This window comes from Kribbella sp. NPDC054772, assembly GCF_053611945.1.
Window position 1 is genome coordinate 1 of the sequence record NZ_JBSHBJ010000008.1, and the last position, 55,122, is coordinate 55,122.

The window sequence follows — 55,122 nt, forward strand, 5'->3', positions numbered from 1 at the left end:
AAAACGCTCGACTGGGACACCCCAGCCGAGCGTTTGCGTGATCTACTCACCACCTAGAACCCAAGGCGGTGTTGCGACGACCCCTTGAAACCGCCGAGGGTGCCGGGTCCGTCTGAGGGGGCGGGGGTGGGGCTGTCAGGCAGGTTCGCGTCGGGTCAGCAGGGCCTGCCTGACAGGTCTTTCAGTGGTCGACCGCCTTCTCGGCGCCGGCGCCGGTGAGCGAGCGGACCTCCATCTCGGCGAAGCGGTCGACGTCGACGGCTTCCTTGCTGGTGATCGTGCCGATCCAGCCGAGCAGGAACGCCAGCGGGATCGTGACGATGCCGGGGTTGTCGAGCGGGAACCAGTGGAAGTCGATGCCGGTGTCGGTGATCATCGACAGGCTCTTGCCGGTCTTGGCGTCGACCTTGCCGGAGACGACCGGGCTGAACGCGATCAGGATGATCGTCGAGGCCAGACCGCCGTAGATGCTCCACAGCGCGCCGCGGGTGTTGAACCGGCGCCAGAACAGCGAGTACAGGATCGTCGGCAGGTTCGCGCTGGCCGCGACCGCGAACGCGAGCGCCACCAGGAAGGCCACGTTCTGGCCGTTCGCGAAGATCCCGCCGAGAATCGCCACGATGCCGATCACGACCGCGGTGTACCGCGCGACCCGTACCTCGCCGACGCCGCTGATCTGGCCCTTCTTGATGATCTGGCCGTAGATGTCGTGCGCGAACGACGTACTCGCGGTGATCGTCAGACCGGCGACCACGGCGAGGATCGTCGCGAACGCGACCGCCGAGATGACACCGAGCAGCACTTCACCACCGAGTTCGAAGGCCAGCAGCGGTGCGGCCGAGTTGGCCTTGCCGGGCGCGGCCTTGATCCGGTCCGGTCCGACGATCGCGGCGGCGCCGTACCCGAGGACCAGGGTGAACAGGTAGAAGATGCCGATGATCCAGATCGCCCAGGTGACGCTGCGCCTGGCCTCCTTGGAGTCCGGCACGGTGTAGAAGCGCATCAGCACGTGCGGCAGGCCCGCCGTACCGAGCACCAGGGCCAGCGCGAGCGAGATGAAGTCCAGCTTCGTCACGCCGGTGACGCCGTATTGCAGGCCGGGGCCGAGCAGTTTCTCGCCGGCGGCCGGGCTCTTGTCGACCGCCGCGCCGAGCAGACCGGACAGGTTGAAGCTGTACTTCGCCAGCACCCACAGCGTCATCAGACCGGCGCCGACCACCAGCAGGGCAGCCTTGACGATCTGGACCCAGGTGGTGCCCTTCATGCCACCGACCAGCACGTACGTGATCATCAGGATGCCGACCACTGCGATGACGATCGCCTGACCGGTGCGCCCGTTGACACCGAGCAGCAGCGCGACGAGACCACCGGCGCCGGCCATCTGCGCCAGCAGGTAGAAGAAGCAGACGATCAGCGTCGAGATCGCGGCGGCCATCCGCACCGGCCGCTGCTTGAGCCGGAACGAGAGTACGTCGGCCATCGTGAACCGGCCGGTGTTCCGGAGCAGTTCGGCGACCAGCAGCAGTGCGACCAGCCAGGCCACCAGGAAGCCGATGGAGTACAGGAAGCCGTCGTACCCGTTCAGCGCGATCGCGCCGGCGATGCCGAGGAACGACGCGGCGGACAGGTAGTCGCCGGAGATCGCGATGCCGTTCTGCGGGCCGGTGAACGAGCGGCCGCCGGCGTAGAAGTCGGCCGCGGTCCGGTTGTTCCGCGACGCCCGGAACACGATCGCCAGGGTGGCGACCACGAACAGCCCGAAGATCACGATGTTGACGGTCGGGTTACCGATGTCGGTTGCCAGCGGCAACATCAGCGGGGCGGTCACTGCGGTGCTCCCTCGATCTGGTGACGCAGCTTCTCGGCGTCCGGGTCGATCCGGCGGTCGGCCCACCGGACGTAGAACATCGTGATGGCGAACGTCGTCACGAACTGGCCGAGGCCGAACAGCAGAGCGACGGTGATGTTGCCGGCGACCTTGTGCGACATGAAGCCGTGCGCGTAGTCGGCGAGCAGGACGTAGACGAAGTACCAGACCAGGAACAGCGCGGTCATCGGGAACACGAAGTTCCGGAACCGGCGGCGCAGCTCGGAGAAGTCCGGTGACAGCTGGACGTCTCGGTACGTCGTCAGTTCCGGTTCGCGTGTCGTATCGCTCATCGCGAGACCTCCAGACGGGGATCAGGCCGGGCGGAATGAGGCCAGGCAGGGGTGCTGCGTCGTACTGTGTCCTGCGTCACGACGGACCGACAGCACCGGCACGCGTCGAGCGCTCAGCGGAGCACACCAGTCGTTCGGTGGATCACTCAGCTGCGACGAGCGGTAGGAACGGAACGACGAGCGGTCGTCATCGGGGCGGTAGGCCGCGGTCGACGTCGACTGCTTCGGGGGTGTGCAGGCGGACCATGCTGCGGGCAGCGCCGGCCGGGATACGGTCGGGGGTGAGTTTCGAGACCACGATGACGGTCAGGAACGCGAGCGGCATCGTCCACGCGGCGGGCTGCCCGACGAGCGCGCGGGTCCAGCCGGCCTGCGGTACGCCGGCGACGTTGACCAGCGCGGCGGTACTGGCCGCGATCCCGCCGACGACCAGCCCGGCCGCGGCGCCGGTGGTCGACATCCGGCGCCACCAGATCCCGAGCACCAGCAACGGGCAGAACGTCGACGAGGCCAGTGCGAACGCGAGCCCAACCGTGTCGGCGAGACTCAACGCGCCGGTCATGCTGAAGGCGAGGTACGGCACGACCATCGCGATCAGCGCCGCGATCCGGAAGCTGCGTACGGCGACGTAGTCCCCGCCGGTCCATCGGTGCAGCCGGCTCCGCAGCAGGTCCTGGTCGATCACGCCGGCGATCGCGACCGTCAGTCCCGAGGACGTCGACAGGAACGCCGCGAACGCTCCCGCGGCGACCAGTGCACCGAGCAGATCCCCAACGGTGCCAGGGAAAACTCGTCCCGGCAGCTCGAGCACGACGGTGTCCCCGCCAGTCCCGACCAGATCCGGTGCGAACGTCCGCCCGAGCACGGCGTACATCGGTGGGAACAAATAGAAGAAGCCGAGCAGTGCCAACACGACGACAGTGGTACGGCGGGCCGCCCGCCCGTCCGGGTTGGTGTAGAACCGGACCAGCACGTGCGGCAGCCCCATCGTCCCGAAACAAAGGGCCAGGAGCAACGAATAGGTCGCGTACAACGGGTGGTCCCGGCCGCCGGCGCGCGACAGCGGCTCGGCCCACTCACCGGCGGCACCGTGCAGTGAGTCGAGGACGCCGACCGGTTGGCGCCACACGAGCAGGATGACGAAGATCGGCGCGGCCAGTGCGGTGAGCTTGAGCCAGTACTGGAAGGCCTGGACGAAGGTGATGGACCGCATGCCACCTGCGGCGACGTTGATCACCACGATCACCGCGACGATCGCCGCTCCGACCTGCGGTGGTGCGCCGGTGACGGTCTGGACGGCCAGACCGGCACCGTGCAACTGCGGGAGGAGGTAGAGCGTTCCGATACCGACGACGAGGCCGGCGCAGATCCGGCGTACCGCTGGGGATTCGAAACGGGTCTCGGCGAAGTCCGGCAGCGTGTACGCACCGGACCGGCGTAGCGGGGCGGCGACCAGGACCAGGAGCATCAGATAGCCGACCGTGTAGCCGACGGAGAACCACAGCATGTCCGCGCCGTTGACCAGCACCAGTCCGGCGACGCCGAGGAACGACGCGGCCGACAGGTACTCTCCGCTGATCGCGGAGGCGTTCCAGCTTGGGGTGATGGCGCGGCTGGCGACGTAGAAGTCGCTGGTGGTCCGGGAGATGCGCAGACCGAACAGTCCGATCCCGATCGTTGCCACGACCACCAATCCGATCGCGGTCAGGCTGATCGCCGGCGACATCGCTACTGCCGCCCTACGAACTCGGTGAACTCGGCCTCGATCCGTTCGGCGTGCCGGACGTAGATGCGCGCGGCGACGTACACCACGGGATACACCAGGATGCCGAGGATCACCCAGGGCAGCGGCAGCCCGAAGACGGACAGTGTGCGCGCCGGCGGGACCAGCCAGAACAGCAGTGGGATGCTCCCGAGCACCAGCAGTACGCCGCCGATGACAGCCAGCGTCAGTCGGAGCTGGGACTGGATCAGCGACTGCATGTAGACCTCACCGAGCCGCGTCTGCTCGTCGATCTCGCGGGTGCCGGTGGGAGTGAGCGGACGCCGGGCCGCGCTGGCTCGGGGACTGGTGACGCGGACCCTGCGCGGTCCGTCCGCCGTACTCATCTGAGGCGCTGTCTCATCTGAGAGACGTCGAACGGACCAGGAGGTCGCGGAGCTCGCGGGTGTGCCGTCGACTCACCGGGAGCCAGTCGTCGCCCACTCGGACGGCGCACCGTCCACCGTCGACCCGCATCTCGTCCACGTGCTGCAATGCGACCAGCGTGCTCCGGTGGATCCGGGTGAACCCCGCGTCCCGCCAGCGGTCCTCGAGCGTGCTGAGTGGGACGCGCACCAGATGTGAGTTCTGGCCGGTGTGTAGTCGTGCGTAGTCACCCTGTGCCTCGACGTACCGGACCGTCGAGCGCTGGACGAACCTGGTGACGCCGGCGAGTTCGACCGGGATGACCTCGTCCTCTGTCTCTTCCGGGGACTGCAGTGCTGTCGGTGCACCCTGCGTCACCACGCGCCGGACCGCTTCGGCCAGTCGTTCCGGCCGGACCGGTTTCATGACGTAGTCGGTCGCTTCCAGGTCGAACGCTGCCACCGCGTGCTCGTCGTACGCCGTCACGAAGACGATCTGCGGGCGGCTGGCGAACTTCGACAGCACCCGGGCCAGGTCGATACCGTCCAGGCCGGGCATCTTGATGTCGCAGAACACCACGTCCAGATCGGTGGCCTGCAGGATCTTCAGCGCGTCCGGACCGTTCGAGGCCGTGCGGATTTCGCCGATCCTGGCGTCCTGGCCGAGCAGGTACACCAGTTCGGCCAGGGCGGGCTCCTCGTCGTCTGCGACCAGGGCACGCAGGGGAGTGTCGGCCATGGTGCGAACAGTAGTCGCCTGACCACGATCTGGCTCTAGCGTCTAGGACGCCAATCGTGGCGGAAGATCCGACTGATGCTCCCAGCGCACCCGGTGCGAGCCGTAACCCGCTGCGTGTACGCCGTCGTGCCCGCGTGGCCGCCGGCAGTAGTAATGCGGAGAGTAGAGATCCTTGCACGAGTCGTCGTGGCTCGTGTAAGCGAACTCGAGGTCCAACCGGGTGTCAATGCTCATGGAAGTCGCCCTTGTCGCGCGCGCGGTCTGCCCCCACCCACACCCAGTATCACCCGATGCGGTGGGAGCGGGGCACCCGCTCCCACCGTGGACACGTTGTTACTTGATCAGCCCGTGCGGATCGAGGATGTACTTCCGCGCGGCGCCGTGGTCGAACTCGGCGTACCCACGGGGTGCGTCGTCCAGCGAGATGACCGTGGCGTTGACGTTCTTCGCGATCTGGGTCCGGTCGGCGAGGATCGCCTTCATCAGCTGCCGGTTGTACCGCATCACCGGGCACTGGCCGGTCGTGAACGACAACGACTTCGCCCAGCCGAGGCCGAGCCGGATCGACAGCGAACCGATCTTCGCCGCCTCGTCGCCGGCCCCGGGGTCACCGGTCACGTACAGCCCTGGGATACCGACCGCGCCACCGGCCTTGGTGACGTCCATGACCGTGTTCAGCACCGTCGCCGGCCGCTCGGCCTGGGCGTCGCTGCCGTGCCCGTGGGCCTCGAACCCGACGGCGTCGATCGCACAGTCGACCTCGGGTTCACCGAGGATCTGCTCGATCTGGTCCTTCGGGTCGCCCTTCGACACGTCGATCGCCTCGCAGCCGAAGCTGCGCGCCTGGTCCAGCCGCTCCTTCTGCAGGTCCGCGACCATCACCACCGACGCCCCGAGCAGCAACGCCGACGTGGCCGCGGCGAGCCCGACCGGGCCCGCGCCCGCGACGTACACCGTCGAACCGGTGCCGACACCGGCGGTGACGGCGCCGTGGTAGCCGGTCGGGAAGATGTCGGCGAGCATCGCCAGGTCGCGGATCTTCTCCAGCGCCTTGTCCTTGTCGGGGAACTTCAGCAGGTTCCAGTCCGCGTACGGAACCAGCGCGTACTCGGCCTGACCGCCGACCCAGCCACCCATGTCGACGTACCCGTACGCCGATCCCGGCCGGTCCGGGTTCACGTTCAGGCAGACGCCGGTCTTGCCCTCCTTGCAGTTCACGCACCGCCCGCAGGCGATGTTGAACGGTACCGAGACCAGGTCGCCGACCTTGATGAACTCGACGTCCCGCCCGGTCTCGACCACCTCACCGGTGATCTCGTGGCCGAGCGCGAGTCCCGGCGGCGCCGTCGTGCGGCCGCGGACCATGTGCTGGTCGCTGCCGCAGATGTTGGTCGCGACCACCTTGAGGATCGCGCCGTGCGGAACCTGCCGGCCGACATTCGCAGGGTTGACCCCCGGTCCGTCCTTGAGTTCCAGGGTCGGATAGTCGATGGTCTCGACTGCCACGGAGCCCGGTCCCTTGTAGATGACTGCCCTGTTTCCCGGCACGAGCACTACTCCCCTCCAGGACGCTCCACCGATGCCGGTGGAGTCGTGCGATACCGCTTGCTGTGGGCCGTGATCGCCACTGGAGAGGCGATCCGGTCGTCGCCTGCCGATGTCCCTGACGCTAGTCCGCCAGACCGGAAGCGTCAATGAAACAAGGGTCTTCTACGCCGATGCGTGCACACCCGAGGAGTACTTCGGGATGCGGAACGTCACCTTCGTCCCGGCGTCAACGGCCGTCTCCACGATCAGTCCGTACGTGTCGCCGTACACCTGCCGCAGGCGCGCGTCGACGTTTCCGAGACCGATCGAGTCGCTGCCGGAGCCACCGGACAACGCGGCCCGGATCACCTCCGGATCGCTGCCGGCGCCGTCGTCCTCGACGCTGATCTCGGCCTCGTTGATCCGGTCCCGCGCGCGGATGGTGATGTTGCCGACTCCCGTCGTACCTTCCAGGCCGTGCCGTACGGCGTTCTCCACCAGGGGCTGGACGACCAGGAACGGGATGACCACCGGCAGTACCTCGGGAGCGATTTGCAGCGACACCTTGAGCCGATCGCCGAAGCGGGCCTGTTCGAGGACCAGATAGCGTTCCACGTTGCGCAGCTCGTCGGCGAGCGTCGTGAACTCGCCGCCGCGGCGGAGTGCGTAGCGGGAGAAGTCCGCGAACTCCAGCAGTAGTTCACGCGCCCGCTCGGGGTCGGTGCGCACGAACGACGCGATAGCGGCCAGAGCGTTGTAGATGAAGTGCGGACTGATCTGTGCGCGGAGTGCGCGCAGCTCGGCTTCCATCGCGCGGGTGCGCTCTTTGTTGAGCTCTGCCAGCTCTACCTGGCCGGAGACCCAGCGAGCGACCTCTTCGGTCGCTCTGACGAGTGCGGCCGAGGTGTTGTTGCTGTACGCGACCAGGACGGCGACCACGCGTTCCTCGGTGACGATCGGTGCCACCACCGCCGTACGGATGGGGCACTGGGGGTCGCCACACGCCACGTCGTGTGCACCGAGAACCGCCGTACGGCCGGAACGCAGTGTCGGGGCGGCGAGGTCCTTGGCGTCGCGGCGGTGGTTGCTCTCGTACGGTCCGCCGACGCCGTCCCAGGCGAGTACGCCGGAGGAGTCGCAGATCGCGATGGCCGCCGTACCGAGGAGGTCCCGGAGGTGCTTGCTGGCCTTGCCGGCCGCGGTGGGGGTCAGACCCTCGCGCAGGTGCGGGCTGGCCAGCGAGGCGGTATGCAGGGTTGCATACGTCGCCTTGTCGGCCGGAGTCCCGAAATGCTTGCGCCGCCGCGTGAACACTCCATGACGGTAGCGGCTCAGCCCTCTGCGCGCGGCCTGAACGCCTCCAGCGCTTCCGTGTCGGAGTAGTTGCTCAGCAGGTACTCAGCGACCCACTCCGCTCGCCCGGGGTACGTGGACTCGCTCACGATCCGCTCCGCCGCCTTGGTCGCGTCCAGAGGTGCACGACGCAGTTGTACGCCGTCTGCGGTGAGGAGCGCCCAGCTCGGACCAGGAGCGCCGTACGGCATGCCGACGCTGCCTGCGTTCACCACCAGCCGCCGGTCGACCTGACGGGCGAACGGCATGTGGGTGTGACCGCAGATCACTGTTCTGACGTCGTCCGGCAGTCCGTCGAACACCTGTGCCCACCGCGAGATCGGACTGTCGACCAGCACCATCTCCTCGTCGTCCCGTGGTGTCGCGTGGCAGAACAGCGTGTCGCCGAGCGTGACCGTCGTCGGCAGTTTGGAGAGCAGTTCGACCTGATCCGGTCGCAACTGCGCCGCGGCCCACGGGCTCACTGCATCCGGTGGCTCAGCGTCGTACGCCCCCCGGGCCATTTCCACGAGCTCACGGTCCGCATTACCGCGTACCCACACTGCTCGCTCGCCCAAACCCACCAGCAGGTCCAACGTCTCCACCGGCTGCGGGCCGCTCGCGATGTCCCCGGCCAGCACGATCACGTCAGCGGTCTGCACGTCTGGCTCCGCCAACACGCTCTCCAGAGCAGGCAGCACCCCATGGACATCAGCCAGCACAGCAACCGTCGTCATGCCCGCAGTCTGCCCGCAAAGCTCAACAAACACGGGGCTATCTGCTCAGGGCAGAGACCAGACGGCCATCTCCCGAGACCGCCATCGGCTCTCCGGGGACGGTGTCGATCAGAACGGCCACTCCGGCACGTCAGGCGCCGATCAGCAGTGCGCCCTTGGCGAGCGGCGTCGCCAGTTCGCAGGCCCCAGTGGAAATGGTGCAGCGGACGATCGAGGCAGGTGTCCCCTCACCGTCATCAGCGAGCAGCAGCAGGTGCTGGTCGTCCTCGGGGACCCACTGCCGGAACACTCCAGTCCACTCGTGCAGCAGACTGCCGGACTTGGCGTCCAGAACTGTGGCAATGCCGTTGCCATAGCCGTCCTCGTACATCGGCCCGGCGATCACCGTCGCGCCGTCTGGCGTGAAGCCGGCGATCTGGTAGTCACAGGTGCGCCAGAGTCGCTTGCCGCTCGGAACGGCCAGGAGGCTGCTGCAGCTGTTCTGATTCGCCAGCGTGGTGAGCGAGCCCGCCGTACCCGCGCTGGACACCGCTGTGGCCTTCGGGACGCCGCTGAGTTCGACGACCTTCGACTCGCCCGGCGTCCACTCGTACAGCGTCGACTTGGTGCCCTCCTGCGTCGTCGAGGCATCGAAGTAGACCTTGCCGTCGGTGTAGCCCAGCAACGTCGTGTTCCACAGGCCCGGCACGGTGACCTTCTTGACGCCGTCGACGCTGTCCTGCTCGGAGTACAGGGTGGCGCCTGCCGTTGCCTCACCGGTGTCCTTGAGCCGCGAGCCGACGTACGACGCGGACAGGTCGTCCTCGGTGGTGACGATCTGGGTGATGTCAGGGGTGCGGCGGGTGATCTTGCCCTCGCTGTCGAGGGTCAGCATCTCCGTGCCGGTGCCCTTCGTGACGATGGCGAGTGCGAACGTGCCGCGCCGGGCGACCTCCTGGATGTCCGCGTTGCCCGGGATGGTGACGTCGTTGCCGGCGCCGCCGCGGATGGTGCGGCCGCTCAGGTAGGTCACCTGGGGCGCGCGGCCGGTGGTGAGTTTCTGGAGGTCGATCTTTGTCTTGGCCGGGCCGCTCGGGGTGGTCTTCGACGGCGTGGTCGGTGTCGGCTTCGGGGCGGACGACGTCGCCGACGGGGTGCTCGCGGCGGGTGACGGGGAGCTGGTGAGTGGCCCGGCGTCGGCGGCCGCAGCGGGTTGGGGGCCCTGGCGGGAGGCGAGGGCGCCGCCGCCCGCGATGGCGGCGACGGCGACGGCAGCGACGACGGCGACCAGACGGCCGTTCTGCGCTCGCATCGGGCGATCTCCTATCGATCGTGGTCAGGGCACGGCGGGTATCGACCGTGCGGCGGACCACGGTCCGGCGGGCTTCCGGCCCTGCCGTCGCAGATGTGACGTCCCGAAACACTGCTTTGTTCACTCCAGCGAACGGGTCGCAGAACGGATCGAGCATAATTACGACATGGACCAGCCACCGCGGATCGGCCGGTACTCCCTGGTCCGCCGGGTGGGTGCCGGGGGCTTCGCGACGGTCTGGCTGGCCAGGGACGAGCAGCTGGACGCCGAGGTCGCGGTCAAGATCCTGTCCGAGAACTGGGTCGAGGACGGGGACGTCCGGCGCCGCTTCCTCGACGAGGGCCGGTTCCTGCGCAAGGTCGACTCGCTGTACGTCGTGGGCGTCCACGACATCGGCGAGGCCGACGACGGCCGCCCGTTCATGGTGCTGACCTACGCCGACGGCGGCACCCTCGCGGACCGGATCAAGGCCGGCCAGCTGGAGTTCGCCGAGGCGGTCCGGATCATCACGCAGGTCGGCCGCGGCCTGAAGCACCTGCACGCCCGCGGCGTCCTGCACCGCGACGTGAAGCCCGCCAACGTCCTGTTCCGCACCGATCCGGCCGGTGACCGCGCCATGCTCTCCGACCTCGGTCTGGGCAAATCACTGGCCGAGGTCTCCCGCATCACGATGCCCGGCGGCACCCCGGCGTACGTCGCTCCGGAACAGGTGATGGGTGAGCGCCTGGACCACCGTGCCGACCTCTACTCCCTGGGAGCGGTCGCGTACGCCGCCTTCACCGGTCAGCCGCCGCACGGTGTGGTCAGCCTCGGTGCGGTGATGCAGATCGACTCACCACCGCCCTCGATGACCACGCTGCGCGAAGACGTGCCGGACGCGATCGACGTCGTCGTACGGCGTGCACTCGAACCGGACCGGGATCAGCGCTGGCCTGACCTGGACAGCTTCCTCAACGCGCTCCGTGAGGCGCACACGACCGGCAAGGTCCCGGCCCAGTTGGTGCCGGCCGCTGTGATGCCCAAACCGACGGCAGCCGCCGCACCGGTCGACCAGGACACCGCACTGGCCAACTCTGGCCAGACAACGGTGGCTACGAAGCCCAAGCGCAGTCGACGTGCCGGTGTGATCACTGCACTCGCCGCAGTGGTCCTGGCAGCCGCCGGTGGGTACGGCGGGTACCGGTACGTGCTCACCCGCCCGGTGGAGGTCGACAACAGCCCGCTGTCGGTCAAGGTTCCCAGGACCTGGCACGAGAAGGCTGTCGACCCTAGTAAGTCGCTGGTCGTCAGCACGAACACGTCTACCTGGCAGACCAACCCGCAGATCGAAGGCGTGTACGTCGGCCTGCTGAACGCCACCAAGCTTCCGGACAGCGTCACCGCCCCGACGGGCTGCACCGCCGGCTCACCCAGCAACGGCGACCAGCGGGTCACCTTCCAGATCACCTGCAGCGGCTCCCCGAGCATCGCCGAGCAGTACCGGCAGCTCAACGACAGCACACTGCTGCGGATCCAGGTCCGGGCCGCCGACGAAGCGACCCGGACCGAAGTGCTCAACTCAGCGCAATACCAGTCCTAGAAGCACCAGCTCCTAAGGCACCAGCGAAGTCAGCGACGTGATGGTTGCCTTGTGCATCCGCGGGATGACGTTGAGGGTGGCGGGGTCCGACGCGTACAGATGCGACCCGGACTCGTAGACCAGGTACGCGGTCCCGTTGTACTCCGTGATGCCCTCGGTCATGCTCGGCGCCCGGAAGCAGCTCAGCGCCGCCGCGTCCAGGTCCTTCTGCCCGCGCTTGACCACATAGATGTTGCTGCGGTTCCCACGCCCGTACGACGTGCTGTAGATGAAGTGGTTCGCAGTGATCGTCAGACCCTGTGTCTTGGTCGGGATCTCCCAGGCGCCGGCCACGGTGGTCAGCGTGCCGTCGTCCGCGATCTTGTACTCGTACATCGTTCCGCGTCCGGTGTCGTTGAACGTCCCGGCGAACAACGAGTCGCCGTAGCTCCCCATGAACGACGAGCCGGCCACGTCCCGCGCAGTGCCGACCTGCGCGAGGTACGGCGTACCGGCGGCCTTCAACGCGTCGCGGAGTTCGGTCAGCCGGTACTTGCGGATGCTACTGCCTTGACCGGACACGAACGCCCAGCCTTTGCTCACGGTGATCCCGCCGACGTGGGACTCCGCGATCGCGACCACGCCGACCGTGGAGCCGGTGGACGGGTCGATGCCGTAGATCTCCGAATCCGCGCCGTCGCGGTAGGCCGCGATCAGGAGCAGGTTCTTGCCGGAGCCGTCCCAGTCGTACCAGGTACCGGCGCCTTGCGGCGTGTAGGTACTGAGGTTCGGGATGCTCGCGCTGTTGCTGAAGCGGGCGTCGTACTTCTTCGACGCCGACGGACCGTCGTAGAACGTGGAGCCGCCGGTGGTGTCGGTGTCGCAGCTGATCGCGGCGTACGCCGGGGCCGCGGACGTGAGGGCCGCGGCGGCTGTGACGACGGTGATGATGAGGGCAAGGGGGCGTCGAGGCCGGGGCGGCGGGTCGGGCGCCAAATTCAACACTGCCATGGTGATCCTCTTCGGTTGTGGGCGAAAACCTTCGAGAATTTCAAAGTAGGGCGGCAATTGTTGACATGACAGGTTTCCCGGGCGTCGAGTTCGCGAACAGACGCCGTACCGTAGGGCCCATGACCGATCTGTCCGCGGCGATCGACCGCGTTCTGCCCAGCGTCCGTGCCGACCTCGAGGACCTCATCCGGATCCCCTCGGTCAGCTACGACCCGGCCCGCGCGGCCGACGTCCAGCGGTCCGCCGAGGCGACCGCGGCGTTGTTCGAGGCCGAGGGCTTCACGGTCAAGATCGTCCGCGCCGGCGACGGGGCGCCGGCCGTGATCGCCAAGAAGGCGGCCCCGGCCGGGAAACCGACGGTGCTGCTGTACGCGCACCACGACGTCCAGCCGACCGGTCCGGTCGAGCAGTGGACCTCCGAGCCGTTCGAGCCGACCGAGCGCGGTGACCGGCTCTACGGGCGCGGCGCCGCCGACGACAAGGCCGGGATCGCCGCACACCTCGCCGCCGTACGGGCCTTCGGCAACGATCTGCCGGTCGGGGTGACGGTGTTCGTCGAGGGTGAGGAGGAGATCGGCTCGCCGACCCTGCTGCAACTGCTCGACGAGTACTCCGAGGAGCTCGCCGCCGACGCCATCGTGATCGCCGACTCCGGCAACTGGGAGGTCGGGCACCCGGCGCTGACTGTGTCGCTGCGCGGCCTGGTCGAGGCGTACGTCGAGGTTCGGACGCTCGACCACGCGGTCCACTCCGGCCTGTTCGGCGGCCCGATCCCGGACGCGCTGTCCGCGCTCTGCCGACTGCTCGCGACCCTGCACGACGACAAGGGCGATGTCGCAGTCGACGGTCTGCACGCCTCGCGCGCCGCGGACGTCGTGTACCCGGAGGACCGGTTGCGGGCCGAGTCGAGCGTCCTGGACTCGGTCCGGCTGACCGGTTCGGGTTCGCTGGTCGACCGGCTCTGGACCCGGCCCGCGGTCGCCGTCGTCGGCATCGACGCGCCGTCGGTGGCCGAGGCCAGCAACACGCTGGTGCCGGTCGCGCGCGCCAAGGTGAGCCTGCGGGTGGCGCCGGGTGACGACGCGGAGAAGGCCAGCGCGGCGCTCAAGGACCACCTCGAGAGCCATGCGCCGTGGGGTGCGCAGGTCACCGTGACCGAGGGACAGAACGGTCAGCCGTGCAGCGTGAACGCGCGCGGCGCGGGGTACGAGGCGGCCCGTTCGGCGTTCCAGGAGGCCTGGGGCGTCGAGCCGATCGATATGGGGATGGGTGGCTCGATCCCGTTCATCGCGGAGTTCCAGCAGACCTTCCCGAAGGCCACCATCCTGGTCACCGGCGTCGAGGACCCGGACACCCGCGCGCACGGGATCGACGAGGGTCTGCACCTCGCCGAGTTCCACAAGGTCTGCCTCGCCGAGGCCCTTTTGTTGCAGAACCTCGCAAACCAGTCCTGACCAGGCTTTCCGGCGACCCAGTGTTTGGCATAGGTTTCGGCGAGTGAAGATCGCAGTCGTACGGGAGACCAGACCGGCGGAGCGCCGGGTCGCGCTGGTGCCGGAGCATGTCGCGAAACTGATCGAGCTCGGGTACGAGGTCGCGGTCGAGCCGGCCGCCGGCGAGCGCGCGCTGTTCTCCGACGACCAGTACCGTGACGCCGGTGCCGAGGTGGCCTGGGGCGCCGACCACGCGGCCACCATCGTGGCGTCGGTGCAGCCGCTGGAACGCGAACGCCTGCAGCGGTTGCACGCCGGTACGGCGCTGATGTCGTTCCTGCCGACCAACCCACCGGACATGGTCCGGACGGCGACCCGGGCCAGGCTGACCGCGTTCGCGATGGAGCTGATCCCGCGGATCTCCCGGGCCCAGTCGATGGACGCGCTGTCCTCCCAGGCGCTGGTCGCCGGGTACCGGGCGGCGATCGTCGCGGCCGAGCGACTGCCCCGGTTCTTCCCGCTGAACATGACGGCGGCCGGCACCGTCCCGCCGGCCCAGGTCGTCGTCCTCGGCGCCGGCGTGGCCGGTCTGCAGGCGATCGCCACCGCGAAACGCCTCGGCGCGGTCGTCAAGGCGTACGACGTCCGGACCGCCGCCGCCGAGGAGATCGCCTCGATGGGCGCCGTCCCGATCGAGCTCGAACTCGGGACGCTGGACGGCCCTGGTGGCTACGCCCGCGAGATGACCCCGGAGCGCGCGCAACTCCAGCGCGAACTGCTGACGCCGTACATCGCCGCGGCGGATGCCCTGATCACGACGGCCGCCGTACCGGGCCGGACCGCGCCGATGCTCGTGTCGCGGTCGATGGTCGAGCAGATGAAGCCCGGGTCCGTGGTCGTCGACCTGGCGTCCGAACAGGGCGGCAACGTCGAGGGCTCCGTGGCCGGGACCGAGCTCACCATCGGTGACGCGCTGGTCTGGGGCGGTGCGAATGTGCCCAGCCAGATGGCGGGACCGGCGTCGCGGCTCTACGGTCAGAACATCGCGAACCTGATCAGGTTGATGACCCGGAACGCCGCTTTCGATCCGGACTTCGACGACGAGATCGTCCGCGGCTGCTGCGTCACCCACGACGGCAGCGTGCTCCACGAGCCGACCCGCGAACTGCTGGGAGGGCAGGCCTGATGAGTGAATCCATCGCGTTGCTGACGATCTTCGTGCTCGCGGCCTTCGTCGGGGTCGAGGTGATCAGCAAGGTCTCCTCGACCCTGCACACCCCGTTGATGTCCGGGGCGAACGCCATCCACGGCGTCATCCTGGTCGGCGCCATCATCGTCACCGGGTCCGCCGACTCGGTGATCGTGGTGATCGTCGGGTTGATCGCCGTCGTCCTCGCGACGGTGAACATGGTCGGCGGGTTCGTCGTCACCGACCGGATGCTGCAGATGTTCAAAGGTCCGGGGGCACGGAAGAAGGAGCTGCAGAAGTGATCCCCACCTGGGCCCAGATCGGCTATCTGGTCTCCGCGGTCTGTTTCATCGTCGCGTTGAAGGCACTCTCGTCGCCGCGTAGCGCCCGGACCGGCAACCTGATCGGTGCCGCCGGCGCGGTCCTCGCGGTGCTCATCACGTTCGCGGCGTACAAGCCGGACCACCTGGCGCCGATCCTGATCGCGCTGGTCGTCGGCACCGTCGGCGGTGTGGTCGGGTCGCGGCGGGTGCAGATGACCCAGATGCCGCAGCTCGTTGCCCTGTTCAACGGTGTCGGCGGTGGCGCGGCCGCGCTGGTCGCGTTGCTCGAGCTCGGTGAGGTCTCGGCCGACGCGACGGTGGCGGCGATCGCGACGGCGTTCACGATCCTCGTCGGGGCGATCAGCTTCTCCGGTTCGGTGGTGACGTTCGCCAAGCTGCAGGAGCTGATGACGACCCGGCCGGTGACGTTCCCGGGTCTGCCGGTGCTGTTCATCGCGTCGATCCTCGGTGGCCTGACGCTCGCGGTCTGGCTGGTGTCGGACCCGCGCGTGTGGGTCGGCGTACTGCTCTGCCTGCTCGGTCTGGCGATCGGCGTGATGCTGGTGCTGCCGGTCGGCGGCGCCGACGTACCGATCGTGATCTCGTTGCTGAACGCGTTCACCGGTCTGACGGTGGCCGCGGGCGGGTACGTGCTCGGCAACACGCTGCTGCTGGTGGCCGGCACGCTCGTCGGCGCCGCCGGTACGTTGCTGACCAAGCTGATGGCGGACGCGATGGGGCGGTCCGTGTTCAACATCCTCTTCGGCGCGGTCCGCGGCGGCTCCACACTGGGCGCTGGTACGGCGTCCGACCGGCCGGTGATCTCGGCGGGACCGGAGGATGTCGCGATCCTGCTCGGGTACGCGAACAAGGTCATCATCGTGCCCGGGTACGGCCTCGCCGTGGCGCAGGCCCAGCACACGCTGCGCGACCTCGTCGAGGAACTGCAGGGACGCGGCGTGAAGGTCGACTACGCCATCCACCCCGTCGCGGGCCGGATGCCCGGTCACATGAACGTCCTGCTCGCCGAGGCCCAGGTGCCCTACGACCAGCTGCGCGAGATGGACGACATCAACGGCGACTTCAAGTCCACCGACGTCGTCCTCGTGGTCGGCGCCAACGACGTGGTCAACCCCGCCGCCCGCACCACCCCGTCGGCCCCCATCTACGGCATGCCGATCCTGAACGCCGACGAGGCGCAACGCGTCATCTTCCTCAAACGCTCCATGCGCCCAGGTTTCGCGGGCATCGAGAACGAACTCCTCTACGACCCCAAAACCACACTCCTCTTCGGCGACGCCCGAGACTCCCTCACCAAACTCCTGGGCGCCCTGAAGACGGTGTAGCCCGCGGGCTGGAAACGCGGCTGGGTCAGACCCAGCCGCGTTTTGCTGCGGCGACGCCGAGTTCGAAGCGGCTGGCGGCGTCGAGGCGTTCGGAGAGGTTGGCGGTGATGCGGCGGGCGGTGCGCAATGAGATGCCGAGCAGGCGGGCGACCTGCTCGTCCTTGGCGCCGCCGGCGAGCAGTCGCAGTACCTCGGACTCGTGCGGCGTGAGCGGCGACTCGTCGCGCTCGTCGGGGGCGAACATCTCTGTGCCCCGCGCCCAGTAGGAGTCGAAGAGGGCGATGGCCACCGCGACGACCGCGGGAGTTCGGTGGATGACGGCGCCGGCCGTCGGGTTCTCCGGGTCCATCGGCATGACCACGAGCTCCCGGTCGACGATCATCAGCCGCATCGGCAGCGTCGGCGTGGCGCGAATCTCGCAACCGAGGCGGTGCATCTTCGCGGCGTACTCGATGGCCTGCTTGGAGGCCGCCATGCTCTGCAGGTAGACGGACTTGATCTTGATCCCGCGCTCGAGCAGCGCGAAGTCCGGCGAGTTGTCGGCCACCTGGATGATGTCCTCGACGTGGGCAGGCGCGAGGACCCAGAACGTCTCGCGCGTCTTGAGCGCGAGCTCTTCGATGCGCCGGGACGCGTTCGCCCGTCCTTTGAGTACCTCGACGTCGCCGCTGCTCCGGGCGGTCAGGAGATCGTTGTACTGCTCGGCGATCACCTCGGCGGAGGCAGCGGCCTCGTTGAGCTCTCCCAGACGAAGGTTGAGCTCGGTACGGCGCCGCTCGGCCAGCCCGGTGAGTCCGAGGCGCGGATGTACCGCGTGTTCGGTCGACGGATTGGTCCACGTCGGGACGAGGAGCTCGAGCTCGCGGAGCCTGTCCAGGAGATCGTTCACTTCCGCCATCGGACGATCAACCAGCGCCGCGATCTGCTCGGGCGTGCTGTCCGGGTGGCTGAGGAGGGCGTGATAGACCGCGAAAGTGGCTTCGTCCACCCCCAGCGGCTCGAGCACGGTCCCTCTCCTTCAGCTGTCTGTCGGAACCGACCATATACAGAGAGCGTCCACAAAGAGCAGCCAATGGTTGGTTCAGGGTTATTTCGGAGGAGCAAATCGTGATTAAGAAGTTGCTGATCGTAGTCGGTTGCGCCATGTTGCTCCTGGGCGTCGCAGCCCCGGCCAACGCTGCGACCCCTGCCGAGCCGGCGTGTACCCCTGGTCTTCTCTGCTGGTAGGCGTGGGTCTGCGGACCCTTCGGCGTCCCGTAGACTGCTGGCGTGGCTCGTGGCGATGGTCGACTCACCGATGAACTTGACCCTCAGGACTTGGGACCGCAGGACGCGTGTGGCGTCTTCGGGGTCTGGGCGCCGGGGGAAGAGGTTGCCAAACTCACCTACTTCGGGCTCTACGCCTTGCAGCACCGAGGGCAGGAGTCCGCGGGGATCGCGGTCAGTAACGGCAGCCAGATCCTCGTCTACAAGGACATGGGGCTGGTCAGCCAGGCCTTCGACGAGGCGACGCTCGCGTCGCTCCGAGGGCATATCGCGATCGGTCACTGCCGGTACTCGACGACCGGGTCCAGCGTGTGGGCCAACGCGCAGCCGACGTTCCGGTCGACCGCGACCGGTTCGATCGCGCTCGGTCACAACGGGAACCTGACCAACACCAGCGAGCTGGCCGCCAGCCTGAACGGCGAAGGTGATCTCGATCTCGGCCTGGACGCCGAGGTCGACCACGCCAAGGCGAACGCGAAGCACGGTGCGTCGAGTGACACCGACATCCTCACCTCGATGCTCGCCGGGTACCCGGACCTCACCATCGAGCAGGCGGCCGCGAAGATCCTCCCGAAGGTCAAGGGCGCGTTCAGCCTGATCTTCATGGACGAGAACACGCTGTACGCCGCCCGCGACCCGCAGGGCATCCGCCCGCTGGTGCTCGGCCGGCTCGAGCGCGGCTGGGTGATCGCCAGCGAGACCGCCGCCCTCGACATCGTCGGCGCCTCGTTCATCCGCGAGGTCGAGCCGGGTGAGATCGTCGCGATCGACGCCGACGGCCTGCGTTCCACGCGGTTCGCCGAGCAGGACCCGAAGGGTTGCCTCTTCGAGTTCGTGTACCTCGCCCGCCCGGACACCCAGATCTCCGGCCAGCGGATCTACTCGACCCGCGTCGAGATCGGCCGCCGCCTCGCCCGGGAGTACCCGGCCGACGCCGACCTGGTGATCGCGACGCCCGAGTCCGGTACGCCGGGCGCGATCGGGTACGCCGAGGAGTCCGGCATCCCCTACGGTTCCGGTCTCGTCAAGAACGCCTACGTCGGGCGCACGTTCATCCAGCCCAGCCAGACGATCCGCCAGCTCGGTATCCGCCTCAAGCTGAACCCGCTCCGCGAGGTGATCGAGGGCAAGCGCCTGGTCGTCGTCGACGACACGATCGTCCGCGGCAACACGCAGCGCGCCGTCATCCGGATGCTGCGTGAGGCCGGCGCCAAGGAGATCCACGTCCGGATCACCGCGCCGCCGGTGAAGTGGCCGTGCTTCTACGGCATCGACTTCGCCAGCCGCGCCGAGCTGATCGCGAACGGGCTGAACACCGACGAGATCTGCCGCTCGCTCGGCGCCGACTCGCTCGGGTACATCAGCCTGGACGGTCTGGTCGAGGCGACCACGGTCCCGAAGGACCGGCTCTGCCGGGCCTGCTTCGACGGGGTGTACCCGGTCGCGCTGCCCGAGCCCGAGCAGCTCGGCAAGCACCTGCTCGAGGAGCCGGCGCGGACCGACGCGGACGGCCTGGCGACGATCTCCGGTGGTGGCGGCGCGGCCGACGCGCTCAGCCGGCCGTAGGACCCCGCGGGACCGGGCGGCGCGCTGCGCGAGCCGGTCCGTCAGACTGGGCGGGGACGCCGGACGTACGACGTACCGGCTTCAGAGCCGCCGTACCGAGCTGTAGCAGGGAGAGAAACGTGAGCGAAGGGGCGAGCTACGCCGCCGCCGGGGTCGACATCGAGGCCGGTGACCGGGCCGTCGAGCTGATGAAGGAGTGGGTGGCGAAGGCGACCCGCCCCGAGGTGGTCGGTGGACTCGGCGGGTTCGCCGGGCTGTTCGACGCGACCGCCCTGACGTCGTACCGGCGGCCGCTGCTGGCGACCTCGACGGACGGCATCGGGACCAAGGTCGCGATCGCACAGAAGCTCGACAAGCACGACACGATCGGGTTCGACCTGGTCGGGATGGTCGTCGACGACCTGGTCGTGTGCGGTGCCGAGCCGCTGTTCATGACCGACTACATCTGCACCGGCAAGGTGGTCCCGGAGACGATCGCGCAGATCGTGAAGGGTATCGCCGAGGCGTGCGTCGAGGCCGGTACGGCGCTGGTCGGTGGCGAGACCGCCGAACACCCGGGTCTGCTGGCGGCGGACGAGTACGACGTCGCGGGCGCGGCGACCGGTGTCGTCGAGGCCGATGAGGTGCTCGGCGCGGAGCGGGTGCGCGCGGGAGACGTCGTACTGGCGATGGCGTCGTCGGGACTGCACTCGAACGGGTACAGCCTGGTCCGGCACGTGTTCTTCGACCGGGCCAAGTGGACGCTCGACCGGGTGGTGCCGGAGCTGGGTACGACGCTGGGCGAGGTGCTGCTGACGCCGACGCGCGTGTACGCGAAGCACTGCCTGGAGCTGATCCAGGAGCTGAACGGGGCGGACGAGAAGCCGCTGCACGCGATGTCGCACATCACCGGCGGCGGGTTCGCGGCGAACCTGGCGCGAGTGATCCCGGACGACCTGTCGGTGCGGATCGACCGATCGACGTGGACGCCGGCGCCGATCTTCGGGCTGGTCGGACTGCTCGGAGACGTCGCGCTGCCGGAGCTCGAGAAGACGCTGAACATGGGCGCCGGCATGGTCGCCGTCCTCGACCCGGCGTCGGCCGATGCGGCGATCCAGGCGCTGGCCGCGCGGGACATCCCGGCATGGGTCTGCGGTGAGGTCACCGCGAACGCCGGTGGCACGGTCACCCTCGAAGGGGCCTACGCCAAGTAGCGCGCCGAGCAGATCCTGCGGCACGGACCGCCGCGCCTGGCTGCACCGGGCGCGGCGGTGTCACAGAGACCTGACCACCGACAGGAGCACCGACCTGATGGTCGTGCTGCCTGGGCCCGCCGGCTTGCGCAGCAAGAACTCACCTGTGGTGCTGGTGTGGTGGAACTACGTCGGACGCACGGAGAACTGCTCAGCCACCCCACGGGGTGCCGAGCAGCTCAGCCGGGCTGATGTTGCTTACCGACGGGGGTGGTAGTCGTCGGCGTCGTCACCGTCGCCGTCGTTGTCGCCGTTCGCAGAACTGGTGCCGCCCTGCTCGCCACCGGACAGCTCTCGTTTGAGCTGGTCCAGGTCGGTGTCCCAGGTGCGGTACTTCAGGTCGCGTGCGACCTTAGTCTGCTTGGCCTTTGCACGGCCGCGCCCCATAGCGTCGACCCCCTCGCACAAGTCAACCGGGTACGCTGCGTGGCGCCCACGGATCAGTCGTCAGTAATCGTGGTTCAAGGATACCCGGAGCTGAGGATCGACACACGCACCGGCCCCCTGGCGTGACCCCGAAGCGGTCCGATCGCCGCAGCGGCGGGGTGGCCGATCCCCTCAAACCGGCTCACCCCGCCGCGTCCGGCGCCTGTTACTTGACCTCGCGACGTGAGCTTGCCCACAGTCCGACGATGGTCGGCAGGACGATCCAGACCCCCACCGCGGTGAGCGTCTCCGGCACCATCCCGTGCAGGTCACGCTCCGCGATCCGGCCGAGCGCGCCGAACACGTCGAGCCAGTTCGCGTTGTCCTTGAACAGCGCCGGCCCGGCCAGCGACCAGGCGGTCGGCGCGATGAAGTAGGCGAGGATCGCGACCGCGGTCTGCGGCACCAAGGCACCGAACGCGGCGCCCATCACAACATTCAGCGCGACGGTCAGGTAGGCCCCGGCGAGCAGCCCACCGAGCCCGGCGTACGACGTCGCGTGGTCGGTGACCGCACCGGCCAGGGCGGTGCTCACGAACGCCAGCCCGACGACCACGGTCATCACGACCGCGCTCAGCACGACCGCGGAGACGAACTTGGCCAGCTGCACCCGGACCCGGCGTGGCGACAGCGTGAACGTGGTCAGCGCGGTCCGCTGGGTCCACTCCGAGGTCATCGCCATCACGCCGATCACCGGGAGCAGCAGCATCACGCCGGTGGACGCGGCGCCGAGGAAGCCGTCGAAGCCGGCCAGGCCCTTCGGCAGGTGGGTGAACTGCCAGGTCAGCGCGGCGAGCGCGATCAGCAGGATCGCAGCGATCAGGACCCGGCCGCTGCGGGTGTTGACGGACTTGCGGAGCTCGATGGTGACGAGCTTCAGGAAGGACTGGCCGCGCGCGGGCGGCAGGCTGGTCGCCACCTCGGCCCGGTGCTTGGCGGGCGCCGTGGGTGCGACGTCGGTCACGGTGGTCATCGGATTCTCCTGGAAGCTGGAAGTAGGTGTGATCAGGCGGCCGCGGCGGCTGGTGCGGTGGTCAGCTGGAAGAACAGGTCCTCCAAGCCGGCGCCGTCGCTCTGGCGGAGCTCGAGCAGGATCTGGCCGGCAGCGGCGGCGGCGCGCCCGACCTGCTCGGCGGTGGCGTCGACGCGCAGCGAACCGTCCGGGAGCGGCTCCAGGTCCAGGCCGGCGGCGGTGAGGGCCTGGTTCAGGCCGATCGGGTCGAGGCCGCGGACCTTGGTGCCGGTCCCGGCCAGCAGCTCCTCCAGGGAGCCGTTGGCAACGATCCGGCCGCCGCCGATGACGACCAGTCGGTCGACGGTCGCCTGGACCTCACCCAGCAGGTGGCTGGACAGGATCACGGTGCCGCCGCGGGCGGCGAAGTCCTGCAGCAGCCCACGCATCCAGCGGATGCCCTCCGGGTCCATCCCGTTGGCGGGCTCGTCGAGAATCAGGACAGCGGGGTCACCGAGCAGCGCGCCGGCGATCCCGAGCCGCTGCCGCATACCGAGCGAGTACTGACCGACGCGGCGCTTCGCGGCGTGCTCGAGACCGACCGCCTCGAGCATCTCGTCGGCGCGGGTCTTCGGCACCCCGAGCAGGCTGGAGTTCAGCAGCAGCGTCTCGCGGCCGGTGCGGCCCGGATGCTGGGCGGCGGCGTCCAGCATGACCCCGACGACACGGCCCGGGTTCGGCAGGTCGACGTACCGCTTGCCGGTGATGGTGGCGGTGCCGGAGGTCGGCGGCGTCAGCCCGGTGAGCATCCGCAGCGTGGTGGACTTGCCGGCGCCGTTCGGGCCGAGAAAGCCGGTGATGCTGCCCGGCTGCACGGTGAACGACACGTCCTGGACAGCCGCGGTGCTGCCGTAGCGCTTGGTCAGGTTCTCGACGGTGATCATGACAACGAGTCAACCGTCACCGACCCCGGTCGCACATCGGACGAGCGGCTGCGATCACCCCCTACGAAAGTTGTCAGGGAGAAGGCCAGAACCCAGCCAGATGGGGGACGTGCCGGCGTCGTTCGGCCAATTACAGTGACTGAATGCGACGGTTGCGCCGGTGGTACGCCTGGTGGGTCAGACATGCCCCGCGCCTGCGCGACTTCCTGTACGTCGCCTTCAGCCTGCTGACGATCGTCCTGCAGGCGGCGTCCGGCGGGAACGGCTGGAGCGTCAAGGACTGGTATGTCCTGGGAGCCGGCGTGGTCGCGTCGCTCGCGCTGTTCTGGCGCCGGCGCTTCCCGGTCACCGTCACCGCGATCACCGTCCTCGCGCTGCTGACCGCGTCGATCTTCGTCCCGATGGGCCTCGCCCTGCTCACGCTGGCGATCCGCCGCCGGGACATCGCGCTGGCGATCCTCGGCCTCGCGGCGTACGCCGCCTACGTCCTGAACAGCGTCAGCGACCGGGGACAGCTCTGGGTGTCGGTCTTCACCGGACCGTTCCTCATCGGCACCTGGATAGCCATCGGTGCGTACATCGGCGCCCGCCGGGACCTGATGGCCTCCCTGCGGGACCGCGCCGAACGTGCCGAGGCCGAGCGCGAGCTGCGCAGCGAGCAGGCCCGCCTCGGCGAGCGGTCCCGGATCGCGCAGGAGATGCACGACGTACTCGCCCACAAGGTCTCGCTGATCGCCCTGCACGCCGGCGGCCTCGAAGTGAACCCGACCGTCGGCGCGGACAAGGTCGAGGGTTCGGCCCGCCTGATCCGCGAGACCGCCCGGCAAGCGATGGAGGACCTCCGTGAGGTCCTCGGCGTACTGCGGTCCGACGTCAGCGTGGCCGGCGCCGACCTGGCGCCCGTACCCCAGGCCGCGGACCTGGAGCGGCTGATCACGGCCTCCCGCGACGCCGGGGTGACAGTCGGGTACGTCGGTGCGCTGCCGGACGACGTACCGGACTCGGTCGGGCGGACCGTCTATCGGGTGGTGCAGGAGTCGTTGACCAACGTCCACAAGCACGCCCGCGGCGCGGCGACCGACGTCATGGTCCACGGTGCTCGCGGTGAGGGCGTGACGGTGCGCGTGACGAACGTGCGGCCGGTGGCAGCCGAGTCACTGCTGCCGGGGGCCGGCGCGGGGCTCGTCGGGCTGCGCGAGCGCGTGCAGCTGGTCGGTGGGCGGCTGACGACCGGGCCGACACCGAAGGGTGGCTGGCGGGTCGAGGCCTGGCTGCCGTGGGACGATCACCGGCAGGACGCCGAGCCGGTGCTGATGGAACCGGGGCTGGACCGCGACGCGGCTCTGGTTCGCGATACCGCGTTGCATCGCAAGACGGCGTTGAACCGCACCGAAGGGGAACGATGACGCGGCTGCTGATCGTGGACGACGAGGCGCTGGTCCGGGCCGGACTGAAGATGATCCTCGAGTCCGACGACGACCTCGAGGTGGTCGCCGAGGCCGACGACGGAGCGGATGCCGCGGCCATGGTGACCAAGCACCGGCCGGACGTCGTACTGATGGACATCCGGATGCCGCGACTCGACGGGCTGGCCGCGACCCGGGAGGTCCAGGCGCTGCCGGAGCCGCCGAAGATCGTCGTACTGACGACCTTCGACCTGGACGACTACGTGTTCCGGGCGTTGCAGGCCGGGGCGAGCGGGTTCCTGCTGAAGGACACGCCGCCGCGGGAGCTCGTGCAGGCGATCAAGGTGGTCGCGGCGGGCGACGCGATGTTGTCGCCGGCGGTCACCCGCCGGCTGATCGGGCACTTCGCCGGAGACCCGCGGGCGGATCGGCGGCGGGTGGCGCAGGAGCGGATCAGCAAGCTCACCGAGCGGGAGCGGGAGGTGCTGGTCGCGGTCGGTCGCGGCCTGCAGAACGCCGACATCGGCAAGAAGCTCTTCATGAGCGAGGCGACGGTCAAGGCGCACGTCTCCCGGGCCCTGGTGAAGCTGGACGCCACCAACCGCGTCCAGGTGGCGATCCTGGCCTACGAGGCCGGCCTCCTCGACGACTAGCGCCGCCAGACTTCCTCAGCGATGGAAGGCCGGGACATAGGAAACCGGCCCGGGCCGTCGGAGGGGTGAGGGGAGAGCGACGGCTCAGGCCGGTTTCAGGGGCCAGCGTGCCTGGGGGGATGAGGACGCTGACGACCAGCAGGCGCCCAATGGGGGGAAGGGCGCCAACCGGTCAGGACTCAGATGCGGCCGAAGGCCACGCTGCTGGTCCAGATCTTCGCCTTGGCGACCGGGCGACCCGGCTTCGAGGCGTGCCACAGCATGTTCCCGCCGGCGTAGATGCCGACGTGGTACACACCGCCGCCACCGTTGCGGAAGAACACCAGGTCACCGGGCTTCGCGGCGCTGCGGCTGATGTGCTTGGTCGCGCTGTACTGCTGACGCGACGTCCGGGGCAGCGCGTGGCCGGCCTTCTTGTACACGTAGCCGGTGTAGCCGGAGCAGTCGAAGCCGCGGGTGGTCGTGCCGCCGTAGCGGTACGGCGTGCCCTTGAGCTTGGCCGCTTCGCGGAGCACCTTCGCGCGGAAGGTGGTGGTGCCGCTGCTCGCGCTGGCGCCGTACTTGCCGTAGAGCACCTTGTGCTTGGCGGCCCAGGTCAGCCGGCCCCACGTCTTCTTGTCCGTGTAACCGGTCGCCTTGAGGCCCCAGGACGTCTGGAACTTCTTCAGCACCCGCACGGTGCTGGTGCCGAAGTAGCCATCCGGTCCCAGGTGCAGGGCCTTCTGGACGTACTTGACGGTCGGGCCGGAGTCGCCCTGCCGGAGCAGCGGCCGGCTCGGGATGCTCATGTGGCCGCGCTGCTGAGCCGCGGTCATGGCCGTGCTGGCGGAGGCGGTCGCCGGCGTGGTGGTGAGGCTCAGCGCCGCTCCACCGCCAACGGCGAGGCCGACCGAGAGAACGGCGGCAGCGGCCCGGGGGGTCCCCGGGCGGGTGGACTTGCGGTGCTTCGCCAGGGTCCGGCCGCTGGGCCGGTCGGTACTCGCCTCAGCGAGCTGGCTGACGGCGCGCGAAAGCGACGTCCGTCGGGCAGTGACGGGCATGGTTGTCTCCCGACGCCTGTGAAGTTAGCTGTCGGGTTCGGGCTGGGATTCATAGCCCGGTCCGCTCCCGCGGACTTCACCCCAGGGTTTCGGCCACTCACGGTCGATACCCAACTTCCTGGGTCCCCCACCCCTGCCATGGTGTTCGAGGGGAGCACATGGGCCCTGGCAGGGCTCGGCGTTGACCCGTGTGCGGTTCGTGTTGTTTACCGAACCGCCGACGACTGTATAACAGGATGATCACGACGCAAACCCTCAGATCCACAGAGTCGTTCTCAAAAGGCCCTGAAAAGGCCTCTGACGGATCAGCAAGCCTGGGTGAACATCAGGTGTCCTGAGCGCGACTGAGCGGTCCACAGGCGACGAATGGCGGCTTCCGTGTGACCTCGGTCACAGTTGATGGTGGCTTTCTGTGACAACAGGCACAGAGGGTGGCGAGGGCACCCTGAAGTCCTTGTGAATTCAGCTATCTCCGAGCAGCTCGCGGAAGCGGTCCAGACCGACGTTCCCGCCGGACAGCACCACTCCGACGCGCTCCGGCAGCCCGTGGATCCGCCCGGCCAGCAGTGCGGCCAGCGCACTGGCGCCGCTCGGCTCCAGCACGATCTTCAGTCGCTCGAACGCGAACGCCATCGCGGCCACGATCTCCGCGTCGCTGACCACCTCGCACGACTCCATCAGCCGCCGGTTCACCGCGAACGTGAGTTCCCCCGGCGTCGAGATCGCCTGCCCGTCCGCAATCGTCCGCGGTACGGCGATCTCCACCCGCTCGCCCTTGGCCAGCGACCGCACATGGTCGTCACCCGCTTCCGGCTCGACCCCGATCATCCGGATCCCCGGCGAGATCAGGGTCGCCGCGGTGGCGCAGCCCGCCATCAGCCCACCACCGCCGACCGGGACCAGCAGCGCCCCGAGATGCCCGACCTCCTCGATCAGTTCGAGCGCCACCGTCCCTTGGCCGGCCATCACGTCGGGATGGTCGTACGGCGGGATCAGGGTCCGTCCCCGCTCGCTCGCCAGTTCCTGCGCCAGCGCGGTCCGATCCTGCGTGTAGCGGTCGTACGTCACCACCTCAGCGCCGTACCCGCGGGTCGCCGCCAGCTTGGTCGGCGGGGCGTCCGCCGGCATCAGGATCACCGCGCTGATCCCGGCGAGCCGCGCCGCCAGCGCGACGGCCTGCGCGTGATTACCCGAGGAGTACGCCGCCACGCCCGCCGCGCGCTGCTCGGGAGTGAGCCGGCTGATCGCGTTGAAGGCCCCGCGGAACTTGAACGCGCCGATCCGCTGGAAGTTCTCCGCCTTGAGGAACACCTGCGCCCCGACCCGTTCGTCGAGGGTCCGCGAGGTGAGGACCGGCGTACGGTGCGCAACTCCGGCGAGGCGACCCGCGGCCGCGCGAACATCTGTGAGACTCAACACGGTCATGGAGGGACGTTATCGGCCGCGAGGGGATGTCAAGACGCGGCGGGCGGCTCCGTACTGATGAATGAGAGGCGCCCACCACCGGGGGCCGCGCGTAAGGGAGACATCGTGAAGTACCTACTGATCCTGAACATCAACCCCGACGTGCTCGGCGCGCTGCCCGAGGCGGAGCAGCAGGCCATCATGAGCGGACACGAGAAGTTCATGGAGGCGATCAAGGCGTCGGGCGAGTTCCACAGCACGGTCGCGCTGCAGGAGCCGGCCCAGTCGGCGGTGGTCACGGTCCGGGGCGGGGTCCCGGCGGTCACCGACGGGCCGTTCGTCGAGTCGAAGGAGTTCCTCGGCGGCTACTACCTGGTCGACGTCGCGTCCCGGGAGCGCGCCTGCGAGCTGGCCGCGCAGATCCCGGACGCCGCCATCGAAGGCCTCGGCGTCGAGGTCCGCGGGGTGGAGTTCGCCGACGGTCTCTGAGTCGGCAGAAGAAGGGGGTTTCTCCGGCAAGCGCTGGAGAAACCCCCTTGTTTTCTTGACGTTTCAGTCGGTCTGGTCGTCGAGGTTCGCCTCGGCGGCGTTCTTCTTGATCGACTCGATCCCGTTCAGCGCGGAGGCCTTGGTCTTGTAGCTCTCGCTGCTGGTCGCGATCACTTCGCCGTTGCCGGCCTTCAAGCGGAACCGGAACTCGCCGGACTTGTCCTTGTAGAGCTCGAACTTCCCCGCCATCGGTGTACCTCCATAGAGAGTGGTGTCGCTCCGTCTCGGAGCGTAGCCGTTCCAACCCTCTCCGTGCGGTCAGACACCCGCTACTCGAGTACGCCGCGGATTCCGGCGACCACCAGGTCGATGCCGAGGGCGTAGTACCGATTGCGGGACGACGGGCAGATCAGGGCGCCCGCGGCGGAGGTGATCAGCGGGTACCGCTCCGGCGAGAGCGCGCCTAGGGCGGCCCGCTTCGTCCGGAGCGAGGCCTCGCGGGCCTCGGGGTCGCTCACCTCGCGGGCGATCGGGTCCGTGGTGACCAGCGCGATCAGCGAGCAGATCGACTGCCGGCCGACCTCGGCCGCGTCGTCGACCGAGAATCCGCCCTCGATCAGCAGCTCCAGCGCCCGCTCCGACAGCGCCAGCCCAGGCCCTGCGACCAGGATCCGGGCGAGTGTCAGGTCCGCGAGGCGCGGGTGCGCCCGGAGCGCGGTGACGAACGCCGTCAGCAGACGGTGCAGCTGCGTGTCCCACGGCTCGTCGGTCGGCTCTGGCAGCACGACGTCCGCGAGTAGGCGGTCACCGAGTGCGGCGAGCAGGTCGTCCTTGTCCTTGAAGTGCCGGTACATCGCCATCGGCGTGACGTCGTGCTGCGCGGCCAGCTTCCGGAACGAGACGGCGGCCGGTCCTTCGTCGTCGGCGATGGCCAGCGCGCTGTCCACCACCTTCGCCGGATCCAGGCGTCGAGAGCTCTCCTTGGTGATCACGTTGACAAGTTTACACCGTAGACCTAGTGTCTACTCCGTAAGCTTACGCCGTATACATACGGCGTAGACCTGAGACTTCGAATGAGGTACGGCGATGCGACGCAGTCCTTGGGCCACCCTGGCGGTGCTGGCTCTCGCGCAGTTCATCGTGGTGCTCGACGTGACGATCGTGAACGTCGCGCTGCCCCACATTCAGGCGGACCTGCACTTCTCCGCCGACTCCCTGCAGTGGGTGATCAACGCGTACACCCTGCTCTTCGGCGGCTTCCTGCTGCTCGGCGGGCGGATGGCGGACCTGCTCGGGCCGCGCCGGGTGTTCACCGCGGGCCTGCTGCTCTTCGGGGTCACCTCGCTGGTGGCCGGTCTGTCCAACTCGCCCGAGTTCCTGATCGGGGCGCGGGCGGTCCAGGGCCTCGGCGGGGCGTTGCTGTCGCCGGCGGCGCTGGCGATCCTGACCATGACGTTCGCGCACGGTCGCGAGCGGAACATCGCGATGGGCGTCTGGGGCGGTCTGGCCGGCCTCGGCGGCACGCTCGGTGTGGTCGCGGGCGGCGTGCTGGTCGACAAGCTGAGCTGGCAGTGGGTGTTCTTCGTGAACGTGCCGATCGTGCTCGCGCTGGTCGCACTGATCCCGGTCTTCGTCCCCGACGTACGGCACGCGACGGGCCGCCGTACCTTCGACACGCTCGGCGCGATCCTCGGCACGTCCGGCTTGATGGCGGTCGTGTACGGCGTGGTCCGGTCGGAACCGTCCGGGTGGGGATCGTTCGAGGTGGTCGGCGTACTGACGGCCGGTGTCGTCCTGCTCGCCGCGTTCGTGCTGGTGGAAGCCCGGTCGGCGGCGCCGCTGGTCCCGCTGCGGCTGTTCCGGTCGCGCGCACTGAGTGTCTCGGGCGCTTCGCTGGCGCTGAACGGTGCCGGGTTCCTGTCGATGTTCTTCCTGACCGCGATCTACCTGCAGCAGGTGCGTGGGGACAGTGCGCTCGAGGCGGGCGTGCACTTCCTGCCGATGGGTGGCGCGGCGATCGTCGGCGCGGTGCTCGCGTCGCAGTTGGTGCAGCGGCTCGGCACGCGGACGGTGCAGCTTGCGGGTGCTGTTCTGAGTGTCACGGGGCTGCTGCTTCTCTCGCAGGCCAACGCGACAGGTAACTACAGCTCGGAACTGTTGCCTGGGCTGATCATCTTCGGCTTCGGAATCATCGGGGTCGGCGTCCCCGGTCAGATCAGCGCGGTGTCCGAGGTCCGTCCGGCTGAGGCCGGCGCGGCGTCCGGGGTCGTGAACGCGATGTACCAGGTCGGCGGTGCGCTCGGTCTCGCGATCGTCACGACGCTCTCCATCACCCACACGACCAACGAGCTGACGCACGGAGCGACACAACTCCAGGCGCTGCAGTCCGGGTACGAACGAGGTCTGCTGGCCGCCGCCGTCTTCGCGGTCGCCAACGTTTTCCTCACCCTGGCGACGCCGCAGCTGCAGCCCACCTCGGAACAGCTCACCGAGGCCACCGCCGCCGCATAAGTTGCCTGAGGCAATGTCCGGCCGGTCTAAGGTGATCGCCATGCGCCCACTGAGCTGGCCGGACTGCCGCAACGTCAGAGACCTCGGGGGACTACAAACAGCCAGCGGCGAACTGCAGGCGGGGCGGTTGATCCGCAGCGACAACCTGGACCAGCTCAGCCCCGCAGGCATCGCTGCGGTCGAGGCCTGCGGGATCAGCCGGTTCGTGGATCTGCGCAGCGTCTGGGAGTGCGAGACGTTCCCATCCCCGTACACCGCCGACCCGCGCGTGCGAAACGTCCCACTCTGGGACCCCTCCGACCCGGACGTGTCGGACCTGGACCTCTTCGAGATGTACCGCATCCTCGTGGACGACTACGCCGGCCGCGTGACGGCAGCTGTCGTGGCGATCGCGGAGGCTCCACCCGGCTGCGTCGTCGTGAACTGCCACGCAGGCAAGGACCGCACCGGTGTCGTCATCGCCCTGACCCTCGACCTACTCGGCGTACCAACCGAAACAGTTGCCGCCGACTACGAAGCATCCGGCGCCGACGCCGACACCATGCTCCGACTCCTCACCCACCTCCACACCACCCACGACACCACCACGAAGTACCTCCTGAACTCCGGGGCAACCACTACGAATCTCGACGATTTGGTTGCCCGCCTCACCGGGTGATTCCCCGGGCGATCCCCGATGTCTGTCTTCGAGCCGCAGGAAAGGGTGAGGGCATCGGGACAGACAAGAGGAGATCGGGATGTTGGGTCAGGGGTTTGTGGCGTTGACGGCGGCGGTGGCGAGTTTGGTACCGGGGACGGGGGTTGCTTCTGCGGGGGAGATGCAGAAGGGGCTGGACGGCGTGGTGGCAATCGGGACGCTGGCCGAGGTGCGGGACGGTGGGGCGGTGTGGCGCGGTAGTAGTGGGGTCGCGGAGTTGGGGAGTTCGCGGAAGGTGCCGGTCGCGGGGCGGTTCCGGGCGGGGAGTATTACGAAGACGTTTGTTGCCACCGTCGTACTGCAGCTCGTTGCCGAGGGGCGGATCCGGCTCGATGACTCGGTGGAGCACTGGCTGCCGGGTGTGGTGCCGAACGGCGAGAACATCACGGTGCGCGAATTGCTCAACCACACCAGCGGTTTGTTCGACTACAAGAACACGCTGCCGATGCCGCCGAGCGCCGAGTTCTACGCGAACCGGTACCGCACCTGGACCGCGGCCGAGCAGATCCAGCGCGCCGTCGCGAACCCGCCGGTGTTCGACACGCCGGGATCGCAGTACGACTACTCCAACACGAACTACCTCGTGATCGGCGAGATCATCAAGAAGGCGACCGGCCACACGTACTCCGAGGAGATCGAGCGCCGCCTGATCCGCCCCCTCGGTCTGCACGGTACGACGATGCCCGGTACGTCGACGTACCTGCGAGGACCGCATCCGCACGGCTACGTGCCGAAGGACGGCGGGCTGATCGACTTCACCGAGATGAACCCGACGCTGTTCGGCGCGGGCGGAGACATCATCTCCACGACGCAGGACCTGAACCGGTTCTTCGCCGCGCTGCTCGGTGGTCACCTGCTGCCCGCGCGACTGCTGGACGCGATGAAGACGCCGGGCACCGAGGACGGGACGTACGGGCTGGGCCTGTCGTGGCACGACACCAAGTGCGGGGTCCGGGTCTACGGCAACGATGGCGACGCGCTGGCGTACCAGGCCTACTCGTTCGCCACCGAGGACACCCGGCGGCAGGTGACGATCGCCGTGACGCCGGACTTCAAGACCAACCCCGACAAGTCGGTCGACGCGTTCGTCGACCAGGCGATCTGCCGATGACCTCTTGCTGCCACAGAATGTGAGATTGTCCGGCAATCGGTTTGGTCCAGGGCCGAAACGGCGACACTGGTATGGATGTCTTGATGCCATCTCCCGAAGGGGTCCGGGACCTTGGAACTCGCCATGCTCGGTACCGAAGACTGGCCGATCGCCAGGGAGGTCCGCCTCCGGGCGCTGAAGGACTCCCCGTCGGCGTACATGTCGGAGTACGAGGACGAAGTCATCGTCGGAGAGGACGGCTGGCGGGAGCGGTTCACCCGGATGCGATGGGTCGTCGCCCGCCACGAGAGCCGGATCGTCGGGCTCGCGAGCTCGGTCCGGGTCGCGGGACGGCCGGCGGACGAACGGCACATCGAGTCGGTGTGGGTCGACCCGCGGTACCGCCGTACAGGCGTGCTGCGGGCGATCCTCCGGCAGCTCGCGGCGGCCGATCCGGACGTCACCGAATGGAGGGTCTGGGTGCTGGACACGAACACGGTCGCACAAGAGGTGTACGACCGGCTCGGTTTCTGCCCGACCGGTGAGCGGCAGCCGCTCAGGGACGGCACCGGACGCCGCGAGATCCGGCTACGCGCCAGCCGTCCCCGACACGCCGGCCAGTTGGCCGTACCCACAGGAGAACCAGGACGTTAGCTGCAGCTCGGCCAGCGCGTCCTGCTCGCTCAGCCCGGACGGGAAACGACGCAACATCTGCTGCCACCGCACCTCGTCCTCGTGCCACTTCTCGATGAAGTCGACACACAGGTCCGGGGAGATGCCGGTCGCCTGGGTCTCCGCGCTCCGCAGCGAGTTGCAGGCGTTCAGCATGTCCAGGTAGTTCGTCGGGCTCGCCGACACCTCGGCCTGCTGGAGTGCCTTGTACGTCGTCTGGATCGTGTCGAGCCGCTGCTCGAGGAAGGTCCGCCAGTGGCTCTTCCGAGTCACCGCCGCAAGCTGGTCCTTGAAGCTCCAGTTCGGCGTCGCCTCCAGCAGCGCGTACAGCCCTTCGGCCAGGATGTCGCCGAACTCCTCGCGTTCCGCACGTCCGGGATCCGCGAACGGCTCGTACGCCTCCTGCCGGACCACACCGATCTTCGGCAGCGTACGGCTGGCGGCCTGGCGCGCGAAGAAGAACCAGTCCTCGTTGTAGATGTCGGCGAAGAACGACAGGTCCGGGTGGTTCAGATTCACGCCGAGGGCCGCACCGCTGACGAAGATGTCCTGCTGGAAACCGGCGAGGCGTCGTGCGTGGCAGACCACCGAGTTGTCCGGAAAGTACTGACTGACCATCGACGCGACCGGATACCTGTCGAGGTACTCGCTCAGCCGGTCGACGTCGCGCGGGTTGAACTGGCTGATGTCGTCGTCGACGAACAAGATCTTGTTCCAGCCCCGCAGCCGGCCGAGCAGCAGGCCGATGTTGCGCTTCACGCTCAGGTCACTCGACCGGTCCGCCGAGGCCTCGGCGAACTCCGGTCCGGACGTCAACGGTGCGGTGCACGGCGGCCGGTAGTTCTCGGGCACCTCGATGATGAGTGCCTGGGCGCCGAAGTTCTTCAGGCTTTCGACGCGCTCGCGGACCAGGTCGGTCTTGGCCTGGCGGCTGCACAGGATGACGAGCGGTACGGACAGCTGGATGGACAGCGAGATGACGTTCTGCAAGGCGGAGGCCTGCCGCGCGGCGGGGACGACGATCGCGTCCACCCGGGTGCGTGCCTTCGGGGAGACCTTGACCTTGGAGACATCGTGCAGCAGCGCTGAGTGGGATTGGCCGTGCGTGATGCGCCGGCTCATTCGTCCTCCTCGTCGGGAGACCATTCGTAAAGACGGTTCTCCGAGATTTCCATGTCAGGAGTGACGGCCTCGCCGTTGACGACAGGGATCCTGAGGAGCAGTCCGAAGGTGCCGTTCGGGAACCGGCTGGCCAGATAGGCCTCGTTGCGTTCGCGCACGGCATCGTCGGTCAGCGCCCGGACCGCTCCCAGCACGCCGCGGCTGTAGACGCCGCTGCAGATGGTGATGGTGCGGCTCCGGTTGAACGGGTTCCGCAACCGGGCGAGCAGCGCGACGTCCTCGACGAGCTCCCGCGGGGTCCGGCCGTCCCAGGCGTCCTGCGCCTGGATCTCCTCGAGCTTCGCCTTCGACGGGGCCTCGTCGGGCTTGACGGCCTCGAGCTCCTCCCAGACCGGGCGGTACTCCCGGCCGTCGCGGGAGCGGAAGATCTCGCCGTCGGCGACGTCCTTGACCGTCAGCTGCTTGATCGGCAGCTCGTTCAGGACGCGCAGCAGCCGACCCGTGAGTTGGTTCCAGGCGGTGCCGCCGAGCACGACCAGGTGGCCGGACAGATGGTCCGCGCTCACCTCGGACGGCAGTCGGTGCCGGACGCGGAGCTCCGGGTTGGAGGCGCGCACGTGACCCCACATCTCGATCAGGGCGTCGAGGTCGGCGTACTTGTAGAGGCGGGTGTGGTTCGGGTTGTTCTCGTCCGCCAGCGGCGAACGTCCGTCTTCGGGGGCCTCGGGGCAGATGATCGTGATCCGCCCGGACTCGAAGTCGAAGGTGTACGAGCCGTTGCTCGACGGGGAATCGGTCTGCTGGTGGCGGACGTCGTCCCGGAGGGTGACCAGCTCGCGGTGCAGCTTGGTGAAGAGCTCCCGCTCGGACCCGGTGAGGTCCTGTTCACGGGGCAGCCGCTCGGGCATCGAGGGCTTGGAGAACAGCAGTGCGTACGACCGCAGCCGCTCTTCCGGTGGCAGTTTCGGGTTGGACTGCGACTCCCAGGAGCTGATCGTGGCGACGGCGACCCGGGTGTCCGCACTGAGTGCGCGCGACACGTCCTTCTGGGTCAGTCGCTGCGACTCCCGGAGCTCACGGAGCCTCCTGGCGAGTCGAACGGCCTCTGGTGAAGGGGCCACTGTTCACTCCCGAAAGGTGGTCAGTCGACCGCGTCGATCACGGATTCGCCGATCGTACACCTAATCTACCCAACTCTACCGACCCGGGCTGTACTTGGACAGCCGCAGATCCTGCACGTGTCGCCAGTCGGAGATCGGTCAACTCACTGCGATTTTGGGGTGACTCACGGTCGAAATGATACTGGGCGTTGACCTGCAGTACACCTCGTTCTACTTTTGATACCGGGATTAGCTGTAATCCACTGAAGTTCACTGAAGCCGTCCGCGGCGTGGCGACGGGAGATTTTCCGAGGACCCATCACCAGCGGAACCAGGTGCCCCATGGATGGATCAGCCGCCGTACCGACGATCGCCACCGGCGATGTCGAGGCGATCCGGGCATTGGAGGCGGGGAACTGGCGGACCGCGCTGCGACTGCTCGGCGAGGGTCGGGTGGGTGACCCGTACGTCGGGGCGAATCTGCGGACCGTCGCGCGGGCGATGGCGTTCCGGGCTGCGGGGGAACACGGCCAGGCCTGGGAGACGCTCGGGATCGCGGCGGCGGGAATCGCGCGGCGGCAGCCCGGGCTGCCAGTCCTTCCGGCCGCGGCGGACGGTGTCACCCGGCTCGCGCTGCCGCCGGCGCACGCGGGGGCGGCGTACCGGACGGTCCGGCTGATCTGGCGTGAGCAGAGCGAGCTCAGCAGGCTGCGTCGCTTGGCCGCCGATCGGCCCAGCGGGATGCCGCCGGACCGGCACATCCTGGTGCTGGCCTTCGTCGAGTACCTCACGTGGCTGGAGCTCGACCTCGAGACCGGTCTGACCGAACTCGCGGACGACGAGGAGCTCGCCGGGCCGCAGGTGTTCGAGTTGCGGGACCGGCGGCGGGAAGGGTTCCTGCGCAGCGCGACCGAGCTCCGGCAGCTCGCTCTGCCGCGCGCCGGCACGATGACGAAGACAGTCTGGAGCCGAGCCGGCGGGTACCACGGCCTTCGCCGGCTAGCACTCCTCGAACTGGCGCGACGCTCCGCCCCACCCTGGACCGACACCCCCGCACCAACCACCTGCCCAAGCCGAACCGGCGCCCGGATGGCGCGAACCCTGGCCAGCTCCGCAGCCTGACGCGTCCGCTCCGCCGCCCTCGCCACCTCCACCCCACGGCTTGGCCACCTCCTGCACTTCGCCGAGCGAAGTGAGGCGTTCTTGGTTTACGTGCTCTTTACCAGCGACTGCTGTGGTCTTAACCTTTGGTGACCGTCTCCATCCGATGGCGCGCTGTTCGAGATCGTTGGCCTCGACAACGACCTCGAGCGCCGACCGGCCGCGCGTGAAGGAGGGTCCGACCTGATGATCGCCCTTCTGACAACGCCCTCCGTACGTCTCACGAGTCCAACCCCCGCAGATCTGGTGCGGACCGTCGACCTGGCCCCCGGGGTCACCGCCGAGATCGACCTGGCCGATCCCTCGCGCTGGCATGCGGTCGAGGTACGCCGCTGGGCCGAGGCAGACCGGGATCTCCTGGAGACGATCCTCGGCGCAATCGCGGTACCCGAGATCGATCGCCTGTTGGCGACGGGCGTGGCGACGAGCGACGTACCCGTCGATTGTGCCGGAGCGGGTGCGTGGCTGCGGCTCGCGGTCGTCGATGCGCTGGACTGGTGGTTGCAGGTACCGCTGCGCCAGGGCCTGCTGGATGCCGAGCGTGCGGTCGTCCGCGCACAGGCCGCGAGCCCACTGGCGGCCGGCGAACTCCGACGTACCCTCGTCGACCGCGCACTCGTCCTCGCCCGCCGATCGGCCGGTGAGGTGACGTCCGTTCTGAACGACTTGACCGACTCCGCGACATCGTTGCCTAGGGCCCTTTTCGCGGGGTTGTCCCGGTTGACCGCCGGGTACGCCGCGTTGGCTCGGGAGGTGGATGGGCCGGACACCACGCTGGCTGCTGTTCAGACCGCATGGGGGAATCTCCGGGCCGCGGTACCTGTCGGTGGTTTCAAGGTTCCTGCTCGTTCGCCGATCGCGTTGCCTGATCAGAGCGGGGTGGACCCTCGGCAGTTGCGGGCGCGGATCGCGGCTTCCGACGTACGGCTGGTTGCGGCACGAGGAGCGGCGGTGCGGGTGGTTGTCCCGGCGTACGCGTCGATGCCTTCGCCTGTCGTTGCGGATCGGTTGCTGGTACGGCTCGTCGATCGTCGCTCGGGCGAGGCACAGGATCCGGTGCTGCTGACGCTCCGCTCCGATGCCGAGGAGCCTGTATTTACAGAGGTTGTGCCGCTGCGTGGTGCTTCTGTCGAGCATCTGCGGGCTGATGTCTTCGACGCTGACAGCGGTACGGCGCCTGCTCGGTCGGACAGCGAACTGCTCCGGCTGCGGCGGGCTCAACTGGTGCTGAGCGAGTGGCGGCGGGCTGTCGCCGAGTCGCGGCTCGCGCGCAGCAGCCGGCCACGCAAGCAACGCCTCATTCACCTCATCCAAGCGTTCAGCCCAAGCGCGGAGCCACTCTTCTCGGGCGGGCCCGCTCCGGCGGACATCGAGCAATTCCTCGAGGGCACCGGCACACATCCATGGTTCACCAGTACAACCGGGGCCGGCTCGCTCCTGACCGCGGAACTGGCCGTCCGCTAGCTGGTGCCGCCGCGGCACCAATGTTCGCCCTGTGTGCACAGGTCATCGCGTAATGGAACACGCGCCGACCGTCCACCCGAGGAGCGAGCATGACCATCGTCTCTCGAGCCACCCGCACGCGTGAGGGGTACGGCGCTCGTCGTGCCGCCCGGGCCACTCGCCACGGTGCGGACCTCGCCGCGGGCCGGGGGCCAACTCGCAGTACCGCCACCACCGCCCGTCGCGCGCCCACTCGCCGCAGGGCCGGCACCACCGGCCGATACCTGACTCCAGTTTTACTCAGTCGCCCCGGGACCCGAGCGCCGGCTCGGCGGCCGTTCATCCTGTGGTTCCTGATGGCGGCTGACCTGGCGACCGTGATCTGGATGTACACGCTAGGTGCGTGGCTGGATCACGCCTCGAAGTTCACCGCCACCGCGACCTTGGGCGGACACCATTACCTCGTGCTCGCGGTCGCAGCGGTCGCCTTCACAACACTTGCGACCGTGGCGATCCTGAGCGATGGCTTCACCCACATGACCCCACGCCTGACCGTCATGAAGAACCTCGCGTGCGTCGTGTCCGTCGTTGCGCTCACGGGCCTCGTGGCACTCCTCCTGGCCACACTCCTCAGCCGCCTCCTCTTCGGCGCCTTCCGCCCCTGACCGTCAGTGGGCTTGCGCGACAGCGACCGCGGCGGCGATTGCAGCCGCGGTCTGTTGTGGTGCCTCGTCAGGGAGGAGGAACACTGAGCCGGGGATCGTCACCAAGGTGACGTTGGGCGCCGCCTCGAGAGTGGCGCGCTCGGCGTCTGTGAGCCCACCGTCCCCCTTCTCGGCGTGGACTACCCACACCGGGCTGCCACACGCGGCCAGTAGACCTGCGTAGTCCCGGTCGAGAGCGATGTAGTCGAGGTACGTGCTGGAGGTCCGCACCGAATCACCGGCTCGGTTCTGCTTGAGGTCCTCGATGAGGTCTCGCTTGTGCGGATCGGGCGTTTTGGCTGACCGGGCCATCAGCGGCATACCCTTCATCAGGAGGGCCATCGGCCAGTGACCGACTTTTTCCGAGGTCCGCACGGCGGCCCGGAAGATCCAGGCATCGTCCTCGGTCGACAGGCTGATCCCGAGGAGCACGACCGGCCCGTGGAAGTGGCCGGAAAGCAGCATCTCCAGCGCAACCGTCGCACCGTGGGAGAAGCCAACGACCACGTCGGAGCCGAGCTCCTTCGCCAGCTCCCCGGCCCGGCGCGCCAAGGCCGGGATGGACACGTCGTCGCCTGCCATCGGGGCACCCGCCATCCCCGGCAGCGTCGTCGCCACCAGCCGAACGCCGGCCAGCGCTTCCTCAGCCATCACCAGATCGAACGACCGCGCCGCATTGGCCCCACCCGGCAACAGCAGAACCGACCGCTCCGCATCCACAGGTCCCGCACTCAGAAGCTCCCAGGCCTTCCGCATCACTACCGCCCCCAAACAACAAGTCCCTCTCCCCACGGTACGACTCAACGCCTTCTAAGGAGAGGGAGCTACGTTCGAACTGTGGATGGCTGGAGGGGCGTGTCGCTGCTCGGTGGCTGGTTCCCGGTGACGATCGAGGTCGTCGCGGTCACTGTGCTGCTGCTTGCGGTGGGGTGGCGGGACCAGCGGTGGCGGTGGCGGGTGCTGCCGGTGGTCGTCGTTGCCGCGGTGCTCCTGGCGATGCTGGCGGCGTACCCGGGCGCGCGGGCGACTCGGCAGGTGGATCCGGTGCCGTTCGCGGTGTGGTTCTGGCTCGGCGCGACAGCGGCCGCGTTGCTCGTACTGGTGGCTGGGTGGCGCAGCGCGCGATGGTGGAGGCGCGGTACGGCGCTGCTCGCCGCGGCGCTCGCCGCTTTCGTCTGCGCCAACGGGATCAACCAGTTCGTCGGCTACTACCCCACGCTCGGGTCCGCGATCAACGATTGGACCCACACCCCGCTGCCGGGCCAGACCTCGCTCCCGAGCGCAATGCACGCTGCTGGAGCCGCGAACATCCCAACGGCGGGGAAGCTCGTCGCGGTGACCATCCCAGCGACGTACAGCCACTTCGGCCATCGGCAGGAGTTGGTGTACTTACCGCCGATCTGGTTCGTCGGTCATCGCCGTCCGGTCCTGCCGGTCGTCGAGATGATCGGCGGCCAGCGCGGTGGCCCGGGCGACTGGGTGCGCCTCGCCAACGCCGTACAGACGTCCGACAGTTACGCGCGGCTCCACGGTGGCTACGCGCCGATCCTCGTCTTCGCCGATGCGACCCGTCGATTCAGCAACGACACCGAGTGCGTGAACGGCCCGCGGGGGAACGCCGCCGATCACCTGGCATTCGACATCCCCAAGTACGTGGAGAAGACCTTCGGCGCTTCCCGCAACCCGCGGCAGTGGGCGATAGCCGGGTTCTCGATGGGCGGCACGTGCTCGATCGACCTGGTCGTCAAGTATCCGAACGTGTTCAACCACTTCGTCGACATCTCCGGCGACCTCGCGCCGTACACGGGCACTCGCGCGCAGACCTTGCAGGATCTGTACGGCGGGAGCATCGCCGCCCGCAATGCCAACGAGGCGCTCCCCGTCATGCGTGCACACGGCCGCTACACAAACGTCAGCGGCCTGTTCCTCACCAGCGCCGACGAACCGCGCCACCAGTCGGAGGCACGGCAACTCTCCAAGGCGGCGGCGAAGGTCGGCATCTGGTCCCGCGTCGACGTCAGCCCCGGCACCCACACCTGGCAGTTCGCCGCCCCCGCCTTCGCCTCCGCCTACCCCTGGTTAGTCACCGAACTCACAAGCCGGACAACCCCACGCACCCAGCCCTGAATCTGCGGTAGCGACTGCGGAATGTGCGTGGGAAGAAAAAATTGCTCCCCAGCTGACGCGGAGAGGGTTTGTGGTGGTCAGGGGCGGTCTCGAACCGCCGACCTTCCGCTTTTCAGTTCGACAGCAAGGTGAGAACCGTCGCCTAGCGGGTCGCTCCGTCAGCCGACCCAGGTCACGTCGAAGATCCGGATCTGCTCGCGATCGTCGTCGACGTAGAAGGACAGCAGCCCGAGGCCACCGAAGGTGCATTGCCGAAAGCTCGGCTCATCTCGATCGAGGGTTTGGGTCTCCCACGGCGCACCGACCAGCTTGCTGACACGTTCGACCAAAGCATCGAATGCCGATGAAGGCAGTCCTTGCAGCTGGGCCAATGCGGATGCGTGAAACTCCACGCGGTAGCTCACCGCCGATCGGACCAGCCCGGTATCGCTTGCTCTGCCGGCACGAACTCGTCAGCTCGATCCTCGCGGGTCGCTTGCAATGCCTGATCGAAGCTCGGATCGGAGTACGCGACCGCCCGCAGGCGCCAGAGGTGCAACACGTCCCGCAGCTGCTGGAAGCGCCACACCTCGTGGGCAGCGTCTAGAGCGCCGTGGTACTCGCTGAGGAACTGCTCATGCCACTTCTCCGGCAAGAGGCGGAGGATCTCGCTGGGGTCGTCCGGCGAGCTCTGCATCGGCTGAGCAGTCATGTCACCAGATTACTCTGAGCAGACCCTCCGCGTATCAAAGCTATCCACACCCACCGAACTGACCGGCGGTCCTGGCGAAAGCGGTCACGGTCGATCACCCACACGACGTGTGGTGGCGATTCCCAAAGCGAGGTCACAGGGGTGGTCAGGGGCGGTCTCGAACCGCCGACCTTCCGCTTTTCAGGCGCGCACATAACCGCAGGTCAGGTGGACCCTGACCGCGATCCGTGCAACTTGTGTGCAACATCCCACGTCTGACCGCCACTATCGCTTCAGGGCTGCATACGCGGCCCGAGTCCTCTTGAGGCACATGGCGATCGTCAGAACGAGATGCGCAGAACTCGCCACGATCGCGGCCGTCCACCAGCGATCGAGTGGCGGCGAATTACCGTCCGCGTCGGGTGTTGTCGAGATGCCGGCGGCCAGTGCGATCACAGTGGTTCCGAGTCCTGCCACCACCGCATAGAGCACGTTCGAGAACAGCTCATCTAGTAGCGCCAGCACGTGCTCTCGCCGGACCTGCTCTCGGTCCGCGCCGACCTGAATCCTGAGTTGAAAAACGAAGATCACGAGCGCGAATAACAGGCCGGTGAGGATCGAGACGCCCTGGATCAAGTCGCCAGCAGACGGCATCCGGAGGCCAAAGGCGCAGCAGAGAACGCCCAAGACTGCCGGGATGCCGAGAGCTGTAGCGAAGTCCCGCCGACGCGGCTTGCCAGTCCGGACGTCCGTCAGGGTCCGGTAATGCTCCGTCACGACTGGCATCAGCGAGAGCTTGCTGGTCATTCGTCTGGCACCTCCAGCCGAGCGGCAAGCTGGTCCGCTGACCAGTGACCGCTGTCCCACTGAGTTTGCCAGGTGGCTCCGACGTTTTTGAACAGCTCCGGAGCGATCTGGAGGCACTCTCGCAGTACGTCAGGTGCCTCGGGTGGGACGTCTTCGGCCTCGGCGATCACGAGTGCGTAGCGCGGCGTCTTCTCCTTGTCGATAACGAAGGTCTTGGTGCGCCCCTCTGCCGACACCTGGACTTCAACCTCGTCGGGCTCCTGCCCATCGGCAAAGCTGAGGAGGCTGCCGGGCTTGATCTTCTTAGTGCGAAGCCCTTCGAACAGGGCCATGGGCAGTTGGCTGCCCTTCTCTGCGCGGAGCCTCTGCTCCAGTCGGCCGACAACCTTCGGCACTCCGACGTCGGCGATATCCGAACTCCAGCCGTATTGCTTCACGATTCCGGTGATGCTGTTGAGCTTCGCACCTTCAAGCCAGGCGTCGGACTCTACGACGGATTCTGACTCTAGGATGTGGTCCGGATACTTCTTTCGGAACGATCGCACGAAGACTTCCGGCAGCTTTCGAGCCGGTGTTTCCCGACCGATCCGTTCGATGAACATCAGGGCGTGCAATTCCCCCTTCGGCACCAGCAGAACGAGTCGTGCACGACTTGTCGCTGCCATGTTGCGGTTCCTCTTGTGCTCGACCTTGTGGTCATCGACGTTCCACGTGAGACCTTCTGCGCCGAAGTTTCCGCCGTCGACCTCGACCAGGATCGTCCGGCCCGCTGGGACCACGCTGCTCACAGCGGTGTAGACCTCGCTTGTCCGGTCCACGAGCTGATCCGGGTGCGCGCCCGCGAGCATCCCGAAAAAGAGCATCAGCAAATCACTCTGTGGGTCGCCCGGTTTGAACGCCGACACGTCGAGCAAGTCATCGGGCTTCCTCCGAGGATGCACCGAAAGCTTGGTCACAAATACTGAATGCCGTGGCATGATCTTCCTCCCCCTCGTCACGCCGTGTGCCCGGCATGGTACGGGAAGTCGAATGCTGGGCAAAGTGTCGGCAATCCGGGTTACGGCTTGATCTTGATCGTGCGAGGTAGCTGAACGGAGGATCCGCTGGATGCGATGTCGCTCAGTGCCTTGGCAACCTCGCGGTCTCGTCCATCGACCGCATGGATATATCGCTGGGCGGCGGCCCGGGGTCGAGTGGCCGGCGCGTTTCATCAGATCGGCGGTGTTGGCGCCGGATGCCGCAGCCATGCTCTGGCCGGTGTGGCGCAGGTCATGGAACGTGATCTCGACCCCGACCTTCTTCCGTGCCCGAACAAACGCCTATAGACCGCATTGCCCCGCATGCGCTGTCCGTCCCGACCGACGAAGAAGAACTCGGGTCCGGCGAAGTCCTGCGCATGGCTGACCAAGAACGGCCAGACGTGAGGCGGGATCGACACCTCTCGTTTGCCGGCCTCCGTCTTCGGGTCCTTCTCGAACTTGCGCGGGGATTCGAGCAGTTCACCCCAGTTCTTGCGGACCCACACTTCTTGCCGAACGAGATCCACATCGACAGTGCGAAGGGCACAGATTTCGCCACGTCGCAGCGTGCACCAAGCCGCCACCGCGACCGCCGCTCGATAGCGCGGCGTGATGACTGTCATCAGCTGGGCAACCTGCTCCAGTGTTGCGATCGGTCGTTCGGTTGCCTTGTCAGCGCCGGCACCGGGGATCTGACACGGATTCTTGACGATTGCCTCGTCGCGCACGGCGGCATTCATCACGGCGCGCAGGAACCGGTAGGACTGTGCGATCGAGGTCCGCCCACCTGTGCCGCGTCGCGCTTTGGAGTACCACTTCCGTACGACTGGCGGGGTGATGGCCCGAAGCGGCAGGTCCAGCAACTCAGTCATGTGCAAACGCATGTTCCGGCGACAAGTCTCCTCCCACCGTTCGCCCACCTCCTCGTTCTCGACTCGAACCACCTCTTGACCGCCGCCCGCATGCGGCAGGTGTCTCGGAGCGCACCCGGACGACCGATGAGCCGCAACGAACTCGCCCGCCGGGTAGTCGAGCTGCTGTACTCCGTGAACGCCAAGCGGTACCCGATCACAGGCCACTACATCGCCAAGCTAGAACGCGGCGCGGTGTGGTGGCCCTGTCAGGAGTATCGCGCAGCCCTCTGCCTGATCCTCGGTGTCAGCAGCGATGTCGAGCTAGGATTTCATCCCCCGAGACGCCAATCCGCCAAGGCCCTGTAGAGCGCGGCATCTGGCCACTCCTCAATGAAGCGGTCATCTCTGAGGGGCGGCGAGGTTCACTGGAGAGCTGAGATGGAACAGATGATGGTGGCCTTAACAGCCGGACAGTCGCCGGCGCTGGGGAACATCTGGCGGATCACCACGAAGGAGACCGATTTCTACCTGGACCCGCTTGGTGACGCTGGCGCCGTTCACCTATCCGTCCATGGTCCAAACGACCTCTTCGAGGAGCACCGCTTCCACATCAAGATCGACCGTAGGGCGGTTGCTGCGTCGGAGGACCAGTTCGTGGCGCACTCAATCCCTCGCAAGGGCTTTGCGTTCGACGGTCAGCAGGTTGCGGCCGATGCCTTTCGCGTCGCTCGTATTCGCTGGACGTGGCACCTACAGCGGCCGCGCTTCCGGTCGGCGGCTATCTCTGGTCCAGCTCCCGACCTCGCAGAACATCAGTCGGGCAGGCGGCTATCGACTATCTTGAAGCCGAATAGTGCCTGGGACATCGACCTTGTCGTCTCCTACGGCAACCCGTACTGGCCGGCGAATCTAGGTGAGCCGTCTACGGGTGACCCCCGTCTCGGGCCACTCCGCAATGGTGCGGGGCACTGGCTGACTGCGACTTCTCACCACCGGTCTCAAGCGGTGGTCCCTGCACCCGATCAGCTGGGTCCGCGTCTTCCCAGTCCAGACGAGCAGCCGAATCGTATTCTGTGCGGTGGACCCGGACCCGCTGGAGCTGCCGACATGTACTGGTGGGTCGAGACCATCACGTCGCGCGAGCTCATCCAAGCGAGCCGGGACATGGCGCAGTAATCACCGCACCAAACACGCTGGACGTGCGGCTGTAATCCGCAAACGTGTTCGTGCCTCACGTTCGGCAACTGGTCCGCGACGAATTCGAAGCCCGGCAACGGCGGGCGGAGTGTGCCGACGCGCGAACATGTCGTTTTCGGGGTGTAGGAGTCGATCGCTACCTGTCAGGATTGGCCTGGTGAGCACTCGATGGGATGAAACATGGCACCGACTCCTCGAGTGGACCTCGGGACAAGCACCAGCTGAACGTCTCGCGGTCCAGATTCTGCTGGCCGAAGGGTTCGAGCGTGTCGACCCGAGCCATCCGCTCGGAGGAAGAGACGGTGGTAAGGACGCTGTCTGCATTCGCGACGGTGTGCGCCACATCGCGGGATTCTACTTTCCGCGGAGACAGCAGCCATTCGCCGAGATCAAATCGAAGTTCGCCTCCGACCTTGAGTCTGCTCGGGAGCGCAACGACGCTGAAGCATTCGTGTTCGTCACGAACCAGGAATTGCGGCTCGCGGAGCGCGAGATCCTCAAGGCCTTATGGCCGGACCACGTGTCTCTATATCACCTCGAAAGTGTGACCAGTATTCTTGATCAGCCAAAATTCGCCCGCATCCGTGCTCAGTTCCTCAACATTGACGAGGAGCCGAGTGGCAGGGGCGGCGACGGCGGGAGCGGCACCATCCTTGGAAACCGCGGAACGATCATCGGAGGCAATGCGGGACGCGGCGGGACGGGCGGCAGCGGTGGCCATGGCGGCAGCGGAACGATCGTCGGTGACGACGGCCTAGTCATCGGTGGCGGTGGCGGCGACACCGGTAGTGAAGACGGTCGCGGAGGTCGCGGAGCACGGGGGCCGACGGAGCGGTACGGGTTTGAGAGCTGGAAGTGGGGATTCGGCCGTGGGGGACGAGGTCCAGATGCCCCCGAGTACACCCGCAGATTGGAGATCCTGACCCAGATCCGGCAGGAGTACCTGGATAAGTTCGCCGACGACGCGCCTTACATCCAGGCCGGCATCGACGCGGTCCCGGTCGCGTGGGTGAACCAGCGCCTCGACGAGCTAGGCGAAGGGTGGCACGTCGTCTGGGGCGAGGAAGGATACGTACTTCCGCCGCTACCACGATGAGCGTCTTCGGTTGGCGGCGACCCGTGCTTTCGACTGTTGCGCATCATCTCAGCGGAGAACACCGTCCGACGTGTCCGATCTGCCGGGTTGACCTCTTATGGATCAAGGGCGCGCCTTCGGCGCGCCTCACGCGCGGGTGGGCGAGCCCATGCGGCCTGCCGGCCGAACCTCGCCCACCCCGCGCGGAGACGGCCAAGATTCGCCTTTCCAAGAACGTCGGCATCGGCTTGGTGCTGGCGATCGACCGTGGGTAGCCCCGTCCCCCTGCCGCCCGATCGTACGGTCAGTCCGGCACGCGTCAAGAGCGCTACGCGTCCCTACGGGATCGGCAAGCCGACTCTTGACCCGCACCGCGCTGACCTGGTTTGGCAGCTATCAGGGGGACGGGGCAGGTGTGGCGACGAACTCAGGCGGGCCCTGAGGGCAGCGCCGTCAACCGTAGGTACGGGCGCATATGAGGATCGGCGAACTGGTAGACATACCGGTTCCGCGTACCTTTCCGCTTCAGAACTGCACCGTAGTTCTCGTCCAGGAGAGCACCAAGAGCTGAGTGAAGGAACTGGTACGCGTCACGCTTCCCGTGCTCCGCCTCCCAGGCGGCGATGATGTCGGCGCTACGCCACTCGCGCTTGTCAGATTGCGCGAGAATCTTCAAGAGAGCCTTCCGCGGTTGGACCTCGCCACCCGCCTCGAACGCCTTGTCGACCTTCTCCGAGTAAGTGCGGTCAATCGCCTGCACCGCCCGCTTCAGCGCGGGTTCAACCTCGTCGGGACCAATGCCGCCGACCCCACGCCGAGCCCAGCGGCTGAGGTGCAGACCGAGGAGATGGGCGAAGAATGGGAATCCATCGCTGTAGAACACCAGTTCGTCCAACACGGCAGGCGGGACTGGGACGTCCAAGAGCCGAAAGCCTCGGGCGAGAACCTCCCGAATCTCCTCGTCTGGCATCCGGGGTACGCCGACCTCTGTTACACGTCGTCTAAATGACCCGGAGCCGCCGATGAGGGAAGGAGCATCTTCAGCGATACCGATGACAACCATCTTGGCGTCACCCGTTGAGGCCGCTCGGTCGGACAGGAACTCCATCGTCTGCGCGACGAGATGCCGCGCGGCTTCGGACGTGATGTTCTGGAAGTTGTCTAGCGCGACGATCCGGGTCTTCGTCCTGACCATCGCCTCAAGCAGTACGTCGAGCATCGGCTTCTCGACGACCTCGAATTCGTGCGCTTGGTCGGCCTTACCGGTCAGCTTGCCCTTGATTGTCACGAGCAGTTTGACGGTCCCGCTGGCCTCGACCTCAGCCTGCACACCCTTGGAGTGTGTGCGCTTGATCTCCTTGACCTCGACGAGCTTGCGGATCGCATCCTCGATCAGGTCGTCGTAAGACTTCGATGAGAGGCATTCGACGGTCACCATCGCCATCTGCTCGTCCTCGGACGCGTACCGCAGGAGAGAGGACTTGCCGACGCCGGTGTCTCCGTAGACGATCACCTGACCGCCTGTCTCCCGGAGTGCGTCTCGCAGGTTGTCCTGGAGCCCAGGGTTCCCGTCGAGGTCACTCTCGTTCCGGCGCTCGAACATCTCCCGCGACACGATCGTCTTGGGGGTGAACACGTCCTCTGGTGCGCGCTGTGCCATACCCGCGTCCTTACCTACCTGAAGCACCAATAACGGATCTCCAGCAGTTCGCCTGGAGGCCGACCCATGCTAGCTCGCCCCGCACCAGCTGGACGTGCATGTGGGCGTGCAACATCCGTGCAACTACGGATGGTCGTTCAGAGGGATTCACGGAGACTAGCGGGTGGCCAAGATGGGGCCGATTCACGCTTAAGAAGGGTGGTCAGGGGCGGTCTCGAACCGCCGACCTTCCGCTTTTCAGGCGGACGCTCTACCAGCTGAGCTACCTGACCGGGGAGAAAATTCGGCGGCGGGGTTTTTCACACCGCCCCCTTCTCCTGGCGACCCAGACGGGACTCGAACCCGCGACCTCCGCCGTGACAGGGCGGCACGCTAACCAACTGCGCCACTGGGCCTCAATGACTCGATGATCCTACAGCATCTTCGAGCCTCTTCTTGCACCGGCCTTTCGGCCGTATCCCCAACGGGATTCGAACCCGCGTTACCGCCTTGAAAGGGCAGCGTCCTAGGCCACTAGACGATGGGGACTCGGACCCGCGGGAGCCGAAGCTCCAGGGACAGCCGTAAGCATAGAGGAGACCGCGCCAGCTTCCAAAACGAGATACTGGCGGGGTGATCGAGATGAGCCGGAGCGCCTTCGAGGAGCTGGTCGCGCAGGCGCTGGACGACGTGCCGGAGGAGCTCGCGGCGCTGATCGACAACGTGGCGGTGTTCGTCGAGGACGAGTCGCCGGCGGGGGAGCCGGAGCTGCTCGGGATCTACGAGGGCATCCCGCTGACCGAGCGCGGGCACTACTACGGCGGCGTGCTCCCGGACCGGATCACGATCTACCGGAACCCGACCCTGAAGATCTGTGAGACCGTCGACGACGTCGTCGATGAGGTGAACATCACGGTCGTGCACGAGATCGCGCACCACTTCGGCATCGACGACGCCCGCCTGCACGAACTCGGCTACGGATAGGCCGGAGAGGTCGGCACAGCGGACCCCGACCAGGCGCAACCCGGGCAGGCGAAATCCGCGGTACGGCGGACGCCTCTGCCGTACCGCGGAAACCTCGGTTCAGGACCGGTTGAGCAGCAGCTTCCAGGGCATCAGTGCCGACTCGAGCTGCACCTTCAGGCTCATCTTGGAGACACCCTCGGTGCGCTCCTCGAAGCGGATCGGGGTCTCGGCGATCTTCACGCCGCGCTTGACCGTCCGGTAGTTCATCTCGACCTGGAACGAGTACCCGTTGCTCGCGATCGACGCGACGTCGATCCAGCGCAGGGTGTCGGCCTTCCACGCCTTGAAGCCGGCGGTGGCGTCCTTGACGTGCAGCCGCAGGATCGCGTTCACGTAGAAGTTCGCCCAGGCGGACAGCGCTCGCCGGTGCCAGCCCCACTCGGCCGCGGCGGAGCCGCCGGGCACGTACCGGGAGCCGATCACGACGCCGGCGTCGGTGGTCCGCAGGATCTCGACCATGGTCGGGATCACCGCGGCGGGGTGCGACAGGTCGGCGTCCATCTGGATGACGATGTCGGCGCCTTCGTCGAGGGCCCGGGTGATCCCGGCGATGTACGCGCGGCCGAGGCCGTCCTTGACGGTCCGGTGCAGTACGCCGACCTTCTCCGGCGACTCCTTCGCCAGCTCGTCGGCGACGTCGCCCGTGCCGTCGGGGGAGTTGTCGTCGACGACGAGGAGCTCCAGGCCGGGCAGGTTCAGGTCGGACAGCAGCCCGGCCAGCACGGGCAGGTTCTCCCGCTCGTTGTAGGTCGGTACGACGACCACGATTTTCGCTAACTCACCCATGACTTTCCTTCGTCGGAGACACCGGACGCTATCGCATCGCCGGTCGAGGGTCGTGCAGGTGCCAGCGCAAGGTGCCGATGTCGGTACGACGAATCTGTAGGTGTGCCGAGTTCCCGAAGGGGTCGGTGCCGGTCAGAGATCCGCGAGCGCCTCGGTGATCGTGCCGTAGATGCGGAACTGCCCGCCGAGGCCGGTGACGCTGAGCGGACGGTCGACCGGGCGGCCGACGCCGACCAGGGCGAGTGGGATGTTGTGCCGGCCGGCGAGGTTGCGTGCCTCGACCAGGTTGCCGAGTCCGGCGGAGCTGCAGAAGGTGACCGCGGAGACGTCGATCAGCACCAGCCGCGCGGGCGGTGCGACGGCGGCGCGGATCGTCGTCGCCGCGTCCTCGGTGCTCGCCATGTCGATCTCGCCGGACAACCGGACCAGCCGGACTCCCGGTTCCAGTTCCTCGATGATCGCGTCGAACGTCGTTCTGATCATTTCGCCGTCCCGCGGCTCTGGGTGGCTGGTCACGCGGGTTCTCCCCCGGGGTAGCGCCACGAACGCGGGTCCTGGCGGAAATGGAACTGCCCTGTACTCACACCGTATGCCTCAACTCCCCAGCGTCACAACGGGTTCGCCACGGATGACCCCGGAGCGTGACCTCGCCGCTGTAAGCGCTGTCAGAGTAAAGCAAACGACGGACCCAGAACGGTGATAGACAAGGCGGCATGGGCGTTCTCGACGGTAAGGCAGCGCTGGTCACCGGAGGTTCGCGGGGCATCGGCGCGGCGATCGTGCGGCGGTTGGCGGCCGACGGCGCCGTCGTCACCTTCACCTACGCGAGCAGCGAATCGGCCGCGGCCGACGTGGTCGCCGAGGTCAAGGCGGCCGGCGGTACGGCGATCGCTGTCCAGGCGGACCAGGCGGATCTGTCCGCGATCGACGACCTTTTCGAGCGCGCGGCCGAGCCGACCGGATCGCTGGACATCTTCGTCTGCAATGCGGGCCAGGCGATGGTGAAGCCGATCGCCGACGTCACCGTGGACGACTACGACCAGATGTTCGCGACCAACGTGAAGGGACCGTACTTCGCCATCCAGCGCGCGGGTCGCGTGCTGCCCGACGGCGGCCGGATCATCGCCCTGTCCACCCTCAACACGGTGATGCCAGGCCCCGGGATCTCCTTGTACGCCGCCGGTAAAGCGGCCCTCGAACAGTTCGTGAAGGTCGCTGCACGCGAGTACGGTCCGCGCGCGATCACCGTGAACACGGTCTCGCCGGGTGCGACGAACACGGACATGTTCCACGACCACAACCCGCCGGAGATCCAGGACGCGCTGGTCGGGATCACGGCGCTCGGCCGGATGGGGGAGCCCGCGGAGATCGCCGACGTGGTCGCGTTCCTGGCCGGTCCGGACGCCCGGTGGATGACCGGCCAGAACCTGCGCGCGACCGGAGGGATGCTGGTCTGAGCACGAAGGACCTGCTCACCGACATCGACGCCGCGGCTGATCCCGCGGTGGCCGAGGTGCTGTCGCGCTACTTCCAGCTGCAGCCGGGCGGGTACGGTCACGGCGACCGGATGATCGGCGTGAAGCTGTCCACGATCCGCGGCATCCTCAAGCCGTACCTGCGCGCCGACCTCCCGTTGCCCGACCTCGAGCAGGCGCTGACCAGCCCGGTGCACGAGCATCGCCTCGCGGTCCTCTGCCTGCTGGCCGACCGAGCGACCCGGAGCCGCAAACCCCGTACGGCGAACCCGGCCGAACTCCTCGCGATCTACGAGCTCTATCTGCGCAGTACGGCGTACATCAACAACTGGGATCTGGTGGACTGCAGTGCTCCGCAGATCGTCGGCGGCTACCTGCTCGATGAGCCGCGGGACATGCTCTACACACTCAGCAAGTCGACGTCACTCTGGGAACGCCGGATCGCGCTGGTCGCCACGCAGTACCTGATCGGCCAGGGCCAGACTGCCGACACCTACAAGCTGTCGGTCGAGGTTCTCGACGACCCCGAGGACCTGATTCACAAGGCCTCCGGCTGGATGTTGCGCGAGGCCGGCAAGCGCGTCTCCGAGGACGAGCTCCGCGGATTCCTCGACCGGTACGCGCCGCGGATGCCCAGGACGATGCTCCGGTATGCCGTCGAACGCCTGGACCCAGCGACTCGTCAGCACTACCTGAAGCTGCCGCGCATTCGCTGAGTGGTTGCTCCGAGCAACAAGTCGGAGAATGTCGACAAATCAGTTTGGTTTGGCGTCGGCGAGCGGCGGCGCCTCGAGGGCACAGTGCCGGTGGTGGATGTCGGTGGTGACGACGTGCCGGACCTGTCGGCCCGGACGGTCGCCGAGGGTGACCCACGCGATCACGCTGCCGAAGGCGGCCAGGACGGCAGAGATCACCAGCGCGTTCCCGAACCCGGTATGGAACGCCGCCGGATCGCGGTACGTGTCACCGGTGATGCCGGCCGCCATCGGGATCGCCGCGACCGCCATCAACTGCGCCGACCGGGCGATCGCGTTGTTCACGCCGGACGCGATCCCGGCGTGATGATCTGCGACCGATGACAACACGGTCGCGGTCAGCGGTGCCACGGTCGCGACCAGCCCGAGCCCGAGCAGCACGACACCTGGGAGTACGGCGGTGAAGTAGCTCGTGCCGGTGCCGATCCGCAGCATCAGCAGGAACCCGCCGGCCATCAGCAGCGGCCCGATCGTCATCGGGATCCGGGGGCCGATGCGGTCCGCCAAACCACCGGCGTACCCCGAGAGGGCGAGCATCAGCGCGGTCATCGGCAGCAGCGCGGCGCCGGCCCAGAGGGCTGAGTAATGGAGGCCGGTCTGCAGGTAGACGACGACGAGGAACGTCGACGTACCGAGGGCGCCGTACACGACGACCGTGACCAGGTTGGCGCCGGTGAAGCGGATGTTGGAGAACATGCCCAGGGGCAGCATCGGGTGCGAACTGCGCCGCTCCACCTCGATGAACGCGGCCAGGGCGAGTACGCCGATCGCGAGACTGGTCAGGACCAGTGGATCGCCGAAACCGTGGTCGCCGGCGCTGATCAGCCCGTAGGTGAGACCGGCCAGGCCGAGGGTGGCCAGGATTGCGCCGGTGAAGTCGAGCTTGCCGGTCGCGCTCTCGTCCTTGGTCTCCGGTACATGCCGGAGAGCGACGAGGACGGTCGCCAGCGCCAGGGGTGCGTTGAGCAGGAAGATCAGCTGCCAGTAGCCGCTGTCCACCAGGGTTCCGCCGACGAACGGACCGACCGCCGCGGCGACCGAGGTGAGGCCGGACCAGAGACCGACCGCCTTGCCGCGGTCGGAGTGCTGGAACGTCGTCTGCAGGATCGCCAGGCTGCCCGGCGTCAGCAGGGCGCCACCGATGCCCTGCAGGATGCGTCCCGCGATCATCACCTCGAGGGTCGGGGCGAACGCGCAGAGCACCGAGGCCGCCGCGAACCAGATCGCCCCGATGACGAACGTCCGCCGCCGGCCGAACCGGTCGCCTAGCGAGCCGCTGAGCAGCACCAGGGAGGCGAGCATCAGCATGTAGCCGTTCACGATCCACTGCAGGCCGGCCATGTTCGCGTTCAGGTCCTCGCCCATGGCGGGCAACGCGACGTTCACGACGGTCCCGTCCAGGAACGCCATCCCCGAGCCCAACGCCGTCGCCGCCAGTACCCACCGGCCCCGCGCGGTGCCCAGCGCGATCCGCTCGTCACTCATGGAGTCAGGGTGGCAGATGAAGTCGGCGTCCGACGAGGGTGTCGCGAGCGGACCAGGTAACGGCCGCGCTGTACCCCAGCACCAGCGCGACCGCCACCAGCAGGCGCACCGCCGGACTCCGGAGCTCCCCCACCCCCGTACTCCTGGCCGGGAGGAACTCGGGACTCCCGGGCAGTTGCGTCCTGACCCGAAGTCACCGTCCCCCATTTCGGGCCTGGCCGATTCCCCTGTTCCGGCGCGGTCCGACTGGCCCATACGATACGCCCGAAATGCCGCGGGTGGGGCAATTCCAGAATTATTTCTGGGAACCGCAGAATGCGGGCCCGGAGTGTGTCCGGGAAATCCCCGGGCGGTATCTGCGCTATTTTTTCGAGAATTCCAGGTCCGATAGTCATTGATCTCACCGGTGCCGGCGGCAACTATCGCCGGGGCGCCGGGCCCGGTGACCGCGATCGGTCCGCCCGCGGCGGGCGATAGGCTCGGCGGTCATGGCCAGGTATTTCGACATCCATCCCGAGAACCCTCAGCGGCGGTCGATCGGGCAGGTGGTGGACCTGCTCCGTGGGGACGGGCTGATCGCGTACCCGACCGACTCCTGCTACGCGCTCGGCTGCCAGCTGGGGAACCGGGACGGGATCGACCGGATTCGCACGATCCGGCACCTGGACGATCGGCACCACTTCACGCTGGTCTGCGAGAACTTCGCCCAGCTCGGGCAGTTCGTGCACATCAGCAACGCCGTCTTCCGGTCGATCAAGGCGGCCACGCCGGGCAGTTATACGTTCATCCTGCCGGCCACCAAGGAAGTCCCGCGCCGGTTGCTGCACGCGAAGAAGAAGACCGTCGGCGTGCGGATCCCGGACCACGTGGTCACCCAGGCGCTGGTCGCGGAGCTCGGCGAGCCCCTGGTCTCCAGCACTTTGCTGCTGCCCGGTCAGGAGGAGCCGATGACGCAGGGCTGGGAGATCAAGGAAGAACTCGACAACCAGATCGACGCCGTCATCGAGGGCGAGGCCGGCATCGAGCCGACCACAGTCATCGACTTCTCCGACGACGTCCCAGAGGTCGTCCGCGTCGGCTCGGGAGATCCCACCCCGTTCGAGTGACGGTCCTGAAATATCCTTCCACTAACGGATGATCTGCTTCAGAACTGTTTCCTTGGCTGCATCCATGTACCAGCTGTGTCTGCTGAGACACTGTCCGCGTGACCTACACACTCGACCTGAATCCTGACGAGTTGCTCACCACCACCCGGACGGTTCGTAAGCGGCTCGATCTGGAGCGGCCGGTGCCGATGGAGCTGATCCGCGAGTGCATCGAGATCGCGTTGCAGGGGCCGTCGGGGAGCAATCGGCAGACGTGGCACTGGCTGGTGATCACGGACGCCGAGAAGCGCGCGGCGGTCGGTGAGTACTACCGGCGTGCGGTCGAGCAGTACCTCGCCGGTCCGGGCGCGGCCGGGAAGCTGCACGCTGACGACCCCGATCGCTCAGCCGTCCAGCGCCGGGTCGGCGACAGTGTCGCGTACCTGGGCGAGCGGATGGGTCAGGTCCCGG

The 55,122-nt window shown here is 67.7% G+C and carries 56 protein-coding genes, 4 tRNA genes and 1 riboswitch (1 of these 61 only partly in view); of the genes, 26 read left to right on the forward strand and 34 right to left on the reverse strand.

What is annotated here, in order from left to right; genetic code table 11:
• Positions 1 to 181: 181 nt before the first annotated feature.
• The 9 genes from ACWGID_RS15280 to ACWGID_RS15320 form a co-directional block, all read right to left on the reverse strand.
• Positions 182 to 1,813: a solute symporter family protein gene (locus ACWGID_RS15280; protein ID WP_452197363.1), complete on the reverse strand. Its 1,632-nt coding sequence runs from the start codon at positions 1,811 to 1,813 to the stop codon at positions 182 to 184.
• An 11-nt stretch (positions 1,814 to 1,824) separates the two neighbouring features.
• Positions 1,825 to 2,160, reverse strand: a complete 336-nt coding sequence (locus tag ACWGID_RS15285) for a DUF485 domain-containing protein (RefSeq protein ID WP_452197092.1) — start codon at positions 2,158 to 2,160, stop codon at positions 1,825 to 1,827.
• Between the two features lie 187 nt (positions 2,161 to 2,347).
• Complete coding sequence (locus ACWGID_RS15290; RefSeq protein WP_452197093.1) at positions 2,348 to 3,886, reverse strand: sodium/solute symporter; 1,539 nt, start codon at positions 3,884 to 3,886, stop codon at positions 2,348 to 2,350.
• A gap of 2 nt (positions 3,887 to 3,888) precedes the next feature.
• Positions 3,889 to 4,269: a hypothetical protein gene (locus ACWGID_RS15295; protein WP_452197094.1), complete on the reverse strand. Its 381-nt coding sequence runs from the start codon at positions 4,267 to 4,269 to the stop codon at positions 3,889 to 3,891.
• 13 nt (positions 4,270 to 4,282) lie between these two features.
• Positions 4,283 to 5,026, reverse strand: coding sequence for a LytR/AlgR family response regulator transcription factor (locus tag ACWGID_RS15300; protein WP_452197095.1), 744 nt, complete (start codon positions 5,024 to 5,026; stop codon positions 4,283 to 4,285).
• A 333-nt stretch (positions 5,027 to 5,359) separates the two neighbouring features.
• Positions 5,360 to 6,580, reverse strand: a complete 1,221-nt coding sequence (fdhA, locus tag ACWGID_RS15305; RefSeq protein ID WP_452197096.1) for a formaldehyde dehydrogenase, glutathione-independent — start codon at positions 6,578 to 6,580, stop codon at positions 5,360 to 5,362.
• A 156-nt stretch (positions 6,581 to 6,736) separates the two neighbouring features.
• Positions 6,737 to 7,867: a histidine kinase gene (locus ACWGID_RS15310; RefSeq protein ID WP_452197097.1), complete on the reverse strand. Its 1,131-nt coding sequence runs from the start codon at positions 7,865 to 7,867 to the stop codon at positions 6,737 to 6,739.
• A gap of 17 nt (positions 7,868 to 7,884) precedes the next feature.
• The gene (locus ACWGID_RS15315) at positions 7,885 to 8,622 is read right to left on the reverse strand and encodes a metallophosphoesterase family protein (RefSeq protein WP_452197098.1); all 738 of its coding nucleotides are present in this window, start codon (positions 8,620 to 8,622) and stop codon (positions 7,885 to 7,887) included.
• 130 nt (positions 8,623 to 8,752) lie between these two features.
• On the reverse strand, positions 8,753 to 9,913 hold the full coding sequence (locus tag ACWGID_RS15320; RefSeq protein WP_452197099.1) for a hypothetical protein: 1,161 nt from the start codon (positions 9,911 to 9,913) through the stop codon (positions 8,753 to 8,755).
• 166 nt (positions 9,914 to 10,079) lie between these two features.
• Here ACWGID_RS15320 and ACWGID_RS15325 point away from each other — a divergent pair, with 166 nt between their 5' ends.
• Entirely contained in the window at positions 10,080 to 11,492 is a 1,413-nt protein-coding gene (locus tag ACWGID_RS15325) for a serine/threonine-protein kinase (protein WP_452197100.1), read from the forward strand.
• A 12-nt stretch (positions 11,493 to 11,504) separates the two neighbouring features.
• On the opposite strand, the gene ACWGID_RS15330 is transcribed toward ACWGID_RS15325, so the two are convergent.
• Positions 11,505 to 12,482 (reverse strand): hypothetical protein, encoded by a 978-nt coding sequence (locus tag ACWGID_RS15330; protein ID WP_452197101.1) that lies wholly within the window; start codon positions 12,480 to 12,482, stop codon positions 11,505 to 11,507.
• 119 nt (positions 12,483 to 12,601) lie between these two features.
• Here ACWGID_RS15330 and ACWGID_RS15335 point away from each other — a divergent pair, with 119 nt between their 5' ends.
• Genes ACWGID_RS15335 through ACWGID_RS15350 form a run of 4 tightly spaced genes read left to right on the forward strand, consistent with a single transcriptional unit; the run spans position 12,602 to position 16,773 of the window.
• Entirely contained in the window at positions 12,602 to 13,936 is a 1,335-nt protein-coding gene (locus tag ACWGID_RS15335; RefSeq protein WP_452197102.1) for a M20/M25/M40 family metallo-hydrolase, read from the forward strand.
• Between the two features lie 43 nt (positions 13,937 to 13,979).
• Complete coding sequence (locus tag ACWGID_RS15340; RefSeq protein ID WP_452197103.1) at positions 13,980 to 15,101, forward strand: NAD(P) transhydrogenase subunit alpha; 1,122 nt, start codon at positions 13,980 to 13,982, stop codon at positions 15,099 to 15,101.
• Complete coding sequence (locus tag ACWGID_RS15345) at positions 15,101 to 15,406, forward strand: NAD(P) transhydrogenase subunit alpha (protein ID WP_452197104.1); 306 nt, start codon at positions 15,101 to 15,103, stop codon at positions 15,404 to 15,406. The genes ACWGID_RS15340 and ACWGID_RS15345 overlap by 1 nt, the downstream gene beginning before the upstream one ends.
• Positions 15,403 to 16,773 carry an NAD(P)(+) transhydrogenase (Re/Si-specific) subunit beta gene (locus ACWGID_RS15350; RefSeq protein WP_452197105.1) on the forward strand — a complete coding sequence of 457 codons (1,371 nt, stop codon included), beginning with the start codon at positions 15,403 to 15,405 and terminating at the stop codon, positions 16,771 to 16,773. The genes ACWGID_RS15345 and ACWGID_RS15350 overlap by 4 nt, the downstream gene beginning before the upstream one ends.
• A 25-nt stretch (positions 16,774 to 16,798) precedes the next feature.
• Here the strand turns inward: ACWGID_RS15350 and ACWGID_RS15355 are convergent, their stop codons facing one another.
• On the reverse strand, positions 16,799 to 17,779 hold the full coding sequence (locus ACWGID_RS15355; protein WP_452197106.1) for a helix-turn-helix transcriptional regulator: 981 nt from the start codon (positions 17,777 to 17,779) through the stop codon (positions 16,799 to 16,801).
• A gap of 263 nt (positions 17,780 to 18,042) precedes the next feature.
• On the opposite strand from ACWGID_RS15355, the gene purF reads away from it, so the two are divergent.
• Together purF and purM are read left to right on the forward strand one after the other, a co-directional pair.
• A complete protein-coding gene (gene purF / locus ACWGID_RS15360) occupies positions 18,043 to 19,605 on the forward strand; it encodes an amidophosphoribosyltransferase (RefSeq protein WP_452197107.1) in 1,563 nt (520 codons plus the stop codon).
• A 119-nt stretch (positions 19,606 to 19,724) separates the two neighbouring features.
• Positions 19,725 to 20,798: a phosphoribosylformylglycinamidine cyclo-ligase gene (gene purM / locus ACWGID_RS15365; RefSeq protein WP_452197108.1), complete on the forward strand. Its 1,074-nt coding sequence runs from the start codon at positions 19,725 to 19,727 to the stop codon at positions 20,796 to 20,798.
• 237 nt (positions 20,799 to 21,035) lie between these two features.
• Here purM and ACWGID_RS15370 read toward each other — a convergent pair whose 3' ends face one another.
• From ACWGID_RS15370 to ACWGID_RS15380, 3 genes are all read right to left on the reverse strand, one after another.
• Positions 21,036 to 21,224, reverse strand: a complete 189-nt coding sequence (locus tag ACWGID_RS15370; protein WP_452197109.1) for a DUF3073 domain-containing protein — start codon at positions 21,222 to 21,224, stop codon at positions 21,036 to 21,038.
• A gap of 205 nt (positions 21,225 to 21,429) precedes the next feature.
• A complete protein-coding gene (locus ACWGID_RS15375; RefSeq protein ID WP_452197110.1) occupies positions 21,430 to 22,236 on the reverse strand; it encodes an ABC transporter permease in 807 nt (268 codons plus the stop codon).
• 32 nt (positions 22,237 to 22,268) lie between these two features.
• Complete coding sequence (locus tag ACWGID_RS15380) at positions 22,269 to 23,159, reverse strand: ABC transporter ATP-binding protein (protein ID WP_452197111.1); 891 nt, start codon at positions 23,157 to 23,159, stop codon at positions 22,269 to 22,271.
• Between the two features lie 143 nt (positions 23,160 to 23,302).
• Here ACWGID_RS15380 and ACWGID_RS15385 point away from each other — a divergent pair, with 143 nt between their 5' ends.
• The gene (locus ACWGID_RS15385) at positions 23,303 to 24,565 is read left to right on the forward strand and encodes a sensor histidine kinase (protein WP_452197112.1); all 1,263 of its coding nucleotides are present in this window, start codon (positions 23,303 to 23,305) and stop codon (positions 24,563 to 24,565) included.
• Positions 24,562 to 25,218 (forward strand): response regulator, encoded by a 657-nt coding sequence (locus ACWGID_RS15390; protein ID WP_452197113.1) that lies wholly within the window; start codon positions 24,562 to 24,564, stop codon positions 25,216 to 25,218. Before ACWGID_RS15385 ends, ACWGID_RS15390 begins: the two co-directional genes overlap by 4 nt.
• A gap of 179 nt (positions 25,219 to 25,397) precedes the next feature.
• Here ACWGID_RS15390 and ACWGID_RS15395 read toward each other — a convergent pair whose 3' ends face one another.
• Positions 25,398 to 26,258, reverse strand: coding sequence for a C40 family peptidase (locus tag ACWGID_RS15395; RefSeq protein ID WP_452197114.1), 861 nt, complete (start codon positions 26,256 to 26,258; stop codon positions 25,398 to 25,400).
• Positions 26,258 to 26,425: riboswitch (cyclic di-AMP (ydaO/yuaA leader) on the reverse strand. Its footprint overlaps the gene before it by 1 nt.
• Before the next feature lie 295 nt (positions 26,426 to 26,720).
• Complete coding sequence (locus tag ACWGID_RS15400) at positions 26,721 to 27,683, reverse strand: threo-3-hydroxy-L-aspartate ammonia-lyase (RefSeq protein WP_452197115.1); 963 nt, start codon at positions 27,681 to 27,683, stop codon at positions 26,721 to 26,723.
• A 105-nt stretch (positions 27,684 to 27,788) separates the two neighbouring features.
• On the opposite strand from ACWGID_RS15400, the gene ACWGID_RS15405 reads away from it, so the two are divergent.
• Positions 27,789 to 28,151: a YciI family protein gene (locus tag ACWGID_RS15405; RefSeq protein WP_452197116.1), complete on the forward strand. Its 363-nt coding sequence runs from the start codon at positions 27,789 to 27,791 to the stop codon at positions 28,149 to 28,151.
• Positions 28,152 to 28,214: 63 nt separating this feature from the next.
• Here ACWGID_RS15405 and ACWGID_RS15410 read toward each other — a convergent pair whose 3' ends face one another.
• Both ACWGID_RS15410 and ACWGID_RS15415 read right to left on the reverse strand, forming a co-directional pair.
• On the reverse strand, positions 28,215 to 28,400 hold the full coding sequence (locus ACWGID_RS15410; protein ID WP_344188618.1) for a YegP family protein: 186 nt from the start codon (positions 28,398 to 28,400) through the stop codon (positions 28,215 to 28,217).
• Positions 28,401 to 28,480: 80 nt separating this feature from the next.
• Positions 28,481 to 29,143, reverse strand: coding sequence for a TetR/AcrR family transcriptional regulator (locus ACWGID_RS15415; protein ID WP_452197117.1), 663 nt, complete (start codon positions 29,141 to 29,143; stop codon positions 28,481 to 28,483).
• 94 nt (positions 29,144 to 29,237) lie between these two features.
• Between ACWGID_RS15415 and ACWGID_RS15420 the strand changes: the two genes are divergently transcribed.
• From ACWGID_RS15420 to ACWGID_RS15435, 4 genes are all read left to right on the forward strand, one after another.
• The gene (locus tag ACWGID_RS15420; protein ID WP_452197118.1) at positions 29,238 to 30,662 is read left to right on the forward strand and encodes a DHA2 family efflux MFS transporter permease subunit; all 1,425 of its coding nucleotides are present in this window, start codon (positions 29,238 to 29,240) and stop codon (positions 30,660 to 30,662) included.
• Positions 30,663 to 30,702: 40 nt separating this feature from the next.
• Positions 30,703 to 31,320, forward strand: a complete 618-nt coding sequence (locus ACWGID_RS15425; protein ID WP_452197119.1) for a tyrosine-protein phosphatase — start codon at positions 30,703 to 30,705, stop codon at positions 31,318 to 31,320.
• A 160-nt stretch (positions 31,321 to 31,480) separates the two neighbouring features.
• Positions 31,481 to 32,470 (forward strand): serine hydrolase domain-containing protein, encoded by a 990-nt coding sequence (locus ACWGID_RS15430; protein ID WP_452197120.1) that lies wholly within the window; start codon positions 31,481 to 31,483, stop codon positions 32,468 to 32,470.
• 123 nt (positions 32,471 to 32,593) lie between these two features.
• Positions 32,594 to 33,103: a GNAT family N-acetyltransferase gene (locus ACWGID_RS15435; protein ID WP_452197121.1), complete on the forward strand. Its 510-nt coding sequence runs from the start codon at positions 32,594 to 32,596 to the stop codon at positions 33,101 to 33,103.
• Here ACWGID_RS15435 and ACWGID_RS15440 read toward each other — a convergent pair.
• Positions 33,038 to 34,243: a hypothetical protein gene (locus ACWGID_RS15440; protein WP_452197122.1), complete on the reverse strand. Its 1,206-nt coding sequence runs from the start codon at positions 34,241 to 34,243 to the stop codon at positions 33,038 to 33,040. The two genes, ACWGID_RS15435 and ACWGID_RS15440, sit on opposite strands and share 66 nt — an antisense overlap.
• Positions 34,240 to 35,364 carry a hypothetical protein gene (locus tag ACWGID_RS15445; protein WP_452197123.1) on the reverse strand — a complete coding sequence of 375 codons (1,125 nt, stop codon included), beginning with the start codon at positions 35,362 to 35,364 and terminating at the stop codon, positions 34,240 to 34,242. The genes ACWGID_RS15440 and ACWGID_RS15445 overlap by 4 nt, the downstream gene beginning before the upstream one ends.
• A gap of 321 nt (positions 35,365 to 35,685) precedes the next feature.
• Between ACWGID_RS15445 and ACWGID_RS15450 the strand changes: the two genes are divergently transcribed.
• The 3 genes from ACWGID_RS15450 (at position 35,686) to ACWGID_RS15460 (ending at position 38,612) form a co-directional block, all read left to right on the forward strand.
• Positions 35,686 to 36,465: a hypothetical protein gene (locus ACWGID_RS15450; protein ID WP_452197124.1), complete on the forward strand. Its 780-nt coding sequence runs from the start codon at positions 35,686 to 35,688 to the stop codon at positions 36,463 to 36,465.
• A 285-nt stretch (positions 36,466 to 36,750) separates the two neighbouring features.
• Entirely contained in the window at positions 36,751 to 37,968 is a 1,218-nt protein-coding gene (locus ACWGID_RS15455; RefSeq protein WP_452197125.1) for a hypothetical protein, read from the forward strand.
• A gap of 335 nt (positions 37,969 to 38,303) precedes the next feature.
• The gene (locus ACWGID_RS15460; protein WP_452197126.1) at positions 38,304 to 38,612 is read left to right on the forward strand and encodes a hypothetical protein; all 309 of its coding nucleotides are present in this window, start codon (positions 38,304 to 38,306) and stop codon (positions 38,610 to 38,612) included.
• A 3-nt stretch (positions 38,613 to 38,615) separates the two neighbouring features.
• Here ACWGID_RS15460 and ACWGID_RS15465 read toward each other — a convergent pair whose 3' ends face one another.
• A complete protein-coding gene (locus ACWGID_RS15465; RefSeq protein WP_452197127.1) occupies positions 38,616 to 39,407 on the reverse strand; it encodes an alpha/beta fold hydrolase in 792 nt (263 codons plus the stop codon).
• An 81-nt stretch (positions 39,408 to 39,488) separates the two neighbouring features.
• Here ACWGID_RS15465 and ACWGID_RS15470 point away from each other — a divergent pair, with 81 nt between their 5' ends.
• The gene (locus ACWGID_RS15470) at positions 39,489 to 40,778 is read left to right on the forward strand and encodes an alpha/beta hydrolase (protein ID WP_452197128.1); all 1,290 of its coding nucleotides are present in this window, start codon (positions 39,489 to 39,491) and stop codon (positions 40,776 to 40,778) included.
• A 158-nt stretch (positions 40,779 to 40,936) separates the two neighbouring features.
• Here ACWGID_RS15470 and ACWGID_RS15475 read toward each other — a convergent pair whose 3' ends face one another.
• The 6 genes from ACWGID_RS15475 to ACWGID_RS15500 all read right to left on the reverse strand — a co-directional run bounded on the left by ACWGID_RS15475 (position 40,937) and on the right by ACWGID_RS15500 (position 44,146).
• Entirely contained in the window at positions 40,937 to 41,182 is a 246-nt protein-coding gene (locus ACWGID_RS15475) for a type II toxin-antitoxin system RelE family toxin (RefSeq protein WP_452197129.1), read from the reverse strand.
• Positions 41,179 to 41,469: a DUF6247 family protein gene (locus ACWGID_RS15480; protein WP_452197130.1), complete on the reverse strand. Its 291-nt coding sequence runs from the start codon at positions 41,467 to 41,469 to the stop codon at positions 41,179 to 41,181. Before ACWGID_RS15480 ends, ACWGID_RS15475 begins: the two co-directional genes overlap by 4 nt.
• A 142-nt stretch (positions 41,470 to 41,611) precedes the next feature.
• A tRNA-OTHER gene (locus ACWGID_RS15485) sits at positions 41,612 to 41,689 on the reverse strand.
• A 44-nt stretch (positions 41,690 to 41,733) separates the two neighbouring features.
• Entirely contained in the window at positions 41,734 to 42,255 is a 522-nt protein-coding gene (locus ACWGID_RS15490) for a hypothetical protein (RefSeq protein ID WP_452197131.1), read from the reverse strand.
• Positions 42,252 to 43,211, reverse strand: a complete 960-nt coding sequence (locus ACWGID_RS15495; protein ID WP_452197132.1) for a hypothetical protein — start codon at positions 43,209 to 43,211, stop codon at positions 42,252 to 42,254. Before ACWGID_RS15495 ends, ACWGID_RS15490 begins: the two co-directional genes overlap by 4 nt.
• A 254-nt stretch (positions 43,212 to 43,465) precedes the next feature.
• Positions 43,466 to 44,146, reverse strand: a complete 681-nt coding sequence (locus ACWGID_RS15500) for a site-specific integrase (RefSeq protein ID WP_452197133.1) — start codon at positions 44,144 to 44,146, stop codon at positions 43,466 to 43,468.
• A gap of 126 nt (positions 44,147 to 44,272) precedes the next feature.
• Here ACWGID_RS15500 and ACWGID_RS15505 point away from each other — a divergent pair, with 126 nt between their 5' ends.
• From ACWGID_RS15505 to ACWGID_RS15515, 3 genes are all read left to right on the forward strand, one after another.
• Positions 44,273 to 44,494, forward strand: coding sequence for a hypothetical protein (locus ACWGID_RS15505; protein ID WP_452197134.1), 222 nt, complete (start codon positions 44,273 to 44,275; stop codon positions 44,492 to 44,494).
• A gap of 72 nt (positions 44,495 to 44,566) precedes the next feature.
• Positions 44,567 to 45,304 carry a hypothetical protein gene (locus tag ACWGID_RS15510; protein ID WP_452197135.1) on the forward strand — a complete coding sequence of 246 codons (738 nt, stop codon included), beginning with the start codon at positions 44,567 to 44,569 and terminating at the stop codon, positions 45,302 to 45,304.
• Between the two features lie 178 nt (positions 45,305 to 45,482).
• On the forward strand, positions 45,483 to 46,421 hold the full coding sequence (locus tag ACWGID_RS15515) for a hypothetical protein (protein ID WP_452197136.1): 939 nt from the start codon (positions 45,483 to 45,485) through the stop codon (positions 46,419 to 46,421).
• A gap of 406 nt (positions 46,422 to 46,827) precedes the next feature.
• Here the strand turns inward: ACWGID_RS15515 and ACWGID_RS15520 are convergent, their stop codons facing one another.
• The 4 genes from ACWGID_RS15520 to ACWGID_RS15535 all read right to left on the reverse strand — a co-directional run bounded on the left by ACWGID_RS15520 (position 46,828) and on the right by ACWGID_RS15535 (position 48,588).
• Complete coding sequence (locus ACWGID_RS15520) at positions 46,828 to 48,060, reverse strand: AAA family ATPase (RefSeq protein WP_452197137.1); 1,233 nt, start codon at positions 48,058 to 48,060, stop codon at positions 46,828 to 46,830.
• Positions 48,061 to 48,259: 199 nt separating this feature from the next.
• Positions 48,260 to 48,332: transfer RNA gene (locus ACWGID_RS15525), tRNA-Phe, on the reverse strand.
• Positions 48,333 to 48,378: 46 nt separating this feature from the next.
• Positions 48,379 to 48,455 (reverse strand) — tRNA-Asp (locus ACWGID_RS15530).
• A gap of 60 nt (positions 48,456 to 48,515) precedes the next feature.
• A tRNA-Glu gene (locus tag ACWGID_RS15535) sits at positions 48,516 to 48,588 on the reverse strand.
• 93 nt (positions 48,589 to 48,681) lie between these two features.
• Between ACWGID_RS15535 and ACWGID_RS15540 the strand changes: the two genes are divergently transcribed.
• Complete coding sequence (locus tag ACWGID_RS15540; protein ID WP_452197364.1) at positions 48,682 to 49,023, forward strand: metallopeptidase family protein; 342 nt, start codon at positions 48,682 to 48,684, stop codon at positions 49,021 to 49,023.
• 99 nt (positions 49,024 to 49,122) lie between these two features.
• Here the strand turns inward: ACWGID_RS15540 and ACWGID_RS15545 are convergent, their stop codons facing one another.
• Complete coding sequence (locus tag ACWGID_RS15545) at positions 49,123 to 49,851, reverse strand: polyprenol monophosphomannose synthase (RefSeq protein WP_452197138.1); 729 nt, start codon at positions 49,849 to 49,851, stop codon at positions 49,123 to 49,125.
• 132 nt (positions 49,852 to 49,983) lie between these two features.
• On the reverse strand, positions 49,984 to 50,334 hold the full coding sequence (locus ACWGID_RS15550; RefSeq protein ID WP_452197139.1) for an STAS domain-containing protein: 351 nt from the start codon (positions 50,332 to 50,334) through the stop codon (positions 49,984 to 49,986).
• A gap of 230 nt (positions 50,335 to 50,564) precedes the next feature.
• Here ACWGID_RS15550 and ACWGID_RS15555 point away from each other — a divergent pair, with 230 nt between their 5' ends.
• Together ACWGID_RS15555 and ACWGID_RS15560 are read left to right on the forward strand one after the other, a co-directional pair.
• Positions 50,565 to 51,308 carry an SDR family oxidoreductase gene (locus tag ACWGID_RS15555; protein WP_452197140.1) on the forward strand — a complete coding sequence of 248 codons (744 nt, stop codon included), beginning with the start codon at positions 50,565 to 50,567 and terminating at the stop codon, positions 51,306 to 51,308.
• On the forward strand, positions 51,260 to 52,042 hold the full coding sequence (locus ACWGID_RS15560) for a DNA alkylation repair protein (RefSeq protein WP_452197141.1): 783 nt from the start codon (positions 51,260 to 51,262) through the stop codon (positions 52,040 to 52,042). Before ACWGID_RS15555 ends, ACWGID_RS15560 begins: the two co-directional genes overlap by 49 nt.
• A gap of 39 nt (positions 52,043 to 52,081) precedes the next feature.
• Here the strand turns inward: ACWGID_RS15560 and ACWGID_RS15565 are convergent, their stop codons facing one another.
• Positions 52,082 to 53,566, reverse strand: coding sequence for an MFS transporter (locus ACWGID_RS15565; RefSeq protein WP_452197142.1), 1,485 nt, complete (start codon positions 53,564 to 53,566; stop codon positions 52,082 to 52,084).
• A gap of 488 nt (positions 53,567 to 54,054) precedes the next feature.
• Here ACWGID_RS15565 and ACWGID_RS15570 point away from each other — a divergent pair, with 488 nt between their 5' ends.
• On the forward strand, positions 54,055 to 54,672 hold the full coding sequence (locus ACWGID_RS15570) for an L-threonylcarbamoyladenylate synthase (protein WP_452197143.1): 618 nt from the start codon (positions 54,055 to 54,057) through the stop codon (positions 54,670 to 54,672).
• A 98-nt stretch (positions 54,673 to 54,770) separates the two neighbouring features.
• Positions 54,771 to 55,122 carry the 5' portion of a nitroreductase family protein gene (locus tag ACWGID_RS15575; protein ID WP_452197144.1) on the forward strand. The gene runs 296 nt beyond the window's last position, so the window shows 352 of its 648 coding nt (coding positions 1–352); the start codon lies at positions 54,771 to 54,773; the stop codon falls past the right edge of the window.

Coding starts and splice junctions, on each gene's coding strand:
- ACWGID_RS15280 (WP_452197363.1), bottom strand. CDS start 1,813: ATGTTGCCGCTGGCAACCGACATCGGTAACCCGACCGTCAACATCGTG.
- ACWGID_RS15285 (WP_452197092.1), bottom strand. CDS start 2,160: ATGAGCGATACGACACGCGAACCGGAACTGACGACGTACCGAGACGTC.
- ACWGID_RS15290 (WP_452197093.1), bottom strand. CDS start 3,886: ATGTCGCCGGCGATCAGCCTGACCGCGATCGGATTGGTGGTCGTGGCA.
- ACWGID_RS15295 (WP_452197094.1), bottom strand. CDS start 4,269: ATGAGTACGGCGGACGGACCGCGCAGGGTCCGCGTCACCAGTCCCCGA.
- ACWGID_RS15300 (WP_452197095.1), bottom strand. CDS start 5,026: ATGGCCGACACTCCCCTGCGTGCCCTGGTCGCAGACGACGAGGAGCCC.
- ACWGID_RS15315 (WP_452197098.1), bottom strand. CDS start 8,622: ATGACGACGGTTGCTGTGCTGGCTGATGTCCATGGGGTGCTGCCTGCT.
- ACWGID_RS15320 (WP_452197099.1), bottom strand. CDS start 9,913: ATGCGAGCGCAGAACGGCCGTCTGGTCGCCGTCGTCGCTGCCGTCGCC.
- ACWGID_RS15325 (WP_452197100.1), top strand. CDS start 10,080: ATGGACCAGCCACCGCGGATCGGCCGGTACTCCCTGGTCCGCCGGGTG.
- ACWGID_RS15330 (WP_452197101.1), bottom strand. CDS start 12,482: ATGGCAGTGTTGAATTTGGCGCCCGACCCGCCGCCCCGGCCTCGACGC.
- ACWGID_RS15335 (WP_452197102.1), top strand. CDS start 12,602: ATGACCGATCTGTCCGCGGCGATCGACCGCGTTCTGCCCAGCGTCCGT.
- ACWGID_RS15345 (WP_452197104.1), top strand. CDS start 15,101: ATGAGTGAATCCATCGCGTTGCTGACGATCTTCGTGCTCGCGGCCTTC.
- ACWGID_RS15370 (WP_452197109.1), bottom strand. CDS start 21,224: ATGGGGCGCGGCCGTGCAAAGGCCAAGCAGACTAAGGTCGCACGCGAC.
- ACWGID_RS15375 (WP_452197110.1), bottom strand. CDS start 22,236: ATGACCACCGTGACCGACGTCGCACCCACGGCGCCCGCCAAGCACCGG.
- ACWGID_RS15380 (WP_452197111.1), bottom strand. CDS start 23,159: ATGATCACCGTCGAGAACCTGACCAAGCGCTACGGCAGCACCGCGGCT.
- ACWGID_RS15385 (WP_452197112.1), top strand. CDS start 23,303: ATGCGACGGTTGCGCCGGTGGTACGCCTGGTGGGTCAGACATGCCCCG.
- ACWGID_RS15390 (WP_452197113.1), top strand. CDS start 24,562: ATGACGCGGCTGCTGATCGTGGACGACGAGGCGCTGGTCCGGGCCGGA.
- ACWGID_RS15395 (WP_452197114.1), bottom strand. CDS start 26,258: ATGCCCGTCACTGCCCGACGGACGTCGCTTTCGCGCGCCGTCAGCCAG.
- ACWGID_RS15400 (WP_452197115.1), bottom strand. CDS start 27,683: ATGACCGTGTTGAGTCTCACAGATGTTCGCGCGGCCGCGGGTCGCCTC.
- ACWGID_RS15410 (WP_344188618.1), bottom strand. CDS start 28,400: ATGGCGGGGAAGTTCGAGCTCTACAAGGACAAGTCCGGCGAGTTCCGG.
- ACWGID_RS15420 (WP_452197118.1), top strand. CDS start 29,238: ATGCGACGCAGTCCTTGGGCCACCCTGGCGGTGCTGGCTCTCGCGCAG.
- ACWGID_RS15425 (WP_452197119.1), top strand. CDS start 30,703: ATGCGCCCACTGAGCTGGCCGGACTGCCGCAACGTCAGAGACCTCGGG.
- ACWGID_RS15430 (WP_452197120.1), top strand. CDS start 31,481: ATGCAGAAGGGGCTGGACGGCGTGGTGGCAATCGGGACGCTGGCCGAG.
- ACWGID_RS15435 (WP_452197121.1), top strand. CDS start 32,594: ATGCTCGGTACCGAAGACTGGCCGATCGCCAGGGAGGTCCGCCTCCGG.
- ACWGID_RS15440 (WP_452197122.1), bottom strand. CDS start 34,243: ATGAGCCGGCGCATCACGCACGGCCAATCCCACTCAGCGCTGCTGCAC.
- ACWGID_RS15450 (WP_452197124.1), top strand. CDS start 35,686: ATGGATGGATCAGCCGCCGTACCGACGATCGCCACCGGCGATGTCGAG.
- ACWGID_RS15460 (WP_452197126.1), top strand. CDS start 38,304: ATGGCGGCTGACCTGGCGACCGTGATCTGGATGTACACGCTAGGTGCG.
- ACWGID_RS15465 (WP_452197127.1), bottom strand. CDS start 39,407: ATGCGGAAGGCCTGGGAGCTTCTGAGTGCGGGACCTGTGGATGCGGAG.
- ACWGID_RS15480 (WP_452197130.1), bottom strand. CDS start 41,469: ATGACTGCTCAGCCGATGCAGAGCTCGCCGGACGACCCCAGCGAGATC.
- ACWGID_RS15490 (WP_452197131.1), bottom strand. CDS start 42,255: ATGACCAGCAAGCTCTCGCTGATGCCAGTCGTGACGGAGCATTACCGG.
- ACWGID_RS15500 (WP_452197133.1), bottom strand. CDS start 44,146: ATGACTGAGTTGCTGGACCTGCCGCTTCGGGCCATCACCCCGCCAGTC.
- ACWGID_RS15505 (WP_452197134.1), top strand. CDS start 44,273: ATGAGCCGCAACGAACTCGCCCGCCGGGTAGTCGAGCTGCTGTACTCC.
- ACWGID_RS15510 (WP_452197135.1), top strand. CDS start 44,567: ATGGAACAGATGATGGTGGCCTTAACAGCCGGACAGTCGCCGGCGCTG.
- ACWGID_RS15520 (WP_452197137.1), bottom strand. CDS start 48,060: ATGGCACAGCGCGCACCAGAGGACGTGTTCACCCCCAAGACGATCGTG.
- ACWGID_RS15540 (WP_452197364.1), top strand. CDS start 48,682: ATGAGCCGGAGCGCCTTCGAGGAGCTGGTCGCGCAGGCGCTGGACGAC.
- ACWGID_RS15545 (WP_452197138.1), bottom strand. CDS start 49,851: ATGGGTGAGTTAGCGAAAATCGTGGTCGTCGTACCGACCTACAACGAG.
- ACWGID_RS15550 (WP_452197139.1), bottom strand. CDS start 50,334: ATGATCAGAACGACGTTCGACGCGATCATCGAGGAACTGGAACCGGGA.
- ACWGID_RS15555 (WP_452197140.1), top strand. CDS start 50,565: ATGGGCGTTCTCGACGGTAAGGCAGCGCTGGTCACCGGAGGTTCGCGG.
- ACWGID_RS15565 (WP_452197142.1), bottom strand. CDS start 53,566: ATGAGTGACGAGCGGATCGCGCTGGGCACCGCGCGGGGCCGGTGGGTA.
- ACWGID_RS15570 (WP_452197143.1), top strand. CDS start 54,055: ATGGCCAGGTATTTCGACATCCATCCCGAGAACCCTCAGCGGCGGTCG.